Here is a 40,402-nt window from a genome sequence, read left to right as displayed (position 1 = left end):
ACGCCGTGCGCGCCAGGGAACGACGGCAGCAGCGCCGGATGCGAGTTGACGATGCGGCCACCGAAGCGGGACAGGAACGCCGGGCCGAGGATTTTCATGAAAACCCGCTGTGACGACCCATGCGGGCNCAACCGCGGACACCTGTTCGGTCAGGGTCTCATCCCAGCGCGCTCGATCGGCGTGATCGGACACACGGCAGACGACAACCGGGATGTCGTGGCGTTGCGCGATCGACGCTGCGCGGCAGTCGCGGTCGACGACAACAGCGGCCACCTCGAAGGCGGCGTCCGGTCCGTCGGCGCGGTCGATGAGCGACTCGAGCAGTGTTCCCGTTCCCGACGCCATCACGACGATGGGGACGCGTACCGGGTTGCCGGCAGCGTCGATGGGAGTTCGGGTCACATCTGCGAGCCTAATGGATCGCTGTTCGCCCGTTGTGAGCGAGGCGCGGCGCCGACGGTGCCGTCGACGAGATCCTCGGTGCCGTCGCCGTCCGCGCTGGTGCCCTCGGCGTCCAAGGCGGTGCCGTCGGCATCCAAGGCGGTGCCGTCGCCGTCCAAGTCGGTGCCGTCGACGTCCAAGCCGGTGCCGTCGACGAGATCCTCGGTGCCGTCGGCGTCATCCCCGATCTCGTCGATGTCCGACTCGTCGTCCATGCCCCACTCGTCACCCTCATCGCGATCCAGGTCGGTGTCGCTCTGCGGACGATCGACGTCCCAGGACTCTACGACGTAGTCGTCGTCGTATCCGGCGTCGTCGAGTTCCTGGTCGTCGAACCACGCGTCGAGGTCGTCGTGGAGATCGGGCTGCAGCCTTGCCTGCCGGGTCGACGGAAGGCAGCCATAGACCAGCGCGACGATGAGTCCGACCACGGCGATCCAGCCGAAGGTGAACACGCCTGCGGCGGCGACGTTGATGCCGGTCGCGCCGATCTCACCGAGCTGGCCACCCGCGGGCCAGCCGAGTAACACGATCATCGACGCCGCAACGGCACCGGCGACGCCGACCGAGCGCACATGGGCGATCGGGTCGAGGGACCGGCATCGCCAACCGACGTAACCGGCGATGGCTGCGGGCACCACGAATCCGAGGATCCCGAGTGAACCGTGGTCGGTCTCGGGGAGCGCGGCGAGCAACGGCACCGGAGGCATCGGGCCGCTGCGCACCGACAACAGGTCGACAGACATCGTCCCGATGTGGGCGCTCGCCCCGACCAGCACCGCCGTTGCGCCGACGATGACGTTGGGCAGGTACAGAATCGACAGGACCGTGAGCCCCAGATAGCCATCGAATCGGTAGCCACCGCTGATGAGGTGCCCGACCTCGGAAAAACTCAGCAGCAGGCGGACCAGCACCAGGATCGAACCCGCCGCGAGAAGTGCCACCGCCGCGAGCAGACCGAAACGTAATCCTCGACGGTCGGCTGCCGTGACCGACGCCTGGGTGGCGAGATCCCGGCGTCGTCGCCAGACGACACCCGCCGCGGTCGCAATCCCGTGCAGAGCGATCGTGCACCCGAAGGCCAACAACGCATTCGGCGCGGCGACGGGCATGTCCGACGACCCGTCCATGAGCACAGCCAACGCCATGGCCGTGATGACGAGCGGTCCGCCCACGGCGGCTGCTGCGATAGCGGCCAGTTCCGACGGCGATCGCCCCACCCGGCTGGCGGACGAGGCGAACCCTGCGGTCCCCGCAGCGACGAGCAGCGTCGGCAACAAGGGCAGCACGCCGAGGGTCACGCCGTTCATCGTCAGCGGCACCTGGTGGATCGCGAGCCAGCACGCGGAGATCGAACTCGCGATCCCCGACATGTCACCCCCGGACATGAGGAGAACGGCAAGCACGCAGACAAGGACGACCATCACCGTGACGACGGGAACCCCGAACGCCACGAGGACCAGTTCACGCGCCGTGCCCTCGGTGCCGACCCGCTGCGCGCGGGTCGCCCGCCGCACCTGGCGCAAGCGTGCGGAGAGACTTTCTGAGGACACAGACCTGATCGACGACATCGTTACGAGCGTGACACGAGTGACTGCAGTTGAGTCGGAGACGCGCCGAGGGGTGATGCTCACGACACGCACCGAATGACACGAGCGGGTATGAGACGCGTGGAGGGCCCCGCCGTCCGGCGAAGCCCTCCATACGTGGTGATGCGATTCTCAGCAGATCGCCGCCGATCGCCAGGCGAGGTCAGCTCTGCGACGAGCCGCTCTGCCCCGGCTGATCATGCGGCCCCGGCTTGGTGAACGCCGAGGTGCGGTCCGCGTATCCCGCTGCTGCCGAAGGGCTCGACGTGGGCGAGGCGGGGGGCGACGCCGCACTGCGCGGCTCCGTGGAAGCCGAGGGACCGGTCGACTGGTCGCCGGACGGCGCAGATGGGCTGGACGCAGATGCACCAGGCGCAGATGCCGAAGACGCTGATGCACCAGGCACGGATGGAGTGGGTGCAGACGACGGGGCGCCCGCGCCGTAGGACGACGTCGCACCGGACTGAGAACTGGGCGACTGGCCGTACGTGTACGCGGACTGGCCGTAATTCGACGCCACCGGCGCCTGAGCCTTACCCGACGCCTGAGCATCGCCGTATCCGGCAGCGGTTGACTGCCCATACGTCTGCCCCTGCCCGTACGCCTGTCCGTATGCCTGAGTGGCGGGCGCGGTCGCGGATATGACGGTGGTCTGCTCCGCAGCGGTCACCGTCGACCCTGCAGGGATCGACCCCGACGTCGCGCCAGCAGCCGGTGCGACCTTGACCTGGCCGAGAACAACGAGCAGCCAGAAGATCGCCAGTCCTGCGATGAACAGTTCGAGAACGAGCTGTACGTAGTCAATCGCAGGGGTGGTCGGCGAGTACGGACCGAAGTCACCCACCGCGAGATGGATGATCGAATAGATGTGGCCGATCGCCACCGCGCTGGTCCACGCGGCCACCACGGGGACGATCGCGTTCACCCCGACCTTGGTGGGCACCAGCGCCGCGAGCAACGCGAGCACGATGACGATGACTCCGTTGATCAGACCGGTGCCGTCGTTCCAGAAGCCGATCAGGAGATTCACCGCCGACAGCGCGCTCAGGGCGATCCCCAGGATCACCGGGAGGTTTGCCGGAAGGCCCTGGCCAACGGGCTTCTGCGCTGATCCGTAGCCGTACTGGCCCTGCCCGTATCCATACTGGCTGGGGTCTTGCTGACCGTAGCCCGGCTGTGCGTACTCCGGTTGGCCGTATTGGCTCTGGGGATAGCCTTGCTGGCCGTACCCCTGTTCGCCATAGCCCTGTTCGCCGTAACCCTGCGGCTGCCCGTAGCCCTGGGCTCCCTGCTGGTTGTATCCGGGCGTCTGGCCGTAACCGTATTGTCCAGCGGACTGCTGGCCGTATCCGTACTGCGGCGGAGTCTGCTGGTCCTGGCTGTGCTGGCCACTGCCGGCCTGGGGATATCCCGAGCCGGGCCCGCCTGGTTGACCGGCGGACTGACCGGCCGACCGACCATAGCCCTGGCTCGATTCAGAGGCTCCGAAACCGGAGCCCCCCGGCTGATAGCTCATACGTCACATCTCCTGCTCGAAGCATTCGAACCGTTCCCCAGCGTCGGCGGGGACGGCAGTTCCCCGACCACGCTAGTACATCGGTGTGAGACGGATCCCTCACCACCGGTGTTCGCGACCGCGGGCCGCGTACCACTCGATGAGGTCCGGATCGTCGATCGAGCGGGGGTCGACGTCGACGCCCGACCGGCCCGCCAGGATGGCTGTCACAGGCACTTCGAGCTTCTTGCCCGTGCGTGTGTGCGGGATTCCGGGAGCCTCGACGACCTCGTCCGGAACGTGCCGTGGGGACAGTCGTGTGCGGATCGCCGAAGCGATCCGGGTGCGCAGGGCGTCGTCGAGCATCGCGCCCGGCACGAGGGTCACGAACAGCGGCATCCAGTACGTGCCGTCTGGCCCGTCGACACCGAGTACGAAGGCTTCTGCCACCTCATCGAGGCTTTCGACGACCTCGTAGATGTCGGCTGATCCCATCCGCACGCCCTGCTTGTTCAGCGTCGCGTCGCTGCGGCCGTGAATGACCAGCGAGCCGCGGTCGGTGACTGTCACCCAGTCCCCGTGCCGCCAGACATCCTGCGCGTGCGGATCGGAGTCGTCCGGCGTCGACCATTCGTGCGAGAAGTACGCCGACCGGTATCGGGCGCCGTCCGGGTCGTTCCAGAAGCTGACCGGCATCGACGGCATCGGTGCGGTGACGACCATCTCACCCACCTCACCGATCAGCGGCGTGGTGTCGGCAGCCCAGCTCTCCAACGCCACCCCGAGGTAGCGCACCGAGAGCTCACCGGGCACCACCGGCTGTCCCGACGAACCACCCGCGAACGCGGTCACCACGTCCGTGCCGCCACTGATCGACGACACCGGAAGGCCGGGACGCACGTTCTCGTCGATCCACTCGAACAGGTCGGCAGACAACGCCGAACCAGTGCTCCCGATACCGCGCAGCGCGGACAGGTCGTGGTCGCGACCGGGAACGAGACCGGCTTTGCGGCTCGCCTGCAGCTGCCCCGGACTGGTGCCGAAGTAGGTGACGCCCTCGGCGGCCACCAGTCCCCAGAGCCGATCGGCGTCGGGATGAAGCGGAGAACCGCTGTAACACACGATCTCCGCGCCGACGAGCAGACCAGCCGCCTGGAAGTTCCACATCATCCAGCTCAATGCGGTGTGCCAGAAGAACACATCGTCGCGAGACAGATCAGCGTGCAGCCCGGCCGCTTTGAGATGTTCGACGACGACGCCACCGTGCCCGTGCACGATCCCCTTGGGCCGACCGGTGGTCCCGGAACTGAACAACACCCACAGTGGGTGGTCGAAACCGACCTTGACAGGGATGTCGGCGTCGACCTCACGCGGCCGCGCCACCACCGACTCATAGTCGACGACATCGATGTCGCGGGTGGGTTGACGCGACGGGTCGCCGACGACAACGTGCGCGCGTAAGTCGTCGAGAAGGCCCGCGAGCTCTGCACTGTCGGCGGCTTTGTCGATGTCCTTACCGTTGTAGCGATACCCATCGGCTGTCACGAGGACCTTCGGTCCGAGTTGAGCCAGTCGTCCCGCCGCACCTGATGGCGCGTAGTCCTGGCCGCACCCCGACCAGATAGCCCCGACCGCAGCGGTACCGAGGAAAGCCACCAACGCCTCGGGAATGTCCGGCAGGTACGCGGCGACCACGTCAGAGACACCGACACCGAGTTCGCGCAGTCGCTGCGCGAACGCCAACGACTGTTCTCGCAGTTGCGTCCAGCTCAGAGTCACCCGTGCGCCGTCCTCGTCGACGCCCACAATCGCCGCACGGTCGGCCGCGCCGGGCTCGTCGGCGTTGCGGAAGACCTGGTCGACGTAATTCAGGGTGACACCCGGAAACCACTGCGCTCCAGGCATGGTCGTCGACGCGAGCACGGCGTCGTCACCATCGGCCAACGGACCGGCGATGTCGTCGAGTTCGAAGTACTCCCACACCGCGCGCCAGAACTGCGCCGGCTGCTCCACCGACCATGACCACAACGCGTCGTACGACGCCGTGTCGACGCCGTGTCGCGCTGCCACCTGCCGCGCGAAATCGTCGATGCGACTGGCGGTATCGCTGTGCGTCGACGATCCCATCACGACAACCCCAGCAAGTCGACCGATTCCTCCCGCATGGCCACCTTGCGCACCTTGCCGGTGACCGTCATCGGGAACTCCTTGACCACGTGCACATAGCGCGGGATCTTGTGCCGTGCGATCTTGCCGGTCGCGAACTCGCGGACATCGTCGGCAGTGAGATCGGCGACCCCGTCGCGCAACTGGATCCATGCCATCAGTTCTTCACCGTAGCGTTCGTCCGGCACTCCGATGACCTGCGCGTCGAGAATATCGGGATGCGTGTAGAGGAATTCCTCGATCTCCCGCGGGTAGATGTTCTCGCCGCCGCGTATCACCATGTCCTTGATCCGCCCGGTGATACGCACGTACCCCGCTCCGCTCCCGGCGTCGGTCACATTCGACCCGCTCGCTCCGCTCCCGGCGTCCATGACGGCGAGGTCGCCCGTGTGCATCCACCCGTCGGCGTCGAGGGCCTCGGCTGTCTTCACCGGCTCGTTCCAATACCCGCTCATCACGCTGTATCCGCGCGTGCAGAACTCTCCGGTTTCCCCACGGGGCAACGTTTCTCCCGAGATCGGGTCGACGACCTTGATCTCCAGATGCGGCCCGACCCGTCCCACGGTGCCGACGCGCAGTTCCAGTGGATCGTCGACACGGGTCTGACACGACACCGGCGATGTCTCGGTCATGCCGTAACAAATGGAGACCTCACCCATGTGCATCCGGTCGACGACCTGCCGCATCACATGCTCGGGGCACGGCGAGCCCGCCATGATCCCGGTGCGCAGGCTCGACAGATCGAACTGCCCGGGCTCGGAGTGGTCGAGCAGCGCCAATTCCGCGATGAACATGGTCGGCACACCGTACAAACTGGTGCAGCGATACTCGGCGACAGCACGCAACGCGGCTTCGGGGTCGAACGTCGGTGACGGGATGACCATCGCCGCACCGTGACTCGTGGCCGCCAAATTGCCCATCACCATGCCGAAGCAGTGATAGAAGGGCACCGGGATGGCTATCCGGTCGGCGTCGGTATAGGCGAGGAGTTCCCCCACCAGGTAGCCGTTGTTGCTGATGTTGCTGTGCGTGAGGGTCGCACCCTTCGGGAAACCCGTTGTGCCCGAGGTGTACTGGATGTTGATCGGGTCGTGTGGTTCGAGTGTCGCCGCGCGTTCTGCGACAGCCGACAACTCGTCGTTCGACGGTTGCGCGACCAACTCCTGCCATGCAGGCGTCTCGAAGCAGATCACCTCACGCAACTCCGGCGCCGACGGACGTGCAGCGTCGAGCATGCCCTTGTAGTCGGAGTCCTTGTACCGCTTTGCTGCGAGGACGACGCTGGTTCCCGACTGCGTCAACGCATAGTCGAGTTCGTTCTGCCGGTACGCAGGGTTGAGGTTGACGAGAATGGCACCGATCTCCGCCGTGGCGTACTGGGTGACCACCCACTCGGGGCGATTGGGCGCCCAGAGTCCGACGCGGTCACCCTTGCCCACTCCGAGTCGGAGCAGACCCGCGGCGAGCGCCAGAACGTCGGCGCGGAACTCGCGGTAGGTCCAGGTGCGGTCGGTGGGCGCGTCGACGAGCGCGAGATTGTCGGGGAAGGACTCGGTCGTGCGTGCCAGTGTCGCACCGATCGGCTCGGTCAGCAGCGGTGGGCTGTCTTCACCACGGGCATAAGACAGTTCGACGGTCTGCTCGTCCATTTCGGTCACTTTCTTGTCGCGGACTCTGGGATGTGCTCACAGGCGGTGGTCTAGTCCAGCCCGACCGGCGTCGACCGGCTCACAGCCTGCGCCGTCGGTGGCGGTCATGGTGTTGTCAGATTCTCCGCGGCCGCAGCGCGGGCCAGCACGGCCTCAGCCTGACGCAACACCGGACCGTCGATCATCTGGCCGTCGAGGCTGAATACACCGCCCCCGAACTCTTCGGACTTCTCGAGAACCTTCTTCGCCCAATCGACTTCGTCGGGGTCGGGGCTGTACCCGGTGCGGATGACCTCCACCTGCGAGGGGTGGATGCACGCGGTCGCGGCGTAGCCCAGTGCCACGGCGTCACGCACCTCGGCGGCGAGCCCGTCGGTGTCGGGGATGTCGAGATGCACCGAATCGACTGCGAAGATACCGGCGGCTGCCGAGGAGATGCGCACCATCGCACGGGCGTAACGCGCCACGTCGCGGTACGTGCCGGCGCCCGGCTCACCGGCGGCGAAGCGACTCGACTTACCACCGAGACCCGCGACGAGATCCTCTGCACCCCACATCAATCCGATGCAGTTCACCGCCTGCGCGATCTGGTTGACATTCACCACTCCGAGCGGCGTCTCGATGAGGGCGATCGTCTGAAACGCTGTTTCGATCACCGACTCGGCGGTCTCCGCCTTGGCTTGCATGACCACTCGATAGTTGGTGTCGCTCAGGGCGGCCAGGTCACGTCGGTAGTCACCGGTGCCCGCCGGATTGATTCGCACCACTGTGCGGTCGGGGTCGATGGCATTGGCGATCAACGCTTCTCGGGCGTCGGTGCGGTTCTCCGGGGCAACGGCGTCTTCGAGGTCGAGGATGACAACATCGGCCCGTTCCAGCGCCTTCTGGTAGCGCTCGGGACGGTCGGCCGGACAGAAGAGCATCGCGGGACCGGATGGCAGCCATGCGTTGGCCAGCATCTGGGGTTCGTTGCCGATCTGGCTGGCAACACCAAACTGATTGGGTGGCACGATCGGGCCGGTGGTCACGATTCTCACTCCTGTTCGTCGGACGCCCCGCGGAGGTGTGTCTCCCGCGGGTCAGTCGTCGGGTTGCTTCCGTACCAGTGTGGCCCTCGCAGCACGTGCGACGACCACCCCGTCCTGGTTGCGGCCGATGTGGAGGAGGTTGACCACTCCCTCGCCGGGCCGTGACCTCGATTCGCGCTTGCCGGTGCACTCGGTCTCCGCGTACAGCGTGTCGCCTGCGAACAGCGGTGCGGGAAAAGCGACCTCGCTGAATCCGAGGTTCGCCACGAGTGTCCCCTGCGTCAGTTGCGACACCGACAGACCCACGATGGTCGACAGCGTGAACATCGAGTTGATGAGTCGCTGACCGCCGAAACCCGGTTGCTGTGCCGACCATGCGGCGTCGAGATGCAGCGCCTGGGTGTTCATGGTGAGCGTGGTGAACAACACGTTGTCGGCCTCGGTCACGGTTCGACCCGGCCGGTGCTCGTAGACCGTGCCCTCGTCGAATTCCTCGAACCACAGTCCGCGTTGTATCACTCTGCGCACCGTCGACGTGGACGATTGCGTGTCGTCGTTCATGAGAAGCCCAACTCGCGCGCGATCAGCATGAGCTGAACCTCGGTGGTGCCCTCCCCGATCTCGAGGATCTTCGAGTCGCGATAGTGACGCGCCACCGGGTACTCGTTCATGAAGCCGTAGCCGCCGTGGATCTGTGTCGCCATGCGCGCGTTGTCCATCGCGGCCTCACTGGCGATCATCTTGGCGATCGACGCCTCTTTCTTGAACGGCTTGCCCGCCAACATCTTCGCCGCGGCATCGTAGTAGGCGGTGCGGGCCACGTGCGCCCTGGCCTCCATCCGGGCGATCGCGAACGACACCGACTGGTAGTTGCCGATCGGTTGCCCGAAGGACTGACGCTCCTTGGCGTACTTCACGCTCTCGTCCACACATCCCTGGGCGACACCGGTCGCGAGCGCCGCGATCGCGATGCGGCCCTCGTCGAGGATCGACAGGAAGTTCGCGTACCCGCGACCACGGGTTCCCAGCAGATTCTCCTTGGGCACGCGCGCGTCCGTGAACGTCAACGGATGGGTGTCCGAGGCGTTCCAACCGACCTTGTTGTACGCCGGTTCCGCGGTGAACCCGGCGGTGTCGGAGGGCACGATGATGGTGGAGATCTCCTTGCGCCCGTTCTCCTTCACACCGGTGACCGCGGTGACGGTGACCAGCGAGGTGATATCGGTTCCGGAGTTCGTGATGAACTGCTTGGCGCCGTTGATGATCCAACTGTCACCGTCGTCGCGGGCAGTGGTTGCGGTGGCCCCCGCATCCGATCCCGCCCCCGGTTCGGTGAGACCGAAGCCGGCGAGTGCGACGCCCGACGTCAGGTCGGGTAGGTAGCGCTGCTTCTGCTCCTCGGTGCCGAACTTGTAGATGGGCATCGCGCCGAGGCTGACTCCGGCTTCGAGCGTGATGGCGACCGACTGGTCGACCTTGCCGAGTTCTTCGAGTGCCAACGACAGCGCGAAATAGTCGCCGCCCATCCCGCCGTACTCCTCGGGGAAGGGCAGTCCGAACAGTCCCATCTTGCCCATCTGCGAGACGACCTCGTACGGGAAGCTGTGTTCGGCATCGTGTGTGGCTGAGACCGGCGCGACAACCGACTGCGCGAAGTCCCGCACGCTGCCGATCAGGTCGGTGTATTCCTGGCTGAGTTCCATCAGTTCGCCTGCTCCATCGAGTTCTCGTCTGTTATCTGTGCAAGTGTGTGACCGGCCGCGACCTTGTCGCCGACCTTCGCGGCGAGTGCGACGACACCGGCCGTCGGCGCGGTCAGGGTGTGCTCCATCTTCATCGCCTCGACGACGATGACGGGGACGCCTGCCTCCACCGCCTCACCGTCGGCGACCGACACCGCGACGACGGTTCCCGGCATCGGCGAGGTGATCTCCCCTGCCTGCTCGTCGGCGGCCTCGTCGAGAATCGGCCGGGCGAGTTCGAGCGTCCACGTTCCGTGCGGACCCGATACCCACCATGATCCGTCGACCTCGGCATGTGACCACGACTGGCTGACACCGTCGACGATTAATCGATCGACGTGGGAATCGTTGCCGCTCTGCGTAATCCGACGGTACTCAACGTCTGCTTCCCACGGTTCGTCGTCTCCGTCGACATCGCCGGTGACCGATGCGTGCCCGCGAAGTGTCTCGTCGGTTGCGGCGTCGACGCGCAGCGTGACCGTCCAATGTCTCCCCTCGCCGTCGACGATGCGGGTCACCACCGGCGCGGGCGCGCCGATCCGCCAGCCGACCTCGGTGCGCCACACGTCTCCCGACGCACGGAACCCGGTCCGAGCAGCGCCGACCAGAACCAGGGCCTCCGGAACCGGTTGCGGTGCAGTGTAATCCACGACCAGTCGGTCGAGGAGCTCCGTGTCGAGGTCGGCGTCGCGGACGCGCTGCTGCGCCAACACGAATCGGCAGAAGTCGATGTTGGTCACCACACCGAGCACTCGGGTGTGTGCGAGCGCCTGGTCGAGGCGTTCGATCGCTTCGTCCCGATCACCGCCGTAGGCGATGACCTTCGCCAGCATGGGGTCGTAGTCGCTGCCGACGACCATGCCCGCGAACATCGCGGAGTCGACACGTACACCGCGGTGTCCACTCGTGTCGGACCGGTCGTCGGGCTGGTCGAGAGCGACGATCGTGCCGCCCGTCGGCAGGAAACCGCGCGCGGGGTCCTCGGCGTAGACCCGCGCCTCGATCGCATGCCCCGACAGCTTGACGTCGCCCTGGGTAAGCGCCAGTTTCTCGCCGCGTGCCACCCGGACCTGTTGCTCGACGAGGTCTATCCCGGTGACCAGTTCGGTCACAGGGTGCTCCACCTGCAGGCGGGTGTTCATCTCCATGAAGAAGAACTGGTCCGGCCGCTTGGCGGACACGATGAATTCGACGGTGCCCGCTCCGGTGTAGCCGACGCTGCGCGCGGCGTCGCATGCCGCTTCACCGATTCTGGCGCGTGTCGCCTCGTCGAGGAGTGCCGAGGGTGCCTCCTCGATGACCTTCTGATGTCGGCGTTGGAGCGAACACTCGCGCTCACCGAGGTGAATCACGTTGCCGTACTTGTCGGCGAGGATCTGCACCTCGATGTGGCGGGGCGTGTCGACGAAGTGCTCGAGGAACAGCGAGTCGTCGCCGAATGCCGATCCGGCCTCACGACGCGCACGCTGCAGTGCGGCGGGCAGCTCCTCGGGGTCCTCCACACGGTGCATGCCCTTGCCGCCACCACCGGCGCTCGGTTTGATCAGTACCGGGAATCCGATGTCGGGTGCCGCGGCGATCAGATCGTCGTCGGACAGGCCGGGACGTGACAGGCCGGGAACCACCGGGACATCGCGTTCGACGACAGCCGCGCGCGCGGTGATCTTGTCGCCCATCGTCGCGATCGCCGCTGCGGGCGGTCCGATGAACGTGATGGCGGCGGCATCGAGCGCTGCCGCGAATTTCTGGTTCTCGGACAGAAATCCGTAGCCGGGATGCACCGCGTCGGCTCCGGTCTGCTGCGCGGCCCGCACCACGGCGTCGATGTCGAGGTAGCTCTGCGCGGCCGGCGCGGGTCCGAGCCGCACGGCGACGTCGGCCATCCGCACGTGCAGGGCGTCGGCATCCGCGTCGGAGTAGACGGCGATGCTGCGAATCCCCATGCGACGCAAGGTCTCGATGACCCGACACGCGATCTCGCCACGATTGGCGACGAGAACACTGCGGATCGGGCGGGGTGTCGGTGTCGTCATGTCACTCGCATCCATGGTCGCTGGAATCGCTTCGTTGGTCTGGGTTCGCATCGATCGCGTGGTCACATCCGGAACACGCCGTAACGAGGTTCCGCCAGCGGTGCGTGGCGTGCCGTTTCGAGCGCCAAGCCGAGAAGTGTGCGGGTCTGTGCCGGATCGACGATGCCGTCGTCCCACAGTCGCGCAGTCGAATAATAGGCATCGGACTGCTCGTCGAATTGTTTCCGGATCGGCGCCTTGAACGCCTCCTCGTCGTCGGTCGACCAGTCGTCGCCGGACCGCTCGATCTGATTGCGACGCACGGTCGCCAGGGTGTCGGCGGCCTGCGGTCCACCCATGACCGAGATGCGTGCGTTCGGCCATGACCACAGGAATCGGGGCGAGTACGCACGGCCGCACATCGAGTAGTTGCCCGCGCCGAACGACCCGCCGATCATCACGGTGAACTTCGGCACGCGCGCGCACGCGACGGCGTTGACCATCTTGGCGCCGTTCTTGGCGATGCCGCCCTCCTCGTAGGCGCGCCCGACCATGAACCCGGTGATGTTCTGTAGGAACACCAACGGGATTCGACGCTGGTCGCACAGTTCGATGAAATGTGCTCCCTTGAGCGCCGATTCGCTGAACAGCACGCCGTTGTTGGCGACGAAGCCGACCGGGTGTCCGTGTACGTGCGCGAATGCGGTCACGAGCGTGGTGCCGTAGTTCGCCTTGAACTCGGTGAACTCTCCCGCGTCGCTGATGATCTCGATCACCTGGCGCACGTCGTACGGTGTGCGGGCATCGGTGGGGACCACGTCGTAGATGTCGGTCTGGCTGCGTACGGGTTCGCGTGGCGCGATGGTTTCCCACTGTGCAGGGTCACGCGGGCCGAGCGTGGCGACGATCTCGCGCACCTTGGCCAGCGCCTGCTGGTCGTTGTCGACGAGATGGTCGGTGACACCGGACACCGACGAGTGCATCGCACCGCCACCGAGGTCCTCTGCGGTGACGTCCTCGCCCGTCGCCGCCTTCACCAGTGGCGGACCGGCGAGGAAGATCGTGCCCTGGTTGCGGACGATCACGGTCTCGTCGCTCATCGCGGGTACATAGGCGCCGCCGGCGGTGGACGACCCGAGCACCGCGGCGATCTGCGGGATGCCCGCGGCACTCATGGTTGCCTGGTTGTAGAAGATGCGGCCGAAGTGCTCGCGGTCGGGAAACACCTCGTCCTGTTGGAGCAGCATCGCCCCGCCCGAGTCGACGAGGTAGATGCAGGGCAGACGATTCGCTGCGGCGATCTCCTGCGCACGCAGATGCTTCTTGACCGTCATCGGGTAGTAGGTGCCGCCCGACACCGTCGCATCGTTGGCGACGATCATGCATTCGCGACCAGCCACACGCCCGACACCGGCGATCACGCCCGCCGACGGAACCTTGTCGTCGTACATGCCGAATGCCGCGAGCGGGGCGACCTCGAGGAACGGTGACCCGACGTCGAGAAGACCGTCGACCCGGTCGCGTGGCAGTAGCTTGCCCCGGGAGATGTGGCGCTCACGAGCGCGTTCACCACCGCCGACCGCGACGCGCTCGAGACGCTCGCGCAGCGTCGCGACGTGGGATTCGTGCACCTCGCGGCCGGTCGGATGCGCACCACTTCCGCCGGTCGAGCCGCCACCGCTGGTCGAGCCGCCACCGCTGGTCGAGCCTGTCGAGACCACACTCGTCACAGTCAGACCTTTCAGTTAGCTGCAATTAACTGAATTGACTCTAGCCGATTGCTGGGACGCTGTCACCTACCAGTCATTGTCGGGTCTAGCGTGACGCGCGTCACGCAATTTCGTACTGTTGAGGGTGCGGTCCACCACCCCGGACCCAGCCCACAGGTCGTCGGCCACACCCGGTGCCGACGCCGACACAACACGAAGGCCAGGTGAACCCGTGACCCTCGCAGATGATCGAGCCGACCGATTTCGGCGCGACACCACCGCGAAGACATCAGCAGCTGCAGCACCCCGCGCGTCGATGCGCCCCGGTGACTTCACACTCGACGATCGCTACACCCGCGAAGAGGGTCCGATCTTTCTCGGTGGCATCACAGCGCTCGTCCGGATGATCGCCGACCGCGCACGTATCGACCGCAGGCAGAATCTCCGCACGGCGTCGTTCGTCTCCGGCTACGAGGGATCACCACTGGCGGGCTTCGACCTCGAACTCATGCGCAGAAAGTCGCTCCTCGCACCCTTCGATGTCGTGCACCGACCAGGGCTCAACGAGGAGCTCGCAGCGACATCGGTGATGGGATCGCAACTGGCACCGACCCTAGGCCCACTGGCGGCCGACGACGACGGTCACCTACGCAACGGGGTCGTCGGCTACTGGTACGGCAAGGCACCGGGCCTCGGATCGGGCGTCGGACGCACTGCGCCACGCCAACCTCATCGGCACGCATCCCGACGGTGGCGCGGTGGCCCTCGTCGGCGACGATCCCGCCGCCAAGAGTTCGACGGTCCCCTGCACCTCGGAGATGGCGCTCGCAGACCTCTACATCCCGACCCTCTACCCCGCCGACTCCCAGGACATCCTCGACCTCGGGGTGCACGCTGCAGTGATGAGTCGGGTCAGCGGTCTGTGGACCTCGCTCAAGATCTCCGCGCACGTGGCCGACGGTTCGTCGACCGCCGTGGTGCACCCCGACCGCATACTACCCGTCTACGGCGATCTCGGTCGGAGTCCGCACGTACCGAGCGGCAAGCTACTCGGCGCCAATCTCATGGAGCTCGAGCAGAATCAGCTCACCACCCGCATCCCGCGCGCGCTCGCATACGCGCAACTCAACGGCGTCAACCGGATCGCGGTGCGAAGCGGCGACGACAGGATCGGTCTGGTCGCCGCCGGAAAGACCTACCTCGATCTGCGTAATGCATTGCGCCTCATGGGTCTCGACGAAGCAGACATGCAGCGCGCGGGTATTCGCATCCTCAAGCTCGGCATGGTCTATCCGCTCGACCGCGACATCCTCGAACGCTTCATCACCGACACCGCCGCGGGTCAGCTCGACGAGGTCATCGTCGTCGAGGAGAAGCGCGACTTCATCGAGACCATGATGCGCGACATGCTCTATCGCCACCCCCGCGCCCCGCGCATCGTCGGCAAGGTCCACGAGGACGGGTCGACGTTGTTCTCCCGATTCGGTGAACTCGACGTCGACGCAGTCACTCTCGGGCTCGCGACGAGGCTGGCCCGACACCATCACCTCGACGCCGCACAGACGTGGCTCGATCAACATAATGCGCGTCGATCTCCCACTCGCATCGAGCTCCCTCTCGCGGTACGCACCCCGTATTTCTGCTCGGGCTGCCCCCACAACAGCTCCACCAAGGTCAGTCCGGGAACCCTCGTCGGCGGCGGAATCGGTTGTCACGCCATGGTTCTGATGATGGACCCGCAGCAGGTGGGCGACATCGCCGGAGTCACCCAGATGGGCGGCGAAGGCGCGCAGTGGCTCGGCATGGCACCGTTCGTACCCGCCGACCACTTCGTGCAGAACATCGGCGACGGGACGTTCACGCATTCGGGGTCGCTCGCCCTGCGTGCCGCCGTCGCATCGGGTGAGAACATCACCTACAAACTGCTCTACAACGGCACCGTCGCGATGACCGGTGGTCAGGATCCGGTGGGCGAGTTCAGCCTCGCACAGCTGACACGATTGCTCGCCGCCGAGGGTGTGTCGCGCATCGTCGTCACCTCCGACGATCCGTCACGCACGCGATCGGCAGACCTGGCGGACGGCGTCGATGTGCGTGACCGGTCCGACCTCGCCGAGATACAGCGCGATCTCGCCGGGATCCCCGGTGTCACAGTCCTCATCCACGACCAGCACTGCGCGGCGGAGAAGCGACGTAAACGCAAGCGTGGTCAGATGTCCACCCCCACGCAGCGTGTCGTGATCAACGAACGCATCTGCGAGGGGTGCGGTGACTGCGGCGAGAAGTCGAATTGCCTGTCGGTACATCCCGTCTCGACCGAGTTCGGCCGCAAGACGCGCATCGACCAGAGTTCGTGCAATCTCGACTTCTCCTGTCTCAAGGGCGATTGCCCGTCGTTCGTCACCGTCACGCCGGGTCACACGCCGGAGTCGCGCCGCGCAACCGAGATCGACGCCGCTGCAATCCCCACTCCCTCGACCTCACGGCCAGTCACGGCGGGCACCGATTTCACGATGCGTATCACGGGAATCGGCGGTACCGGGGTGGTCACCGTGTCGCAGATCCTCGCCACCGCGGCGTTCCTCGACGGACATGCGGCCAGGACCGTCGACATGACCGGCCTCGCGCAGAAGGGCGGTGCCGTGGTCAGTGACATCAAGGTCTCCGCGCTGTCCTCGGCCGGTCCCGACGCTGGTCGAGCCGACCTGCGCCTCATCGAACAGGCCGCCAAGGCCGCGGCCGACACCTGCGACCTGTACCTCGCATGCGACTCCATCGTCGGGACCGATCCGGCGAATCTGAAGGTGACCGCACCCGACCGCACCGTCGCGGTGGTCTCGACGACCCGAATCCCCACCGGCGCCATGGTCATCGACACGTCGGTGGGCTTCCCCGCCGACGTCTCGGTGCACGAATCGATCGACGCCAGGGTGTCGCGGGCGGCCTATCTCGACGCGGGCGCGCTCGCGACCGAGCTGTTCGACGACGAGCAGTTCGCCAACATGGTGATGGTGGGCGCGGCGTATCAGACCGGCGCACTACCGATCTCGGCGGAGGCGATCGAACGCGCCGTCGAACTCAACGGCGTCGCCGTCGCGGCCAACCTCCAGGCATTCCGACGCGGACGCCAGGTCATCGAGGACCCGGAGGCGGTCTCGCACGAGATCACCGCGGCGGGTGTCGAACCCGTTGCGGTGGAGCCCAGTTCGTTCGCTCGTGGACAGATTGCGCACCTCGGCCTCAGCGACGACCTCGCCTATACGGTCGGAATCCGCGTCGACGAGCTCGTCGTCTACGCCGACGAACGTTACGCCGGTGCATATCTCGACGTCGTCGGCCGGGTGGCACGCGAGTCGGGTAGTCCCGAACTCGTCGACGCCGTCGCCCGTAATCTGTACAAGCTCATGGCGTACAAGGACGAGTACGAGGTGGCACGACTGACCGCCGACCCGGCATTCGCCGCGCAGATCGCGGGCGAGTACGGCGACGACGCGAAAGTCGCCGTACGGTTGCACCCCCCGCTGCTGCGTGCACTGGGCCGCAAGGAGAAGATGGCGTTCGGCGCCCGCACCGCGCCCGTGCTCGCCGGGCTCGCGAAGATGAAGAAGTTGCGCGGCACGCGCCTCGATCCGTTCGGCTACACCGAGATCCGACGCACCGAGCGCGAGCTCGTCGTCGAGTATTCCGATCTCGTCGACGCCATTCTCGGTGCCCTCGCTTCCGCGACCGCCGAGCCTGGCCGACTGTCTGCGCTCGTCGAGCTGGCGGGTCTACCCGACATGGTCCGCGGCTACGAGCAGATCAAGATGGACAACGTCGCGAAGTATCGCGCAGAGGTCGAGCGGCGCCGAGCCGAGTTGGGCATCTGACACCGCTGCCCGACCGGGGTGGCTGCCCGGACTGGGGTGGGGTGGGGTGGAAAGTAGGGGAAGGGTCGGGCGCGGACCCTTCCCCTGCTTTCAGCGCTGTCCCGCTGGACCCTTCCGCGGGTTTTCGACGCTTCCCCTAGAAACAACCCGCGGAAACGCCCAAAACCAGCGGAAGAACCCAGCGCAGAACCTTCCCCTACTTTCAGCACGGGCCCGCCCTGAACCCTCCCGCGGGTTTTCGACGCTTCCCCCAGAAACAACCCGCGGAAACGCCCAAAACTAGCGGAAACATCCCTTCCCCTACTTTCAGCGCCTTCCCCTACTTTCGGCGCGGCGCCGGCCCTGAAGCAGGGTCGACCCCCGGAGCCACCGCGCTACTGCGCGGACTCCAGCGCGGCGGTGGCCATCGCCGTCAGGACGGCGCGCAGGCGATCGCTGTCGAGCGCGGGCAGTCGCGGCGAGGAGTTGAGCAGGCCGAACATCGCGTGCACACGAACGCGGGCCTCCTGCCGCGCCAGAGTCACACCGCGTTCGGTCATCAGTGCGAGCAGGACGTCCACCCACTGCTCGACGTAGCGGCGCTGCAGCGACCGCACCTCGTGATTGGCTGCGGGTGTCAGGTTGTGCAGGTCTCGATCCTGCACGACGATCAGGTCGGGTTTACTGACCAGGACGTCGATGTGGAAGTGGATCAACGCCTCAAGCGTCTCGGCGGGCGGTAGTCCGCGGTCGACGACCTCGGCGCCCCCGTCGCGGAGCCGGTGGCTGATGTCGAGCAGCATCTGGTCGAGAAGGTCGGTCTTCGACGCGAAATGTCGATACATCGCGGGTCCGCTGACACCGACGGCGCCGCCGATGTCCTCGAGACGCACCCCGGCGAATCCCCTGGCGGCCATCTGGCGCGCAGCGGCGTCGAGCATTTCCCGACGCCGAGCAGCCTTCGCCTCACCACGTTTGGTGAGCGGCGGGGTGACCGGTGTTGCGCGCGTTGGGGCCTCGACGGGGTCTGCTGGGCTCATGGTGCCATCGAATCTACCGTCGGGACGGTCGAGCACGCGACGTGTTCCGCCGCGTCGATCACCAACCGTTGACGTGCAAGACGTCGTCGAGCGGCTTGCGTTGCGCCGGTGAGAAGTCGGTGCCCTGGGTGTAGGCGATCGGCAGGAGTACGCCCTGGTGTACTCCGTCGGGGATACCGAGCAGGTCGGCCACCTCCTGCTCGTAGGTCAGGTGCAAGGTCGTCCACGCCGAGCCGAGTCCGCGTGCCCGCAGTGCCAGCATCAGACTCCAGGCGCCGGGAAGCAGTGATCCCCACACCCCGGCCTGATTTCCCTCGGGCAACTCGCCGCCCGTCTTGATCGCGCCCAGCACCAACACGGGTACCTCACCCATCACGTCGGCGAGGTACTGGGCACTGGCCGCGACTCGTCGGGCGGTCTCGGTCGACACCGTCCGCTGCGCCGAATATGCGGCGAACGAGCGGGCGTAGTAGTCGGCGACCTGACGCTTGAGGTCGGTGTCGGTGATGACGATCCAATGCCACCCCTGCGCGTTCGACCCGGTCGGGGCCTGGATCGCGACCTCGAGCGCTTCGCGGACCACCTCGATCGGAACAGGTCGCTCCAGGTCGAGTCGCTTGCGAACCGAGCGGGTCGTCGTGAGCAATTCGTCGGGGTCCAGAGGCAGAAGGTCGGTCATCTCGCTCCTCGGTCGTCGGTGCCGCGCGGTGTCATCGGTGGCGTGCGCGGCGAGCCAGCCAGTTCCCAAAGTACTGGCCCGCCTGCCGGATTGTGTTCACGGCGAATCGGAGCGGCTTCATTCGATGAACCCGCCCGCCGTCAGGTGCTCGATCAGTCCGTCGGTCAGCGGCAGTGCGCGCATCTCGTCGACGGTGAACCACCCGGCGTCCGCCGCATCGTCGGCGGCGCGCAGTGCACCCCCGACCGGGACGGCGACGAAGTCGTGGATCTCGAACACCCCTCCCTTCCCGTCGGGTATCTCGACCACCCAGGCCTCGGTGCCGACCATGACGTCGATTCCCGTCTCCTCGGCGATCTCGCGAATCACTGCTGCGACGAGCACGTCCGCATCGTCACGGATTCCGTTCGGGCCGACGGTATCCACCGGGTCGACCTTCCCGCCGGGTACCGTCCACCGCCCCGCCTGCGGGTCACGCAGGCGCTGGACCAGCAGGAAGCGGCCGCGGTCGTCGCGGATGATTGCGCCAACGGCGAGGGTGCGGCTCCGACTCACGGTTGTCGAGTGATGCACGCGCCGTGCACGATCGGGCGCGAGTCCCGTCAGCGTCCGCCCGATATGCGCACGGAGACCCTCTGCGGCGTCGGGGCCCCAGTACACGAGATCGTCGATCTCGCCCCGGTCGGCGAGGTCGGTGGCGACAATGCCCTGTGCCGCAGCGAGTTCAGGTGCGTGGGCGGTGTCGCGGTGCACGATCACACTCGCACCCTCGGGCGGTAGGGGCGACAGCCACGCGTCGTGTGCAGCAAGTCGACGATCCGTGGGGAACAACGCAAGTGCCGCGCCTCCGGCCCCTTCACCGAGCAAGACCGACACCGTGGGACGCGGGACCGCAATGAGATCCGCCAGGCAGAGCGCGATCTCACGCGCGAGTCCGCCCTCCTCCGCGGCGACGGACAGGTCGGCGCCGGGGGTGTCGATCACCGTGACGACGGGCAGCCGCAGTTCTGTGGCCACAACCATGCCTCGACGCGCGACCCGCAGATCCGCGGGCCCGACGAGCCGCCCCTGCGCCTGGACTGCCCGATCCTGACCGATCACGACAGCCGTGGTCCGCCCGAATCGACTCAGCGCCAAGATGATCGGTCCGACGTCGTGGATCACCGCTGTCTCGTCGGTCAGCAGTTGCCGCAGCCCAGGTCGGTGGGGAGCGCGCGTCGCGCGCACGTGGTCCCACGAGCTCATCGCGGCAGACCCGCTCAGCGACGAAGTCGGCTCCGGCTGGGACGAAGTCGGCTCCGCGGGCGACGAAATCGGCTCCGCGGGAGACGAAATCGGCTCCGCGGGAGAATCGTCGGTCTCGACGAGCAGGTCGACGACGCTGCCGACGCGTTGCGCGAGCTCGTCCACCGGCACCAACGCGTCGACGATGCCTTGTGCAGCAAGGTTTTCCGACACCTGCACGCCCTCGGGAAATGCTGTGTGGTGCAGCCCCTCGAACACGCGCGGGCCGAGGAAGCCGATGAGCGCGCCGGGTTCGGCCCAGGTGATGTGCCCCATGGATCCCCACGATGCGAACACACCGCCCGTCGTCGGATCGCGTAGATACACCAGATACAGCAGGCCCGCCCGCCGATGACATTCGACGGCCTCGGCTATGGCCGCCATCTGTAGGAAAGCCACCGTTCCCTCTTGCATCCGGGTTCCACCCGACGCCGGCAGTGCCAAGACCGGCAGCCGCTCACGAGTCGCACGGCGGACGGCGGCGACCACTCGCTCCCCGGCCGCTTGCCCGATGGAGCCGGCCAGGAATCCGAACTCGCTGACCACCAGCACAATCGGGCTACCGGAGACCTCCCCGACGCCGGTGATCACCGATTCGTCGACACCGGTACGTCTGCGCGCCCTGCCGAGCGCGGCCGCATACGTGGCATCGAGTGCGACGTATGCGGGCGCTGTGTCCCAAGACCGCCAGGTACCCTCGTCGACCAGTGTGGTCACCATGTCGATTGCCGAAAGCCGATCCGATTCGCCCACACAGTCACGGTAGTCGTGTTCTCACCCGGGGTGACAGAGCTAGCGCGAGTACACGACTCGCGTGCGCAGCAGCACGTCGGCCACCGACCGTCGTCTGCTGTCGACACCGACCCACAACAGGCCGATGGCGAAGAACACGCAGATCACCGACCTCAGCACGGCGATTGTCGGGCGTAGACGGTTTCCCTTGCGGTTCACCACACGAATCCCCATCACCACGCTGCCGAGCGTCCGGCCCGACACAGCCCAACAGCTGGCGAGATACACGATCGACACGACGATGAACGCGCCGATCGTGAAGAACCCGTTGGTGCTCGGCATCGAGAAGTCGTGGACGTTGTAGAGGAGCCTGGCCATCACGACTCCCAGATAGATGGCGCTCATGATGACCAGCACGACGATCAGGTCGATCACCGCGCCTACCCCGCGGCTCACGATCCCCGCCGACTTCGAGGTGTCGTGAACGGCGTGGAACTGGTTCTTTCGCGCCTCGCGGCGTACAGCCCGATCACCGGACACGACGTCGGAGGAGTCGCGCGCGCCGTCGCGTTCGTGGCCCGTCCCCTGCCCGGACACATCGGAATGGGAAGGATCGGGCTGGGAGGAATCGGGGTGAGATTCAGTCACGCTCACCGGACTCCACCTCCGCAACCACACGTCGGCGCAGCAGACGGCCCACCATGTCGGCGACGGCGTCGTCGGCTCGTTCACTGGTACTGCGCACGTCGGTCATCACGTCCGAGGTCACCGAGGTACTCGCCTCGCGGATGATTCCGGGCAGGTCGACACCGTCGATGATGACATCGGCGAGCCCGATGAGGTCGACGCGGTTGATCACGGCGTCGATGTCGACGTGCGAAACGGCACGGTCGAGGTCGACGGTATCGATGACCGCGTCGAGGTCGACGCCGGCGATGACCGCCTCGATGTCGACGCGCGAGATCACCCTGTCCACATCGACGCGGTCGATGATCTTGTCGACGTCGACCCGCGCGACCGCGGCATCGAGGTCCACCCGCGCGACTGCGGCATCGAGGTCCACCCGCGCGACTGCGGCATCGAGATCGACCCGCGCGACGATGGCGTCGAGATCGAGGAGGTCGACGATCGCGTTCATGTCGACCGAAGCAATGATCCTGTCGAGGTCCACGTTGTCGAGCACCAGCGCGGTGAGGTCGATTTCGGAGGTGAACGCATCGACGACCTCGCGGATCAGCGCCGCCAGACCGGTGCGCGTGCCAACGGTTGCCAACGCCTCCGCGGATTCGATCGCGGTGTGCACTGCGCGTCGGCCATCACGGACAACCGACCCCGCCAGCGGCACGCGCTCGGCCGCGTCGACCATCGCCGACGCGGCGCGGAACGGAAGCCTCATCACGCCGAGTACCGCACTCTGGCCCGCCTTGGCAGCCGCGGCATCGTTGGTCACCCGTGCAGTATCTCACCCGAGAGACCACAGCACGCCGACAACAAGACACCCCCGGTGCGGCCCGAATGGCCGCACCGGGGGTGCCCGGAGAATCGGAGACTACGCGGTCACAGGTTCTCGTACAGCTCGCGAGCCAGCTTCGCGGTTTCGCTCGGCGTCTTGCCGACCTTGACGCCTGCGGCCTCGAGGGCTTCCTTCTTCGCCTGCGCGGTGCCGGAACTACCCGACACGATCGCACCGGCGTGACCCATCGTCTTGCCCTCGGGCGCGGTGAAGCCCGCGACATATCCGACCACGGGCTTCGAGACGTTGGCCTTGATGTACTCGGCAGCACGCTCCTCGGCGTCGCCACCGATCTCGCCGATCATCACGATCACCTTCGTGTCGGGGTCCTTCTCGAAGGCCTCGATCGCGTCGATGTGCGTGGTGCCGATGACCGGGTCGCCGCCGATACCGATTGCGGTCGAGAAGCCGAGGTCACGCAGCTCGTACATCATCTGGTAGGTCAGGGTGCCCGACTTCGACACGAGACCGATCGGGCCCTTACCGGTGATGTTCGCCGGGGTGATCCCCACCAGCGACTCCTCCGGGGTGATGATGCCCGGGCAGTTCGGACCGATGATGCGCGTCTTGGTGCCCTTGTCCACGTTGTAGGCCCACGCGTAGGCGGAATCCTGCACCGGGATGCCCTCGGTGATCACGACCAGCAGCGGGATCTCCGCGTCGATCGCCTCGATGATCGCGTCCTTGGAGAACTTCGGCGGAACGAATGCGATCGACGTGTCGGCGCCCGTCTTCTCGATCGCCTCGGCGACGCTTCCGAAGACGGGCAGTTCGATGTCGTTGCCGTCTTTGTCCTTGTGGGTGACGGTCGTTCCGGCCTTGCGTGCGTTCACGCCGCCGACGACATTGGTGCCCGCCTTGAGCATCAGAGCGGTGTGCTTGGTTCCCTCGCCACCGGTGATGCCCTGGACGATGACCTTGTTGTCCTTGTTCAGAAAGATCGACATTGATGCGGCCCCTTACTTGCTCGCCAGCTCGGCGGCCTTGTCGGCGCCGGCGTCCATTGTTTCGGCGAGCGTCACCAGCGGGTGATTCGCATCGGCCAGGATCTTGCGGCCCTCTTCGACCTTGTTGCCGTCGAGACGGACCACCAGGGGCTTGTTCGCCTCGTCGCCGAGCTTGTTCAGAGCACCGACGATGCCGTTGGCGACGGCGTCACACGCCGTGATGCCACCGAAGACGTTCACGAAAACACTCTTGACCTGGTCGTCGCCGAGGATCACGTCGAGACCGGCGGCCATCACCTCTGCCGAGGCGCCACCGCCGATGTCGAGGAAGTTGGCGGGCTTGACGCCGTTGTGGTTCTCGCCTGCGTAGGCGACCACGTCGAGGGTGCTCATGACGAGACCCGCACCGTTGCCGATGATGCCGACCTGTCCGTCGAGCTTGACGTAGTTGAGGTCGTTCTCCTTGGCCTTCTGCTCCAGCGGATCCGTCGAGTCCTTGTCCTCGAACTCGGCGTGATCGGGATGACGGAAGTCGGCGTTCTCGTCGAGCGTCACCTTGCCGTCGAGCGCGAGGATCTGATCGTCGGGCGTCCTGACCAGCGGGTTGACCTCCACCAGCGTGGCGTCTTCTCCGACGAAGACCTCCCACAGCTTGGCGATCGTCACCGCGGCGGCGTCGAGTACCTCGGCGGGCAAGTGGCCCTGCTCGGCGATCGATCGCGCGGTTGCGACGTCGACGCCTTTGACCGCGTCGACAGGAATCCTGGCCAGGCGCTCCGGCTTGGTCGCTGCTACCTCTTCGATCTCCATGCCGCCTTCCACCGAGCACATGGCCAGGTAGGTGCGGTTGGCGCGATCGAGAAGGAACGAGATGTAGTACTCCTCGGCGATGTCGCTCGCCTCTGCCACGAGGAGCTTCTTGACGATGTGCCCCTTGATGTCGAGGCCCAGGATGTTTTCTGCGTTGGTCTGCGCGTCGTCAGGGGTCGCGGCGTACTTCACGCCGCCTGCCTTGCCACGTCCGCCGGTCTTGACCTGCGCCTTGATCATCACGGGCTTACCGATTTCCTCGGCAATCGCGCGTGCATCGGTGGCGGAGTCGGTGACCCGACCGGGTGTGGTGGGAACCCCATGCTTGGCGAACAGTTCCTTCGCCTGGTATTCGAAGAGATCCATTCAGCTCACCATTTCGTCGTTGTGCCCGCTGATGTTGGGTGTAACACGGGCCATATCGGACTCTAAACCTGCCGGATACAGCCATAGAGAGGACCTCCGCGCCTTGTGCGACAGATCACTCGTTCGGTTGTGATCGGGCCGCAGGCGACCAGCCCTCGATCGCTGCGCCGCGCTCCTCGTATAGAGTCTGCCTCCGGTTCGGAACATCCGGGCACGAAGTCGGCAAGAAGGGCGTAGCGCAACGGATTTGGGCGAGATTCAACATCGAGAACATCATGTTCGGGATAGGTACACAGCACCCGTTGAACGGTGACCCAGCTCACATTTGGACGGGTTCTTTCCTCTGATCGTTGGACTTGCCGCAATCGTTTCGTTACCGTCAGTCGAGCAGAACGGATCACGAATCGGTCACGAACAGTAACAACGACCGATATCGGGAGCGAAGAAACAGGAATCGAGGTGGGCGACTTGGCGGAACGCGGAGCTCCGGGCAGGTCGACGTCGACGGTCGTCACCGCGACATCACGACGCGGCACTACGTACGACGACATCCCGGCCGAAGAGATGACCGCGATCATTCCGATCGACGAGCTCGACTCCTACGATCCCTGGGCCGTCGACAGCGCCGCAGACCAGGAGTCGTGGTCGCCGTCGACATGGGAGCCGTACTACCGCCCGACGCGCTCTGAGCTGACACAGGACATCCTGATCCCCGAGGGTGGCTTCGAGGCATACGCCGACGACCCCTTCGAGAGCGAGGGCGCACAGCTCGACTCGTTCCCCCACGCCGACGTCGACTCGCCCCTCAGCGGCGAGATCGACATGCGGCCCGCCGAGAAGCCGTTCCGGCAGATACCCGGGCCCGGTCGAACACGTACCCGCGGCAAGCATCGGCTCGCGGCCCCGCCGACCGCCCTCCGCGGAGGTCGTGCCGCGCTCATCGCCATGGCAGCAGGCGCAGCCGTCGCCGCCGCCGCTCACGCCGGCACCGCCGACAAGGCGCCGGCACCGTCGTCGTCGCCCGCCAACGCCGCGAATGTCGACAACGCAGCACCCACTCCCGACCTCGGGCCGGGAATCGCTGCGGCTGACACCTCCTCGCAGGACATGAGCGTGTTCACCTCTCAGCTCGCAGAGGGCGAACAGCTCGTCAAGGACGAGGCCGCTCGCAAGGCTGCCGCGAGCCGGCCATACTTCGAGTCGCCGATCCCACTCGGCATCTACCAATTCACCTCGGGCTTCGCGATGCGCTGGGGGTCGATGCACGGAGGCGTCGACTTCGCCGCGCCGCTGGGCACTCCCATTCACGCGGCGACCGATGGCGTCATCAAGGAAGCCGGCCCCGCGTCGGGCTTCGGCAACTGGATTCAGGTCCAGGCATCGGACGGCACCGTCACCGTGTACGGCCACATGTACTCGAGCGGCGTACTCGTCCAGAAGGGCCAGACGGTCAAGGCGGGCGACGTCATCGGACTCGTCGGGTCCGACGGCCAGTCAACGGGCCCGCACTGCCACTTCGAGGTCTGGAAGAACGGCACCACCAAGATCGACCCGGCTCCGTGGCTCGCCGAGCACGGCGTCCGGATGTCGGCTTACACGGGCTGACCGACACCCCGGCCCTTTAGCCACTCTCTCTTACCTACAGCGACACTCCCGGCCCCTAGACGCACGCCCGGCCCCTGGAGTGAGCCTCCCGCCAGGGTTGAACTCCGGGCAACGCCGTCCAGCGCGGCTCAGAGCTTCTCCCCGGGGATTCCGCCTGCCGTCAACAGCGTGACGCGCCCTGTGCTACCGCCGTAGTCGATGACCACGCGCTCGGTGGCCCCACTGCCCTCTTTGCCGACCACCTTGCCCATCCCGTACTTGGGATGGTTGTGTCGATCGCCGACGTCGAGATGGATCTGCCTGTTGCGACCCCGATTGGGGTCGGTCGAGTACTGCGAACGGCCGAGCGTACGCGACGATCCGCCGTCCGAGCGTCCGAAAACTCCTCCGCTGGAACCGAATCCACGCATGCCGCGCTTGGGCTCGGTGCGCCGCCAGTCGATGAGGTGCTGCGGGATCTCCTGCAGGAACCGGGATTCCGGATTCGAGACCGGCTGCCCCCACGACGCGCGGGTCATCGACCGGGTCAGATACAGCCGTTCCTTCGCGCGGGTGATGCCGACGTAGGCGAGTCGACGTTCCTCACTCAACTCCGCAGGATCGCCCAGCGCACGCATGTGCGGGAAATGCCCGTCCTCCCAGCCGGTGACGAAGACAACCGGGAACTCGAGACCCTTGGCGGTGTGCAGGGTCATCAGCGTGACAACACCGTCACCCTCGTCCGGCACCTGATCGGCGTCGGCGACGAGAGCGACCTTCTCGAGAAACGCCGCGAGCGATCCGGGCTCGGGTTCGCCATCGGTGCCACCCACATCCTCGCCAACGTCCAGACCGTCGTCGACCTCCGCTTCGGCAGCCGCCTCCATGCTGAATTCGGCTGCGACAGAGATCAGTTCGTTGAGGTTGTCGAGTCGTGCGGCATCCTGCGGGTCGCTCGAGCCCTCCAGTTCGGCGCGGTATCCACTACGGTCGACGATCGCGGCCACCAGCTCGCCGATGTCGGCACCCTCCTCCGTCGCGTCAGAGACCGTCGCGACGTCGGTCGCCTCATCGTCGGCCTGCCCGAAGGTGGTCAGGAAGTCGCGCCGCAATCCCTCGATCAGCTCGACGAACCCGCTGATCTGTTTGACCGCACGCGAATTGAGCAGCGGAACCCTGCCGTCGGCACCGTCGAGCAGCGCCTGGTAGAAGCTGGCACCGGTGTTCTCGGCATGTACCGCGACGCACGCCTCGGCGCGGTCGCCGATCCCGCGTCGCGGGGTGTTGAGGATGCGGCGCAGGCTCACCGAGTCGTCGGGGTTGGCGACGGTGCGCAGATAGGCCACGACGTCGCGGACCTCCTTGCGCTCGTAGAACCTGGTCCCGCCGACCACCTTGTACGGAATCCCGTGGCGCACGAAGACTTCTTCGATCGGTCGCGAACCGGTGTTGGTGCGGTAGAACACGGCGATGTCGGAGTATTTGTACGACTCCGACACTCCACCGATCGTGTGGTCGGTGAGCCGCTCGATCTCGGTGCCGATGAACATCGACTCGTCGCGATCGGAATCCGAGACGTACCCGACGATCAGTTCGCCGTCGCCCGAGTCGGTCCACAGACGCTTCTCACGACGATTCGGGTTGCGTGCGATCACCGCGTTCGCAGCAGACAGGATCGTCTGCGTCGAGCGGTAATTCTGTTCGAGCATAATGGTTTCGGCATTCGGGAAGTCGCGTTCGAACTCCTCGATGTTGCGGATCGTCGCACCACGGAACGCATAGATGGACTGATCGGCATCGCCGACGACGCACAACTCCGACGGGTCGACCGCCCGTCCGCCCACGCCCGGCTCCCCGGGCGAATCGTCGGATCCACCGCCGAGCACCAGTTCACGCACCAGCACGTACTGCGCATGGTTGGTGTCCTGATACTCGTCGACGAGTACGTGACGGAAGCGTCGACGGTAGTACTCGGCAACCTCCGGGTGCCGCTGCAACAGTCCGACGGTCTCACCGATCAGGTCGTCGAAGTCGAAGGCGTTCGCGGTGCGCAGCCTGCGCTGATACTCGGCGTAGATCTGCGCGATCGCCTGTTCGGTGGGGTCGCCGTCGGCCGTCGCGGCGATCGCCTCGTCGGGGGTGACGAGCTCGTTCTTGTAGTTGGAAACGATCACCGAGACGCCGCGTGGTGCGAACTTCTTGGGGTCGAGGTCGAGGTCTTTGATGATCATGCCGAGCAGACGCTTGGAGTCGTCCGCGTCGTAGATCGAGAAGTTCGAGTTGCGCCCTTCGAGCAGAGCCGACTGTGCACGCAGGATGCGCACGCACGTCGAGTGGAAGGTGGAGATCCACATGAAGTTGGCGCGCGGACCGACGAGACCGATGACGCGTTCGCGCATCTCGGCTGCGGCCTTGTTGGTGAAGGTGATCGCGAGGACCTGACCGGGCGACACGTCGCGCTCGGCGAGCAGGTAGGCGATGCGTCGTGTCAACACCGCCGTCTTGCCCGACCCCGCACCTGCGACGATCAGCAGCGGCGATCCGCTGTGGAGCACCGCTGCACGTTGCTGCGGATTGAGTCCTGCCAGAAGGCGTGCGGAAGCGTCGTCGGAGCGTGCTGCCTGGGCGTGGGTGACGGGTGTGCGGCTACCGGCGTCGGGAGTGGGGCGGGTGGAACTGGTCATCGAGAGTCCAGGTTACCCGCCCCCACCGACACCTCAGCCGCCGAGGAGTCGCGCGTCGACGACCTCTCCGACCCGTCCCGCGCCGGTGTGCACGGCGAGCCCCGGCGAGAGGGGCCGCACGTCGAGTTCGGTGCCGTGGCCGTCGAGCTGCACATAGACCACGTGCAGACCAGCGTCCACCGGCACCGTCACGGGCGCCCCACCGTCTAGCGAAAGGCGCAGCTGGCCAGCGGAATTGGCGCAGTACCCCAACGCGATCGTCCATCGCCACTGGATCAACGGGCCGTCGAGCGAGAGGCGACGCGGGCCGTCGAGCTCCGGTTTCGTGCAGGAACCGCGCCCGGCAGGGATGCTCCGTCGTGGAGTCACCGCGCCCGGCACCGCATTGCCCGAGTTGTCGAGCACCACGAGGCGGTCGGTGTGGTCGCCGAACGTCGGGCGGTCACGCAGCCGCCCGAACGTGTGGCTGATCTGGTTCTCGGGGTAGGCCACCGGCAGCAGCACCTCGAGCGGGAGCGCCTGATCGAACATCGTGGTGTCCTTGTTCGCGGCGAGCGCCCGCTTTGCGTTCGCGAGGTAGGGACCGGTCGGATCGTCGCGCCACGACGTCGAATAGGCCGCGGTGGAGATGATCGACGACGCGACCGCGAACGCCACCGCCATCACCCCCGCCAGCACCAGAGGTGAGGTCGAGGTGTCCGCGCCGTGGGCGTGCCTGGCCGAGACCCCGGCGCGCGGGCCGGGCACCCGCGCCGGCGACACCAGCAGCAGCACGAAACCCAGGGACAACACCAACGCTGCGTCGGGCAGATAGCGCATGGTCTGCGCGAGTTCGAGTGGGGTGTTGGCGCTCGACCGGTTCCACATGGGCGGGATCTGCGCGACCACGACGTAGAGCGCCATGGCGATCAGTACGCCGATCGCGCCGGCCCGCGTCCTGATCGCCCAGAGGACGAACCCGGCCACCACAACCCACCCGACGACGATCATCCACACGGCGGGGAAACCCATGGGCGGACTCGGCACCCAGCGTTCCCAGTCCCACGGACCTCCGATGAGGGAGGGCACCAGCGCCTTGTTGATCGACCGCCACACCAGCTGCGCGGTTTGCGTCACCGAGTGGGTGCCTGCCGTCGCGTCGGAGACAGAGAAATAGACGATGACCCACACCACGAACACCACGGCCAGCGGCGTCCAGAGAGCGCGCCCACGCGTGAACGCGACGACGAGCGGCGTACGCGGCACCCCGTCACCGGTGCCGTCGGCGGTTTTCCCGGTGCCGTCGGCCGTGTTGCCGGTGCCGTCGGAGCCCGTGGGGACACGCACGGTCAACACGGCGGCGATGAAGGCCACAGGCAGGATGAACAGCGACTTCTCGAAGAACGCGAGGGCCACGACGAAGATCACCGTCGACCTGATCACGACGAACCTGCGCGACGAATCCGACACGCGACCGGTGCACAGCAACACCGCGTCGGCGACGATCCACGCCATCGCCGCCTGCATGGGCAGCGAATTGAGCCCGGCAGCCCACCAGATGTACGCGGGCACGGTCAGCGGTGTGAACAGATAGAAGGCCAGGGCGGCCAGAGCACCCACCTCGATCGCGGGACGTCGCGCACCCAGCCGATCGCCCGCTGCCCCGAGCACCACGCGGATCATCCGCCACACCGACAGCGATGCGAGACCCTGCAGAACCACCAGCGTCACGGCCGGAACCAACCAGTTGACCGGCGCGGCGAGCGTCGAGATGCCCGCCACCAGGAACGCGGCGGGCATGAAGTGACCGTCATGACTGTGCCCGAGGTAGTCCCACGACCACACGGATTGTGTTGACGCGCGGCCGATGAGAACGAGGTCGTCCCAGTAGAAGTTGCCTGTGGCCACCAACCACGCCCTGATCACCAGGTGCGCGACGATCAACACCATTGCCGTCACGATCGTGATGTAACCGATCCGACCTGTGAGCGAGCCTCGTCGACCCGACTCGTCGGGTGTGCGTGAATGCGACGTCACCGTCGAGCTGCTCGGCATGGGATCTAGTAGAACCGTCGCGGGTGGCGCGTGGCAAAATCACCCCGGTGAGCGATGCGAGTGACGATCAGACCCCTGCGAAGACCCCCGATTCGTCATCGGGTTCGTCGTCGGTGCCGTTCGAGAAGTCCATCGACCTCGACTACTACCAACTCGATCCCTCGATCGAGGGTCTGTCCGACGAGATCGACGACCTCCGGGTCGAGATCGACCGCCTCGACGCCATCATCCTCGCCGCGATCAAGCGCAGAACCGCAGTGTCGAAGAAGGTCGGCGCGACACGGATGGCGTCGGGTGGTCCCCGACTCGTGCATTCCCGTGAGGTCAAGGTCATCGACCGCTTCGCCGACCTCGGCCAGGAAGGCCACACCCTCGCCATGTTGTTGCTGCGCCTCGGCAGGGGTCCGCTCGGTCGATGATGCCGTGTCGGTTCCACGATGGTGAACCGACGGTAACGAGACGTCTCCCCGAACCCTCATCAGGGCACGCACGAACCACCGAGCACATAGTGTGGACCCATGGGCACCGACGTCTCCAGCAGCGGCAAGGACATCACAGCGACTCAACCCTGGCAGGCGCTGGCGGCGCACCAGCCGCAGGTCGCCGCGCGACATCTCCGTGATCTGTTCGCCGACAACCCGTCGCGTGGTACCGAGTTCACGATCGATGTCGGAGACCTCCACATCGACTACTCCAAACACCGCATCGACTCCGAGACAATCGATCTCCTCCTCTCACTCGCGCGCGAGGCAAACCTCGAACACCACCGCGACGACATGTTCGCGGGCGTGCACATCAACACTTCCGAAGACCGCGCCGTGCTGCACACCGCGCTACGCCTGCCCGCCGACGCCCAGCTCGTGGTCGACGGCCAGGACGTCGTTCACGACGTCCACGAGGTCCTCGACGCGATGGGCGCATTCACCGACAAGTTGCGCAGCGGTGAGTGGAAGGGACACACCGGAAAACCCATCACCGACGTCGTCAACATCGGAATCGGCGGCTCCGACCTCGGTCCCGTCATGGTGTACGGCTCACTGCGGCACTACGTGGACACCGACATCCGCTGCCACTTCGTCTCCAATGTCGACCCGGCCGACATGGTGGCGACCCTCGCCGACCTCGACGCCGAGCAGACCCTGTTCATCGTCGCCTCCAAGACCTTCACGACGCTGGAGACGCTGACCAACGCGGCGGCGGCCAAACGCTGGCTCCTCGACAAACTCGGTGCGGGCGAGGACGCCGTCGCCAAGCACTTCGCCGCCGTCAGCACCAATGCACAGGCGGTGTCGGACTTCGGGATCGATCCGGTCAACATGTTCGGCTTCTGGGATTGGGTCGGTGGACGCTATTCGGTGGACTCGGCCATCGGATTGTCGGTGATGGCCGCGATCGGCAAGGAACGTTTCGCCGAGTTCCTCGCCGGATTCCACACCGTCGACACGCACTTCCGCACACAGCCACTGGAGAGCAACGCGCCGGTGCTCCTCGCGTTGATCGGATTCTGGTACTCGAATTTCTGGGACGCCCAGTCACGCGTGGTGCTTCCGTACTCCAATGACATGGCACGTTTCGCGGCCTACCTGCAGCAGTTGACGATGGAGTCCAACGGCAAGTCGGTGAAGGCCGACGGCGAGCACGTCACCACAGACACCGGCGAGGTCTTCTGGGGCGAACCGGGAACGAACGGCCAGCACGCCTTCTACCAACTGCTCCATCAGGGAACACGTCTGGTACCCGCCGACTTCATCGGCTTCGCCAACCCCACCGACGACCTCCCCACTTCGGACGGCACCGGCTCGATGCACGATCTGCTGATGAGCAACTACTTCGCGCAGACCAAGGTGCTCGCATTCGGCAAGACCGCCGAGGAGATCGAGGCAGAGGGCGTCGAGAAGAAAGTGGTGCCGCACAAGGTGATGCCGGGCAATCGTCCGTCGACGTCGATCCTCGCGCGCGAGTTGACGCCCTCGGTGATCGGCCAGCTGATCGCGCTCTACGAGCATCAGGTCTTCGTCGAGGGCACGCTGTGGGGTATCAACTCGTTCGACCAGTGGGGCGTCGAGCTCGGCAAGACACAGGCCAAGGAGCTACTCGGTGTCATCACCGATGCCGAAGCCCCGGCGCAGCAAGCAGATTCGTCGACCGACGCCCTGGTCCGCTGGTACCGCGCCGAGCGCGGGCGCACCGCCTGAGTCAGGTCCAGCGCTCGTCGTCGAACACCTCGGGTGGGATCTCGTCACCCGGCTGCACCCCGAGCGCCTCTAGTCGACCCATCAGCGCTGCCGCGACAGCGACGTAGGTGATCAGATCCTGCGGTTCGTCGGCGCGGTCACCCGCGTCGCCGCCGAGGAATTCCAGAACCAGCGGCGGCACGCAGTCGCCCATCGCCAGATCACGAGTACCCGTCGCGCTGCGCCAGGCGTCGAACCCGGCCACGTCCACGGCGTCGGCGATCTCTCCGTCGTTGACTGCCGCGCGAACCTCGTCGAGCGTGGCCAGCGGCCCCGACGCTCCGCTCGACGGATCGAAACCGACGACCGTGTCGGGAGCGAGTTCGTCGTCATCGTCGAGAGTGAAGTAGACGATGCCGCGCCAGTCGGCACCGACGGCCCTGATGTCTTCTCGACCGAAGATCGACTCCAACAGTTCGTTCATGTCGTCCGCGCGTCGTCGTGAGAAGAGCGCGAACGCGCCATTGGCCACCACTTGTCCCTGTTTGGAACCCACATCCGATACCTTACGCACGTGAGAACTACCGTATCGCCGCTACGTCTCGGGGCAGCGCTGATCTGTGTCGCCGGGCTACTCGGTCTCGCGGCGTGTTCCTCGGACTCGGCGGGCACCGGCGAAACAGCCACCTCGGTCCCCCGCTCGGCAGCGGTGACCGTCCCCCCTGGACAGCAGGCGCGCACCGTACCGGGCACCACCCTCGACTTCGGCGCATCCGCCGTGCTGCCCGCGGACGCCTACCGTGCCGAAGGGGCGACGGCGATGTACACGGTCACCGGGATCACACCTGGCAAGGACGTCCCGAGCGCCCAGACGCGTGGTGGCACGGCCTATTTCGTGTACGTGACGGTTACGTCATTGGCTGCCAGGCCGGCACCTGCACCCGGGGTTCTCGGGTTCGCCGGTTCCGTGGACGGACGCTCAGCCGCATTGACGATGCCACCGTCGACGTCACTCGCCGACTGCGCCAATCCGAAACCTCCCGAGACGATGCGCCGCGGAGAGTCCTACGCCACGTGCCTTGTCGCCTACGCCGACGAGGGGCAGAAGCTCCGTCAGGTCATCTACTGGGCCGACACCACCGGCGACGACGCGCTCAACTACAAGGCGTCACCTGTCGTGTGGCGCAACCCTGCCGACGTCGCCAGCAGTTCTCCCGCCCCGTCGCCGGCCGGCTGACCCGGTCGCGGCGGTATCGGACGGGTCTCGTTCGGCGCGCCCCGCGCGGTCCCGGGTAGTAGCGTGACAACGGCGGGGTCCGTCACCCGCCGATCCCGAAGGATCTCACGTTGACACAGCCGGTTTCCGAGTCGTACGCCAAGGGACGCAGAGAGACGCTGGCTGCCCTCGGGTCTTCCGCAGACGGACTCAGCAGCGTCGCCGCTGCGGAGCGCCTCGAGCGCGTGGGTCCCAATCGGCTCGCCGAGGCACGATCACGTCCGGCGATCCTCCGGTTCGCCGCCCAGTTCAACAACATCCTGATCTACATCCTCATCGGTGCGGGCGTCCTCAAGGCGATCCTCGGCGAATGGATCGACTTCGCCGTGATCCTCGCTGTCGCCGTGATCAACTCGGTCGTCGGATTCATCCAGGAGGGTCGGGCCGAAAGCGCGCTGGCAGGTATCCGCAGCATGCTGTCGCTCCACGCGCGGGTCCGCCGTGACGGGGATTGGGTCGACGTCGAGGCCGACACCGTCGTGCCCGGCGACGTCGTGTCGGTCAGGTCGGGCGATCGCGTCCCCGCCGATATGCGACTTCTCGAGGCCACGAACCTGCGTATCGAGGAGTCGCCGCTGACCGGGGAGTCGGTTCCGGCGAACAAGGACACCATCGCCGCCGACGCCGCGGCAGGCATCGGTGACCGCCATTCCATGGCGTACTCGGGGACGATCGTGGCGGCCGGTACCGGTGTGGGCGTGGTGACCGCCACGGGGCAGCAGACCGAAATCGGCCGCATCCAGTCGATGGTGTCTGACATCGAGCAGGTCGATACACCGCTGACGCGGCGACTCGAACAGTTCGGTAGGCAACTGTCCGTGGCCATTCTCGTGCTCGCCGCGGTCATCATCGTGATCGGGAAACTGGCCCACGACTTCACCATCGACGAACTGGTCTCGGCCGCAATCGGTTTCGCAGTCGCTGCGATACCCGAAGGGCTTCCGGCGGTGGTGACGATCACCCTGGCTCTCGGCGTTCAACAGATGGCGCGCAGACACGCGATCACGCGCAAGCTCCCCGCGGTCGAAGCCCTGGGTTCGGTCAGCGTGATCTGCTCGGACAAGACCGGAACGCTCACCCAGAACGAGATGACGGTGCGCACCGTGGTCACCGGAAGGAGTCAGTATTCGGTCGAGGGAACCGGCTACGACCCGCATGGATCGATCTCCGACGAGAGCGGGGCCGTCTCGCTCGGCGATCACCCCGACCTGACGCAATTCGTCGAGGTCATGGGCCTGTGCAACGACGCACGTGTCTCCGAGATCGACGGCCGCTGGCAGCTCGTCGGCGAACCCACCGAGGGCGCGCTGCGAACGCTCGCCTTGAAGGCCGGATTCGACGACGACGCGCCCAGACTCGACGAGGTGCCCTTCGAGTCCGAGAACAAATTCATGGCCATACTCTCCGATCTACCCGACGGCACACGCGCCGTACTCGTCAAGGGCGCACCCGACCGGCTGCTCGACCGCAGCACCAGCCAACTCGACGAGAACGGCACACCCGAGCCGCTCGACCGCGCCCGCTGGCAGCAGATCATCGACGAACTCAGCGCACAGGGGCTGCGGGTACTTGCCGCCGCGACGCGACCGGCTCCCGACCTCAAGGCGCTGACAATCGATGACGTCGCGACCGGCCTGACCTTCCTCGGGGTCGCCGGAATCGTCGATCCGCCGCGCCCGGAGGCGATCTCGGCAATCGCCAAGTGTCACACCGCGGGCATCCGGGTCAAGATGATCACCGGCGACCACTCGGGTACCGCTCGGGCCATCGCTGTCGAGATGGGCATCGTCACCGATCCCGCGGCCCCGACACTGACCGGCGCAGAACTCGAGCAGATGAGCCAGACACGGCTGCGTGAGGTCGCAGGCGACGTCGACATCTACGCGCGCACCAGCCCTGAGCACAAACTCCGGATCGTCTCCGCTCTCCAGGCACAGGGCGAGAACGTCGCGATGACCGGCGACGGCGTGAACGACGCACCGGCGCTGACCCGCGCCGACATCGGCGTCGCGATGGGTATCAAGGGCACCGAGGCGACGAAGGAGGCCGCGGGCATCGTCCTGGCCGACGACAACTTCGCCACCATCGAGCGCGCGGTCGAAGAGGGACGTCGGATCTACGACAACATCCGCAAGTCCATCCTGTTCCTGCTACCGACCAACGGTGCGCAGTCGCTGGTGATCCTCGTCGCGATACTGTTCGGCTTCTCGCTTCCACTGACCCCCGTCCAGATCCTCTGGGTCAACATGGTCACCGCGGTGACGCTGTCGCTCGCGCTGGTCTTCGAGGCCGCCGAACCGGGCATCATGACCCGTCCCCGACGCTCCAAGGACGAACCGCTGATCGCAGGCGGCGACCTGGTGATGATCGCCTTCGTCTCGGTCCTCGTGGCCGCTGCGACCATAGCCGTGTACTTCGTCGCCAAATCCGGTGGGCACCCCCTGGCGGTGGCGCAGACCGCGGCGGTCAACATGCTGGTGTTCGGACAGCTCGCCTACCTGTTCAACTGCCGATACCTCAACAGCTCGAGCATCAGACTCGGCGCTCTGCGCGGAAACCCCATGGTGTGGTACACATCCGGGGCCTTGGTCGTGTTGGAACTCGTCTTCGTCTATGCACCGTTCATGCACACCTGGTTCGGGTCGGCGTCGCTGACCGGTGTCGGCTGGGTCGTGCCGATCGCACTGGGCGTCGTGATCTTCCTCGTGATCGAACTGGCGAAAGCGGTTGCGCGGCGCGCCGATCCGGTCAGATCATCCGGCGCGTGAGGAAGCCGGGTAGATACTTCAGCGCGGCTGCGATCGGTGTCCACGGCCACGGCGGCACCGGGGCGTACGACTTCTCGGCCTCGATCGCCTTGACCATCGCGGCGACGCCCGACTCCGTGTCAGCCATCAGCGCGGTCTTCACTCCGCGGTTGATGTCGGTCTCGATGTAACCGGGTGCGATGACCGACACCGTGATCGGCGAGTTCGCGAATTCGGCCTGCAGCCCCTGCCCGATCGCCGTGACACCGGCCTTCGACGCCGAATACGCTGTCTGCGCTTTGGGCAACCCGCGGATTCCGCTGATCGAGCTGACCAACACCAGGTGGCCGTGATTCTGCGCGCGAAAGATCTCCAGCGCGGCCTCGGCCTGCGCGAGCGCGCCGACGAGGTTGGTCTGCACGGTCTCGATGTTGGCATGCGCTTTGCCCGTGCCGATCGGTGCGCCCTTTCCGAGACCCGCGTTGACGATCACACGGTCGAGGCCGCCGAGTTCGTCGTAGAGCTTGCCGAAGGCGACGGGCACCGCGTCGACGTCGGTGACGTCGAGCGAGCTCACCGCCACCTGGGCAGCGCTCGGGCGCAGTTCGTCTGCGAGGGTCTCGAGGCGGTCGAGTCTGCGGGCGGCGAGGCCGAGCGCACGGCCGCGCGCCGCGAATTCTCGTGCCATTCCCTCGCCGAGTCCGGAACTCGCGCCGGTGATCAGGATCTTCTGTCGGGTCGTCACGCCCGACAACCTACCCCGCCGCGCGGTGGCGCCGAACCAGCCGCACCACCGCGGTCTGCTCGTCGGCCCCCACCACGCTGTGCGCGCCGCCCCAGACGTCGCTCGTCTCGGCGAGTAGCTGCTCGGCCTGCGCCGCGTTCATCTCCATCAGCAGCACGCCACCGTCGGCGAGCCAGTCCCCCGCTTCGAGGGCGAGTCGTCGGATGTGGTCGAGCCCCTCGGGGCCCGCGAACAGTGCGGCCCGCGGTTCGTGCTCGGTCTCGTGCGGCAGGAATTCGACGGCCCTGTCGGGGACGTACGGGGGCACCGCGGCGATCACGTCGACCCGTCCCCGCAACTCGTCCGGCAGCGCCGACAGTCCATCGCCGCGATGAATCCGCGCCGAGGTGGGCAGGTTTCGGCGCGCGTACTCCAACGCAGTCGCATCGACGTCGACGACATGGATTCTCGTGCCCGCGACTCGGTCGGCGACAGACGCCGCGATCGGCGCGACCCCGCAGTATGCCTCGACCACGACGGGTCGGTCGCACAACTGCGCATCGCTCGCGCCTGCTCGGCCGTGTGCCGGGCGGGAGGACGCGCGGTTCCGCACCGCGTCACGCGCTGCTTCGGCGAGCAGCAGCGATCGCTGTCGCGGAATGAACACGCCCGGTCCCACGCGCAGGTCGACAGCACCGAACCGGACCGTGCCGACCACATGCTCGAGGGGCTCGCCCGCGCATCGTCGAGCGGTCATCTCGGAGAGATCGCCACAGTCGCGCGCGGCATCGAGAAGGATCGCCGCCTCCTCCTCCGCGAACACACATCCTGCCGCCCGCAATCTCCCCGCCAGTGCCGACCGTGCGCTCCCTGCCGCCGACCGTGCGCCCCCTGCCGCCGACCGTGCGCCCCCTGCCGCCGATTGTGCGCTCCCTGCCGCCGACCGTGCGTCCGTCACTTGAGCAGCCGCGACATCCGGCGGTCGGCGAGCACCTTTCCGCCGGTCTGACAGGTCGGGCAGTACTGGAACGACCGGTCGGTGAAACTCACCTCGCGGATCGTGTCACCACACACCGGACACGGCATGCCCGTGCGCGCGTGAACCCGCAGTCCGGTTCGCTTCTCCGACTTGAGTTTCGCCACGCCGAGACCCTCGAGTCGCTCGGTGGCATCTGTCAGCACACCGCGCATCGCGTCGTAGAGGGTGTCGATCTGGCCGTCGGACAACGTCTTCGACGACGCGAACGGCGACAGCTTCGCGGTGTGCAGGATCTCGTCGGAGTAGGCGTTGCCGATACCCGCGATCACCCGCTGATCGGTGAGCACGTTCTTGATGCGTCCAGCGGTTCCGCGCAGGATTTCCGCGAGTTCGTCGCGGGTCACCGCCATCGCATCCGGGCCGAGTGACGCGATGCGATCGACGTCGGCGACGTCGCGCACCACCCAGACCGCGAGCCGCTTCTGGGTGCCGGCCTCGGTGACGTCGAATCCCTCACCGGGAAGACCACAGTGCACCCGCAGCGCGATCGGACTCTTGCCGCCGGGCCGCAGTGGCCGCGGTGACAGGTCCTCGCTCCACCGCAACCACCCCGCGCGCGACAGATGGATCACCACGCTGATCGTCGGCTCGTCGATCTGCTCGGGGCTGCCGGGAATGGTGGTGATCACGAGGTATTTGCCGATGCGCGTGGCCGAGTCGACGATGCGTCCGACGAGCGCGCTGTAGGGCGGGTCGGCGGTCTTGAGCACCGACAGCGACGCGACGTCGACTCGTCGGATGGGGAATCCTGCCGCATGATCGTCGACGTAGTCGGCGATCGCGGCGACCTCGGGCAGTTCGGGCATACCTCCAGTGTGCTCTAGTAAGTGGATGATCTCCGCACATTCCGACGCCGAGCTCGCTGCCCGGATCGCGAGCGGGGCTGGAGAGATTCTCGTCGGAGTGCGCTCGGGGCAGCTGCTCGCCGGTCGACAGCTCGGCGACGTCGGGGACGCCATGGCGCAGGCGTGGATCGCACAGGTCCTGCATCGGCACCGCGGCTCCGACGCTGTGCTCTCGGAGGAAGCCGACGACGTGGGCGACCGCGCGAACGCCGACCGTGTCTGGATCATCGATCCACTCGACGGCA

28 protein-coding genes and 2 pseudogenes are annotated in these 40,402 nt (G+C 66.4%); 7 read left to right on the top strand and 23 right to left on the bottom strand.

The features are described from left to right. From GOOTI_RS11075 to GOOTI_RS11030, 10 genes and pseudogenes are all read right to left on the bottom strand, one after another. Positions 1-345 (bottom strand): annotated as a pseudogene (locus tag GOOTI_RS11075) (formyltransferase family protein); the annotation flags it as partial. A 53-nt stretch (positions 346-398) separates the two neighbouring features. Next, positions 399-1,994 (bottom strand): cell division protein PerM, encoded by a 1,596-nt coding sequence (locus GOOTI_RS11070; RefSeq protein WP_085949792.1) that lies wholly within the window; start codon positions 1,992-1,994, stop codon positions 399-401. Positions 1,995-2,193: 199 nt separating this feature from the next. After that, positions 2,194-3,546, bottom strand: coding sequence for a hypothetical protein (locus tag GOOTI_RS11065; protein ID WP_007238673.1), 1,353 nt, complete (start codon positions 3,544-3,546; stop codon positions 2,194-2,196). A gap of 99 nt (positions 3,547-3,645) precedes the next feature. Further along, entirely contained in the window at positions 3,646-5,652 is a 2,007-nt protein-coding gene (locus tag GOOTI_RS11060) for an acetoacetate--CoA ligase (protein ID WP_007238672.1), read from the bottom strand. Then, positions 5,652-7,340 carry an AMP-binding protein gene (locus GOOTI_RS11055; RefSeq protein ID WP_007238671.1) on the bottom strand — a complete coding sequence of 563 codons (1,689 nt, stop codon included), beginning with the start codon at positions 7,338-7,340 and terminating at the stop codon, positions 5,652-5,654. The genes GOOTI_RS11060 and GOOTI_RS11055 overlap by 1 nt, the downstream gene beginning before the upstream one ends. A gap of 104 nt (positions 7,341-7,444) precedes the next feature. After that, complete coding sequence (locus tag GOOTI_RS11050; RefSeq protein ID WP_007238670.1) at positions 7,445-8,368, bottom strand: HpcH/HpaI aldolase/citrate lyase family protein; 924 nt, start codon at positions 8,366-8,368, stop codon at positions 7,445-7,447. Positions 8,369-8,419: 51 nt separating this feature from the next. Further along, a complete protein-coding gene (locus GOOTI_RS11045) occupies positions 8,420-8,929 on the bottom strand; it encodes a MaoC family dehydratase (protein WP_007238669.1) in 510 nt (169 codons plus the stop codon). Further along, a complete protein-coding gene (locus GOOTI_RS11040; RefSeq protein ID WP_007238668.1) occupies positions 8,926-10,071 on the bottom strand; it encodes an acyl-CoA dehydrogenase family protein in 1,146 nt (381 codons plus the stop codon). The genes GOOTI_RS11045 and GOOTI_RS11040 overlap by 4 nt, the downstream gene beginning before the upstream one ends. Then, entirely contained in the window at positions 10,071-12,143 is a 2,073-nt protein-coding gene (locus GOOTI_RS11035) for an acetyl/propionyl/methylcrotonyl-CoA carboxylase subunit alpha (RefSeq protein ID WP_039993953.1), read from the bottom strand. The genes GOOTI_RS11040 and GOOTI_RS11035 overlap by 1 nt, the downstream gene beginning before the upstream one ends. A 62-nt stretch (positions 12,144-12,205) precedes the next feature. Beyond that, on the bottom strand, positions 12,206-13,753 hold the full coding sequence (locus tag GOOTI_RS11030) for a carboxyl transferase domain-containing protein (RefSeq protein ID WP_039993952.1): 1,548 nt from the start codon (positions 13,751-13,753) through the stop codon (positions 12,206-12,208). A 310-nt stretch (positions 13,754-14,063) separates the two neighbouring features. On the opposite strand from GOOTI_RS11030, the pseudogene GOOTI_RS11025 reads away from it, so the two are divergent. Beyond that, positions 14,064-17,700 (top strand): annotated as a pseudogene (locus GOOTI_RS11025) (indolepyruvate ferredoxin oxidoreductase family protein). A gap of 374 nt (positions 17,701-18,074) precedes the next feature. Here GOOTI_RS11025 and GOOTI_RS11020 read toward each other — a convergent pair. The 7 genes from GOOTI_RS11020 to sucC form a co-directional block, all read right to left on the bottom strand. Beyond that, positions 18,075-18,719 carry a TetR/AcrR family transcriptional regulator gene (locus tag GOOTI_RS11020; RefSeq protein WP_039993951.1) on the bottom strand — a complete coding sequence of 215 codons (645 nt, stop codon included), beginning with the start codon at positions 18,717-18,719 and terminating at the stop codon, positions 18,075-18,077. 58 nt (positions 18,720-18,777) lie between these two features. Further along, the gene (locus GOOTI_RS11015) at positions 18,778-19,398 is read right to left on the bottom strand and encodes a nitroreductase family protein (RefSeq protein ID WP_007238663.1); all 621 of its coding nucleotides are present in this window, start codon (positions 19,396-19,398) and stop codon (positions 18,778-18,780) included. A gap of 117 nt (positions 19,399-19,515) precedes the next feature. Then, positions 19,516-21,402 carry a carboxyl transferase domain-containing protein gene (locus GOOTI_RS11010; RefSeq protein WP_051997944.1) on the bottom strand — a complete coding sequence of 629 codons (1,887 nt, stop codon included), beginning with the start codon at positions 21,400-21,402 and terminating at the stop codon, positions 19,516-19,518. A gap of 72 nt (positions 21,403-21,474) precedes the next feature. Further along, positions 21,475-22,068, bottom strand: a complete 594-nt coding sequence (locus GOOTI_RS11005; RefSeq protein ID WP_007238661.1) for an RDD family protein — start codon at positions 22,066-22,068, stop codon at positions 21,475-21,477. After that, entirely contained in the window at positions 22,055-22,864 is an 810-nt protein-coding gene (locus tag GOOTI_RS11000) for a hypothetical protein (RefSeq protein WP_007238660.1), read from the bottom strand. Before GOOTI_RS11000 ends, GOOTI_RS11005 begins: the two co-directional genes overlap by 14 nt. Positions 22,865-22,971: 107 nt before the next feature. Continuing rightward, entirely contained in the window at positions 22,972-23,874 is a 903-nt protein-coding gene (gene sucD / locus GOOTI_RS10995; protein ID WP_007238659.1) for a succinate--CoA ligase subunit alpha, read from the bottom strand. Positions 23,875-23,886: 12 nt separating this feature from the next. After that, complete coding sequence (gene sucC, locus GOOTI_RS10990) at positions 23,887-25,050, bottom strand: ADP-forming succinate--CoA ligase subunit beta (RefSeq protein WP_007238658.1); 1,164 nt, start codon at positions 25,048-25,050, stop codon at positions 23,887-23,889. Between the two features lie 459 nt (positions 25,051-25,509). Here sucC and GOOTI_RS10985 point away from each other — a divergent pair, with 459 nt between their 5' ends. Continuing rightward, the gene (locus tag GOOTI_RS10985; protein ID WP_007238657.1) at positions 25,510-26,655 is read left to right on the top strand and encodes a M23 family metallopeptidase; all 1,146 of its coding nucleotides are present in this window, start codon (positions 25,510-25,512) and stop codon (positions 26,653-26,655) included. 128 nt (positions 26,656-26,783) lie between these two features. On the opposite strand, the gene GOOTI_RS10980 is transcribed toward GOOTI_RS10985, so the two are convergent. Together GOOTI_RS10980 and GOOTI_RS10975 are read right to left on the bottom strand one after the other, a co-directional pair. Beyond that, positions 26,784-29,318, bottom strand: a complete 2,535-nt coding sequence (locus tag GOOTI_RS10980) for a UvrD-helicase domain-containing protein (protein WP_007238656.1) — start codon at positions 29,316-29,318, stop codon at positions 26,784-26,786. Between the two features lie 33 nt (positions 29,319-29,351). Continuing rightward, positions 29,352-31,352 (bottom strand): hypothetical protein, encoded by a 2,001-nt coding sequence (locus GOOTI_RS10975; protein WP_373279022.1) that lies wholly within the window; start codon positions 31,350-31,352, stop codon positions 29,352-29,354. 113 nt (positions 31,353-31,465) lie between these two features. On the opposite strand from GOOTI_RS10975, the gene GOOTI_RS10970 reads away from it, so the two are divergent. Together GOOTI_RS10970 and pgi are read left to right on the top strand one after the other, a co-directional pair. Further along, entirely contained in the window at positions 31,466-31,771 is a 306-nt protein-coding gene (locus GOOTI_RS10970; RefSeq protein ID WP_373279023.1) for a chorismate mutase, read from the top strand. Positions 31,772-31,870: 99 nt separating this feature from the next. Beyond that, positions 31,871-33,547, top strand: coding sequence for a glucose-6-phosphate isomerase (pgi, locus tag GOOTI_RS10965; protein WP_007238653.1), 1,677 nt, complete (start codon positions 31,871-31,873; stop codon positions 33,545-33,547). Between the two features lies 1 nt (position 33,548). Here pgi and GOOTI_RS10960 read toward each other — a convergent pair whose 3' ends face one another. Further along, positions 33,549-34,082 (bottom strand): hypothetical protein, encoded by a 534-nt coding sequence (locus tag GOOTI_RS10960; protein WP_039993947.1) that lies wholly within the window; start codon positions 34,080-34,082, stop codon positions 33,549-33,551. Between the two features lie 18 nt (positions 34,083-34,100). Here GOOTI_RS10960 and GOOTI_RS10955 point away from each other — a divergent pair, with 18 nt between their 5' ends. Continuing rightward, entirely contained in the window at positions 34,101-34,763 is a 663-nt protein-coding gene (locus GOOTI_RS10955; protein WP_039993946.1) for a hypothetical protein, read from the top strand. Positions 34,764-34,873: 110 nt separating this feature from the next. Then, complete coding sequence (locus GOOTI_RS10950) at positions 34,874-37,570, top strand: cation-translocating P-type ATPase (RefSeq protein ID WP_007238650.1); 2,697 nt, start codon at positions 34,874-34,876, stop codon at positions 37,568-37,570. On the opposite strand, the gene GOOTI_RS10945 is transcribed toward GOOTI_RS10950, so the two are convergent. The 3 genes from GOOTI_RS10945 to GOOTI_RS10935 all read right to left on the bottom strand — a co-directional run bounded on the left by GOOTI_RS10945 (position 37,551) and on the right by GOOTI_RS10935 (position 40,118). Next, positions 37,551-38,294, bottom strand: coding sequence for an SDR family oxidoreductase (locus tag GOOTI_RS10945; protein ID WP_007238649.1), 744 nt, complete (start codon positions 38,292-38,294; stop codon positions 37,551-37,553). The genes GOOTI_RS10950 and GOOTI_RS10945 overlap by 20 nt on opposite strands. Positions 38,295-38,304: 10 nt before the next feature. Further along, complete coding sequence (locus GOOTI_RS10940; RefSeq protein ID WP_007238648.1) at positions 38,305-39,096, bottom strand: N5-glutamine methyltransferase family protein; 792 nt, start codon at positions 39,094-39,096, stop codon at positions 38,305-38,307. 131 nt (positions 39,097-39,227) lie between these two features. Then, positions 39,228-40,118 carry a DNA-formamidopyrimidine glycosylase family protein gene (locus GOOTI_RS10935; protein ID WP_007238647.1) on the bottom strand — a complete coding sequence of 297 codons (891 nt, stop codon included), beginning with the start codon at positions 40,116-40,118 and terminating at the stop codon, positions 39,228-39,230. A gap of 25 nt (positions 40,119-40,143) precedes the next feature. Here GOOTI_RS10935 and GOOTI_RS10930 point away from each other — a divergent pair. After that, the coding region (locus tag GOOTI_RS10930; protein WP_007238646.1) for an inositol monophosphatase family protein at positions 40,144-40,402 on the top strand (259 nt) is incomplete at its 3' end.

Source organism: Gordonia otitidis NBRC 100426, assembly GCF_000248075.1.
Classification (GTDB): Bacteria; Actinomycetota; Actinomycetes; order Mycobacteriales; family Mycobacteriaceae; genus Gordonia; species Gordonia otitidis.
This window is presented reverse-complemented; position numbering and strand designations above follow the sequence as displayed.

Coding starts and splice junctions, on each gene's coding strand:
- GOOTI_RS11045 (WP_007238669.1), bottom strand. CDS start 8,929: ATGAACGACGACACGCAATCGTCCACGTCGACGGTGCGCAGAGTGATA.
- GOOTI_RS11010 (WP_051997944.1), bottom strand. CDS start 21,402: ATGGTGACCACACTGGTCGACGAGGGTACCTGGCGGTCTTGGGACACA.
- GOOTI_RS10935 (WP_007238647.1), bottom strand. CDS start 40,118: ATGCCCGAACTGCCCGAGGTCGCCGCGATCGCCGACTACGTCGACGAT.
- GOOTI_RS11065 (WP_007238673.1), bottom strand. CDS start 3,546: ATGAGCTATCAGCCGGGGGGCTCCGGTTTCGGAGCCTCTGAATCGAGC.
- GOOTI_RS11055 (WP_007238671.1), bottom strand. CDS start 7,340: ATGGACGAGCAGACCGTCGAACTGTCTTATGCCCGTGGTGAAGACAGC.
- GOOTI_RS10980 (WP_007238656.1), bottom strand. CDS start 29,318: ATGACCAGTTCCACCCGCCCCACTCCCGACGCCGGTAGCCGCACACCC.
- GOOTI_RS11020 (WP_039993951.1), bottom strand. CDS start 18,719: ATGAGCCCAGCAGACCCCGTCGAGGCCCCAACGCGCGCAACACCGGTC.
- GOOTI_RS11015 (WP_007238663.1), bottom strand. CDS start 19,398: ATGACCGACCTTCTGCCTCTGGACCCCGACGAATTGCTCACGACGACC.
- GOOTI_RS11040 (WP_007238668.1), bottom strand. CDS start 10,071: ATGGAACTCAGCCAGGAATACACCGACCTGATCGGCAGCGTGCGGGAC.
- sucD (WP_007238659.1), bottom strand. CDS start 23,874: ATGTCGATCTTTCTGAACAAGGACAACAAGGTCATCGTCCAGGGCATC.
- GOOTI_RS11035 (WP_039993953.1), bottom strand. CDS start 12,143: ATGACGACACCGACACCCCGCCCGATCCGCAGTGTTCTCGTCGCCAAT.
- sucC (WP_007238658.1), bottom strand. CDS start 25,050: ATGGATCTCTTCGAATACCAGGCGAAGGAACTGTTCGCCAAGCATGGG.
- GOOTI_RS10975 (WP_373279022.1), bottom strand. CDS start 31,352: ATGCCGAGCAGCTCGACGGTGACGTCGCATTCACGCACACCCGACGAG.
- pgi (WP_007238653.1), top strand. CDS start 31,871: ATGGGCACCGACGTCTCCAGCAGCGGCAAGGACATCACAGCGACTCAA.
- GOOTI_RS11060 (WP_007238672.1), bottom strand. CDS start 5,652: ATGGGATCGTCGACGCACAGCGATACCGCCAGTCGCATCGACGATTTC.